The sequence below is a fragment of the Promicromonospora sukumoe 327MFSha3.1 genome, assembly GCF_000385135.1.
Lineage (GTDB): Bacteria > Actinomycetota > Actinomycetes > Actinomycetales > Cellulomonadaceae > Promicromonospora > Promicromonospora sukumoe_B.
On the sequence record NZ_ARQM01000001.1, the window covers coordinates 114,424 to 170,959 of the forward strand.

At 73.6% G+C, this 56,536-nt stretch carries 48 protein-coding genes (1 of these 48 cut by a window edge); 25 read left to right on the forward strand and 23 right to left on the reverse strand.

Annotation, left to right across the window (positions count from 1 at the left end; all coding sequences use genetic code 11):
- The 4 genes from H291_RS0100495 to H291_RS0100510 form a co-directional block, all read left to right on the forward strand.
- Window positions 1-846, forward strand: partial view of a 4-oxalomesaconate tautomerase gene (locus tag H291_RS0100495; RefSeq protein ID WP_020013011.1) — the 3' portion only. Its footprint begins 360 nt before the window's first position; 846 of the gene's 1,206 nt are visible here — the last part of the coding sequence; its start codon lies off the left edge, out of view; its stop codon occupies window positions 844-846.
- Window positions 843-1,889: an amidohydrolase family protein gene (locus H291_RS0100500; RefSeq protein ID WP_020013012.1), complete on the forward strand. Its 1,047-nt coding sequence runs from the start codon at window positions 843-845 to the stop codon at window positions 1,887-1,889. Before H291_RS0100495 ends, H291_RS0100500 begins: the two co-directional genes overlap by 4 nt.
- Complete coding sequence (ligK, locus tag H291_RS33110) at window positions 1,882-3,330, forward strand: 4-carboxy-4-hydroxy-2-oxoadipate aldolase/oxaloacetate decarboxylase (protein ID WP_020013013.1); 1,449 nt, start codon at window positions 1,882-1,884, stop codon at window positions 3,328-3,330. The genes H291_RS0100500 and ligK overlap by 8 nt, the downstream gene beginning before the upstream one ends.
- A 66-nt stretch (window positions 3,331-3,396) precedes the next feature.
- Entirely contained in the window at window positions 3,397-4,023 is a 627-nt protein-coding gene (locus H291_RS0100510) for a GntR family transcriptional regulator (protein WP_020013014.1), read from the forward strand.
- Here the strand turns inward: H291_RS0100510 and H291_RS0100515 are convergent.
- Window positions 3,995-4,459, reverse strand: a complete 465-nt coding sequence (locus H291_RS0100515; protein WP_020013015.1) for a DoxX family membrane protein — start codon at window positions 4,457-4,459, stop codon at window positions 3,995-3,997. The two genes, H291_RS0100510 and H291_RS0100515, sit on opposite strands and share 29 nt — an antisense overlap.
- Window positions 4,456-4,938, reverse strand: coding sequence for a DM13 domain-containing protein (locus tag H291_RS0100520; RefSeq protein WP_020013016.1), 483 nt, complete (start codon window positions 4,936-4,938; stop codon window positions 4,456-4,458). The genes H291_RS0100515 and H291_RS0100520 overlap by 4 nt, the downstream gene beginning before the upstream one ends.
- A gap of 146 nt (window positions 4,939-5,084) precedes the next feature.
- Here H291_RS0100520 and H291_RS0100525 point away from each other — a divergent pair, with 146 nt between their 5' ends.
- Genes H291_RS0100525 through H291_RS0100540 form a run of 4 tightly spaced genes read left to right on the forward strand, consistent with a single transcriptional unit; the run spans window position 5,085 to window position 9,105 of the window.
- Window positions 5,085-5,783, forward strand: a complete 699-nt coding sequence (locus H291_RS0100525; protein WP_026365239.1) for a response regulator transcription factor — start codon at window positions 5,085-5,087, stop codon at window positions 5,781-5,783.
- The gene (locus tag H291_RS0100530) at window positions 5,780-6,922 is read left to right on the forward strand and encodes a sensor histidine kinase (RefSeq protein ID WP_020013018.1); all 1,143 of its coding nucleotides are present in this window, start codon (window positions 5,780-5,782) and stop codon (window positions 6,920-6,922) included. The genes H291_RS0100525 and H291_RS0100530 overlap by 4 nt, the downstream gene beginning before the upstream one ends.
- Before the next feature lie 42 nt (window positions 6,923-6,964).
- Window positions 6,965-7,894 carry an LLM class flavin-dependent oxidoreductase gene (locus H291_RS0100535; protein ID WP_020013019.1) on the forward strand — a complete coding sequence of 310 codons (930 nt, stop codon included), beginning with the start codon at window positions 6,965-6,967 and terminating at the stop codon, window positions 7,892-7,894.
- Window positions 7,891-9,105: an MFS transporter gene (locus tag H291_RS0100540; protein ID WP_020013020.1), complete on the forward strand. Its 1,215-nt coding sequence runs from the start codon at window positions 7,891-7,893 to the stop codon at window positions 9,103-9,105. The genes H291_RS0100535 and H291_RS0100540 overlap by 4 nt, the downstream gene beginning before the upstream one ends.
- A 40-nt stretch (window positions 9,106-9,145) precedes the next feature.
- On the opposite strand, the gene H291_RS0100545 is transcribed toward H291_RS0100540, so the two are convergent.
- Together H291_RS0100545 and H291_RS28105 are read right to left on the reverse strand one after the other, a co-directional pair.
- On the reverse strand, window positions 9,146-9,757 hold the full coding sequence (locus H291_RS0100545; protein WP_020013021.1) for a hypothetical protein: 612 nt from the start codon (window positions 9,755-9,757) through the stop codon (window positions 9,146-9,148).
- Window positions 9,758-9,953: 196 nt separating this feature from the next.
- Window positions 9,954-11,774, reverse strand: a complete 1,821-nt coding sequence (locus tag H291_RS28105) for an HNH endonuclease (RefSeq protein ID WP_084467561.1) — start codon at window positions 11,772-11,774, stop codon at window positions 9,954-9,956.
- Between the two features lie 622 nt (window positions 11,775-12,396).
- On the opposite strand from H291_RS28105, the gene H291_RS0100555 reads away from it, so the two are divergent.
- A complete protein-coding gene (locus H291_RS0100555) occupies window positions 12,397-12,780 on the forward strand; it encodes a VOC family protein (RefSeq protein WP_026365240.1) in 384 nt (127 codons plus the stop codon).
- Window positions 12,781-12,784: 4 nt separating this feature from the next.
- Here the strand turns inward: H291_RS0100555 and H291_RS0100560 are convergent, their stop codons facing one another.
- The 6 genes from H291_RS0100560 to H291_RS0100585 all read right to left on the reverse strand — a co-directional run bounded on the left by H291_RS0100560 (window position 12,785) and on the right by H291_RS0100585 (window position 20,660).
- Window positions 12,785-13,951, reverse strand: coding sequence for an ROK family protein (locus H291_RS0100560; protein ID WP_020013024.1), 1,167 nt, complete (start codon window positions 13,949-13,951; stop codon window positions 12,785-12,787).
- A gap of 64 nt (window positions 13,952-14,015) precedes the next feature.
- Window positions 14,016-15,377, reverse strand: a complete 1,362-nt coding sequence (locus H291_RS0100565) for an ABC transporter substrate-binding protein (protein WP_198012372.1) — start codon at window positions 15,375-15,377, stop codon at window positions 14,016-14,018.
- The gene (locus H291_RS0100570) at window positions 15,374-16,372 is read right to left on the reverse strand and encodes an acetylxylan esterase (protein WP_020013026.1); all 999 of its coding nucleotides are present in this window, start codon (window positions 16,370-16,372) and stop codon (window positions 15,374-15,376) included. Before H291_RS0100570 ends, H291_RS0100565 begins: the two co-directional genes overlap by 4 nt.
- Window positions 16,369-18,786, reverse strand: coding sequence for a glycosyl hydrolase family 95 catalytic domain-containing protein (locus H291_RS28110; protein WP_020013027.1), 2,418 nt, complete (start codon window positions 18,784-18,786; stop codon window positions 16,369-16,371). Before H291_RS28110 ends, H291_RS0100570 begins: the two co-directional genes overlap by 4 nt.
- A complete protein-coding gene (locus tag H291_RS0100580; protein ID WP_026365241.1) occupies window positions 18,783-19,691 on the reverse strand; it encodes a carbohydrate ABC transporter permease in 909 nt (302 codons plus the stop codon). Before H291_RS0100580 ends, H291_RS28110 begins: the two co-directional genes overlap by 4 nt.
- A gap of 9 nt (window positions 19,692-19,700) precedes the next feature.
- A complete protein-coding gene (locus H291_RS0100585; RefSeq protein ID WP_020013029.1) occupies window positions 19,701-20,660 on the reverse strand; it encodes a carbohydrate ABC transporter permease in 960 nt (319 codons plus the stop codon).
- A gap of 110 nt (window positions 20,661-20,770) precedes the next feature.
- Here H291_RS0100585 and H291_RS0100590 point away from each other — a divergent pair, with 110 nt between their 5' ends.
- Window positions 20,771-22,972, forward strand: a complete 2,202-nt coding sequence (locus H291_RS0100590; RefSeq protein WP_026365242.1) for an alpha-galactosidase — start codon at window positions 20,771-20,773, stop codon at window positions 22,970-22,972.
- Window positions 22,973-23,021: 49 nt separating this feature from the next.
- Here H291_RS0100590 and H291_RS0100595 read toward each other — a convergent pair whose 3' ends face one another.
- Entirely contained in the window at window positions 23,022-25,451 is a 2,430-nt protein-coding gene (locus tag H291_RS0100595) for a X2-like carbohydrate binding domain-containing protein (RefSeq protein ID WP_020013031.1), read from the reverse strand.
- Window positions 25,452-25,675: 224 nt separating this feature from the next.
- Between H291_RS0100595 and H291_RS0100600 the strand changes: the two genes are divergently transcribed.
- Entirely contained in the window at window positions 25,676-28,150 is a 2,475-nt protein-coding gene (locus H291_RS0100600; protein WP_020013032.1) for a glycoside hydrolase family 2 protein, read from the forward strand.
- A 114-nt stretch (window positions 28,151-28,264) separates the two neighbouring features.
- On the opposite strand, the gene H291_RS0100605 is transcribed toward H291_RS0100600, so the two are convergent.
- Window positions 28,265-28,963, reverse strand: a complete 699-nt coding sequence (locus tag H291_RS0100605; RefSeq protein WP_020013033.1) for a PadR family transcriptional regulator — start codon at window positions 28,961-28,963, stop codon at window positions 28,265-28,267.
- A 159-nt stretch (window positions 28,964-29,122) separates the two neighbouring features.
- Here H291_RS0100605 and H291_RS0100610 point away from each other — a divergent pair, with 159 nt between their 5' ends.
- Complete coding sequence (locus H291_RS0100610) at window positions 29,123-29,578, forward strand: nitroreductase/quinone reductase family protein (RefSeq protein WP_198012373.1); 456 nt, start codon at window positions 29,123-29,125, stop codon at window positions 29,576-29,578.
- Here H291_RS0100610 and H291_RS33115 read toward each other — a convergent pair.
- Entirely contained in the window at window positions 29,496-30,209 is a 714-nt protein-coding gene (locus tag H291_RS33115) for a PAS and ANTAR domain-containing protein (RefSeq protein WP_084467551.1), read from the reverse strand. The genes H291_RS0100610 and H291_RS33115 overlap by 83 nt on opposite strands.
- Window positions 30,210-30,373: 164 nt before the next feature.
- On the opposite strand from H291_RS33115, the gene H291_RS0100620 reads away from it, so the two are divergent.
- Window positions 30,374-30,868 carry a hypothetical protein gene (locus tag H291_RS0100620; RefSeq protein WP_020013036.1) on the forward strand — a complete coding sequence of 165 codons (495 nt, stop codon included), beginning with the start codon at window positions 30,374-30,376 and terminating at the stop codon, window positions 30,866-30,868.
- 13 nt (window positions 30,869-30,881) lie between these two features.
- Here the strand turns inward: H291_RS0100620 and H291_RS0100625 are convergent, their stop codons facing one another.
- Window positions 30,882-32,354, reverse strand: a complete 1,473-nt coding sequence (locus H291_RS0100625; protein ID WP_020013037.1) for an SDR family oxidoreductase — start codon at window positions 32,352-32,354, stop codon at window positions 30,882-30,884.
- A gap of 127 nt (window positions 32,355-32,481) precedes the next feature.
- On the opposite strand from H291_RS0100625, the gene H291_RS0100630 reads away from it, so the two are divergent.
- Entirely contained in the window at window positions 32,482-33,291 is an 810-nt protein-coding gene (locus H291_RS0100630; RefSeq protein ID WP_020013038.1) for a hypothetical protein, read from the forward strand.
- Here H291_RS0100630 and H291_RS0100635 read toward each other — a convergent pair.
- Complete coding sequence (locus H291_RS0100635; RefSeq protein WP_020013039.1) at window positions 33,275-35,194, reverse strand: RICIN domain-containing protein; 1,920 nt, start codon at window positions 35,192-35,194, stop codon at window positions 33,275-33,277. The genes H291_RS0100630 and H291_RS0100635 overlap by 17 nt on opposite strands.
- A 120-nt stretch (window positions 35,195-35,314) precedes the next feature.
- Here H291_RS0100635 and H291_RS0100640 point away from each other — a divergent pair, with 120 nt between their 5' ends.
- Window positions 35,315-35,929, forward strand: a complete 615-nt coding sequence (locus H291_RS0100640) for a TetR/AcrR family transcriptional regulator (RefSeq protein ID WP_020013040.1) — start codon at window positions 35,315-35,317, stop codon at window positions 35,927-35,929.
- Window position 35,930: 1 nt separating this feature from the next.
- Here H291_RS0100640 and H291_RS0100645 read toward each other — a convergent pair whose 3' ends face one another.
- Window positions 35,931-36,686, reverse strand: a complete 756-nt coding sequence (locus H291_RS0100645) for a lytic transglycosylase domain-containing protein (RefSeq protein WP_157236631.1) — start codon at window positions 36,684-36,686, stop codon at window positions 35,931-35,933.
- An 85-nt stretch (window positions 36,687-36,771) separates the two neighbouring features.
- Window positions 36,772-37,650, reverse strand: a complete 879-nt coding sequence (locus H291_RS0100650; RefSeq protein ID WP_020013042.1) for a universal stress protein — start codon at window positions 37,648-37,650, stop codon at window positions 36,772-36,774.
- A gap of 172 nt (window positions 37,651-37,822) precedes the next feature.
- On the opposite strand from H291_RS0100650, the gene H291_RS0100655 reads away from it, so the two are divergent.
- Window positions 37,823-39,493, forward strand: a complete 1,671-nt coding sequence (locus tag H291_RS0100655; RefSeq protein WP_020013043.1) for a sensor histidine kinase — start codon at window positions 37,823-37,825, stop codon at window positions 39,491-39,493.
- Window positions 39,494-39,496: 3 nt separating this feature from the next.
- Here H291_RS0100655 and H291_RS0100660 read toward each other — a convergent pair whose 3' ends face one another.
- The 4 genes from H291_RS0100660 to H291_RS0100675 all read right to left on the reverse strand — a co-directional run bounded on the left by H291_RS0100660 (window position 39,497) and on the right by H291_RS0100675 (window position 44,607).
- Window positions 39,497-40,222, reverse strand: coding sequence for a response regulator (locus tag H291_RS0100660; RefSeq protein WP_020013044.1), 726 nt, complete (start codon window positions 40,220-40,222; stop codon window positions 39,497-39,499).
- Complete coding sequence (locus tag H291_RS0100665; RefSeq protein ID WP_020013045.1) at window positions 40,219-40,788, reverse strand: hypothetical protein; 570 nt, start codon at window positions 40,786-40,788, stop codon at window positions 40,219-40,221. Before H291_RS0100665 ends, H291_RS0100660 begins: the two co-directional genes overlap by 4 nt.
- A gap of 131 nt (window positions 40,789-40,919) precedes the next feature.
- Window positions 40,920-42,584 (reverse strand): thiamine pyrophosphate-binding protein, encoded by a 1,665-nt coding sequence (locus H291_RS0100670; protein WP_020013046.1) that lies wholly within the window; start codon window positions 42,582-42,584, stop codon window positions 40,920-40,922.
- A gap of 130 nt (window positions 42,585-42,714) precedes the next feature.
- Window positions 42,715-44,607 (reverse strand): FAD-binding monooxygenase, encoded by a 1,893-nt coding sequence (locus H291_RS0100675; protein WP_020013047.1) that lies wholly within the window; start codon window positions 44,605-44,607, stop codon window positions 42,715-42,717.
- 95 nt (window positions 44,608-44,702) lie between these two features.
- On the opposite strand from H291_RS0100675, the gene H291_RS0100680 reads away from it, so the two are divergent.
- Genes H291_RS0100680 through H291_RS28120 form a run of 9 tightly spaced genes read left to right on the forward strand, consistent with a single transcriptional unit; the run spans window position 44,703 to window position 53,306 of the window.
- Complete coding sequence (locus H291_RS0100680) at window positions 44,703-46,172, forward strand: fumarylacetoacetate hydrolase family protein (protein ID WP_020013048.1); 1,470 nt, start codon at window positions 44,703-44,705, stop codon at window positions 46,170-46,172.
- Window positions 46,154-46,852, forward strand: a complete 699-nt coding sequence (locus tag H291_RS28115) for a GntR family transcriptional regulator (RefSeq protein WP_033325234.1) — start codon at window positions 46,154-46,156, stop codon at window positions 46,850-46,852. Before H291_RS0100680 ends, H291_RS28115 begins: the two co-directional genes overlap by 19 nt.
- Window positions 46,849-48,354 carry a 5-carboxymethyl-2-hydroxymuconate semialdehyde dehydrogenase gene (gene hpaE, locus H291_RS0100690; protein ID WP_020013050.1) on the forward strand — a complete coding sequence of 502 codons (1,506 nt, stop codon included), beginning with the start codon at window positions 46,849-46,851 and terminating at the stop codon, window positions 48,352-48,354. Before H291_RS28115 ends, hpaE begins: the two co-directional genes overlap by 4 nt.
- Before the next feature lie 4 nt (window positions 48,355-48,358).
- The gene (hpaD, locus tag H291_RS0100695) at window positions 48,359-49,453 is read left to right on the forward strand and encodes a 3,4-dihydroxyphenylacetate 2,3-dioxygenase (protein WP_026365244.1); all 1,095 of its coding nucleotides are present in this window, start codon (window positions 48,359-48,361) and stop codon (window positions 49,451-49,453) included.
- Window positions 49,450-50,274 (forward strand): fumarylacetoacetate hydrolase family protein, encoded by an 825-nt coding sequence (locus H291_RS0100700; RefSeq protein ID WP_020013052.1) that lies wholly within the window; start codon window positions 49,450-49,452, stop codon window positions 50,272-50,274. The genes hpaD and H291_RS0100700 overlap by 4 nt, the downstream gene beginning before the upstream one ends.
- On the forward strand, window positions 50,259-51,044 hold the full coding sequence (locus H291_RS0100705; RefSeq protein ID WP_020013053.1) for an HpcH/HpaI aldolase family protein: 786 nt from the start codon (window positions 50,259-50,261) through the stop codon (window positions 51,042-51,044). The genes H291_RS0100700 and H291_RS0100705 overlap by 16 nt, the downstream gene beginning before the upstream one ends.
- Before the next feature lie 10 nt (window positions 51,045-51,054).
- Entirely contained in the window at window positions 51,055-52,008 is a 954-nt protein-coding gene (locus tag H291_RS0100710; RefSeq protein ID WP_020013054.1) for a Ppx/GppA phosphatase family protein, read from the forward strand.
- Between the two features lie 25 nt (window positions 52,009-52,033).
- A complete protein-coding gene (locus tag H291_RS0100715) occupies window positions 52,034-52,918 on the forward strand; it encodes an oxygenase MpaB family protein (protein WP_033325236.1) in 885 nt (294 codons plus the stop codon).
- Window positions 52,919-52,922: 4 nt separating this feature from the next.
- Window positions 52,923-53,306 (forward strand): YciI family protein, encoded by a 384-nt coding sequence (locus H291_RS28120; RefSeq protein WP_020013056.1) that lies wholly within the window; start codon window positions 52,923-52,925, stop codon window positions 53,304-53,306.
- 37 nt (window positions 53,307-53,343) lie between these two features.
- Here H291_RS28120 and H291_RS0100725 read toward each other — a convergent pair whose 3' ends face one another.
- Both H291_RS0100725 and H291_RS28125 read right to left on the reverse strand, forming a co-directional pair.
- A complete protein-coding gene (locus tag H291_RS0100725; RefSeq protein WP_020013057.1) occupies window positions 53,344-55,953 on the reverse strand; it encodes an ABC transporter permease in 2,610 nt (869 codons plus the stop codon).
- Window positions 55,953-56,536 (reverse strand): ABC transporter ATP-binding protein (locus H291_RS28125; RefSeq protein WP_020013058.1); only part of this gene is annotated, 584 nt, incomplete at its 5' end. The genes H291_RS0100725 and H291_RS28125, both read right to left, overlap by 1 nt.

Sequence of the window (56,536 nt, forward strand, 5' to 3'; positions counted from 1 at the left end):
ATCGAGACCGGCATCGTCGTGCCCGACGGCGACACCACCGCGGCCTCGGTGCTGACCTGCAACACCGGCGCGGTCGCGAGCATCACCGTCGCCACGCCGCGCGGGCCCGACGGGGCACGGCACGTCGAGTACGCGGGCGACGCCCGGATCGACGGCGTACCGGGCACGGCCGCGCCGGTGGACATCGCGTTCCTCGACACCGCCGGCTCCGTGGCCGGCAGCCTGGTGCCCACCGGGAACGTGCGCGATACCGTGACCGTGCCGGGCCTCGGCGACGTCGAGGTGACCCTGATCGACAACGGCCAGCCGCTCGTGATCGTGCGTGCGGACCGCCTCGGCGCGCGCGGCGACGAGACCCCCGCCGAGATCGACGGCGACGCCGGCCTGCGCGACCGCGTCGAGCGCCTGCGCCTGGTCTGCGGCCAGGCCATGGGCCTCGGCGACGTGACCGCGAAGAACTACCCCAAGATGACGCTCGTGTCGGCACCGGCCGACGGCGGGAGCGTCGCCACCCGCTCGCTCATCCCGCGCGTCGCCCACCAGTCCATCGGCGTGCTGGCCGCCGTGACGGTCGCGACGGCGTGCGTGCTGCCCGGCAGCGTCGCCCACGAGGTCGCCGTCGTGCCGGATCCCGCGGGGCCGGGCGAAGGACACGACGTCACCGTCTCGGTGGAGCACCCGTCCGGCGAGTTCTCCGTGACGCTCGGCCTCGAGGCCGGCGACCCGCCCGGCGTCGTCCGCTCCGCGCTGCTGCGCACCGCCCGCCTGCTCATGAGCGGCGAGGTGCTGGTGCCGCGCGCCGTCTGGGACCCGACCACCGACCAGAACGAGGAGGCCACCGCGTGATCATCGACGTGCACGGCCACTACACGACCGCCCCCGAACCGCTCGGCGCCTGGCGCGACGCGCAGGTCGCCGCCCTGGCCGACGCGGGCCTGGCCCCCGACCCGGCCGGGCCGCGGATCAGCGACGACCAGATCCGCGAGACGCTCCAGGCGCACCAGCTCCGGCAGATGGACGAGCGCGGCATCGACGTCACCGTCTTCTCGCCCCGGGCGTCGTTCATGGCCCACCACGTGGGCGACCTCGCGACGTCGACCGCCTGGGCGCGGATCTGCAACGACCTGTGCGCCCGCGTGGCCGGGCTCTACCCCGACCGGTTCGTGCCCGGCGCCATGCTGCCGCAGTCGCCCGGCGCCGACCCGGCGACGTCGGTCCCCGAGATCGAGCGGGCCGTGACCGAGCTGGGCGCCGTCACCGTGAACCTGAACCCGGACCCGTCCGGCGGGCACTGGACCGCACCGCCCCTGACCGACCGGTCCTGGTACCCGGTGTACGAGAAGCTGGTGGAGCTCGACGTGCCCGCCATGGTGCACGTCTCGACGAGCTGCAACCCCGCCTTCCACACCACGGGCGCCCACTACCTCAACGCCGACACCACGGTGTTCATGCAGCTCCTGCAGGGCGACCTGTTCGCCGACTTCCCGGACCTGCGGCTCGTGATCCCGCACGGCGGGGGAGCGGTGCCCTACCACTGGGGCCGGTTCCGCGGCCTGGCCCAGGCCCTGGGCAGGCCGGAGCCGGAGGAGGTGCTGGGCACCAACGTCTTCTTCGACACCTGCGTCTACCACCAGCCCGGCGCCGACCTGCTGCTCGACGTGATCCCGCGCGACGGCGTGCTGTTCGCCTCCGAGATGATCGGCGCCGTGCGCGGCATCGACCCGCGCACCGGCCACCACTTCGACGACACCCGCCGGTACGTCGAGGCCCATGCCGCGGCCCGGGGCCTGGACGACGCCGCCGTGCGCGCCCTGTTCGAGACCAACGCCCGCCGCGCCTACCCGCTGCTGGACCGGCGCCTGACCGAGAGGGGGCTGACCCGTGTCTGAGCTCGGAGTCGTCCACACCCAGATCCGCCGCGCCGACCCGGCCGCCGTCGAGGCGCTGTCGCGGTTCGGCGTCGCGACCGTCCACGAGGCGCTGGGCCGCCTCGGCCTCATGCGCCCCTACCTGCGGCCCGTCTACGAGGGCGCCGCGATGTGCGGCACCGCCGTCACGGTGCTGCTCCAGCCCGGCGACAACTGGATGCTGCACGTCGCCGCCGAGCAGGTGCGCCCCGGCGACGTCGTCGTGGCCGCCTGCACCACCGAGAACGAGGACGGGTTCTTCGGCGACCTGCTCGCCACCTCGCTCAAGGCCCGCGGCGCCCGCGGCCTGGTGATCGACGGCGGCTGCCGCGACGTCGACACGCTGCGTGCCATGGACTTCCCCGTGTTCTCCCGCGCGATCAACGCCAAGGGCACGGTCAAGGCCACGCTCGGCTCGGTGAACGTGCCGGTCGTGTGCGCCAACGCGCTGGTCACCCCCGGTGACGTGGTCGTGGCGGACGCCGACGGCGTCGTCGTGGTGATCATGATCGGCATCTGCGGCACGCCCGCGACCAACCTGATCGCGTCGTTCGTGGTGCCGATCAGCGACTGGTCGTGGCGCCTGGTCTACCTGTGGGGCTCGCTCGGTGTGCTGTTCCTGTTCTTCGTGCGCAAGCTCGCGGAGTCCCCGCAGTGGCTGGAGTCGCGCGGCCGGCACGACGAGGCCGACGCGGTGCTGCGGGACCTGGAGGCCCAGGCGGTCGCCCAGCACGGCACGCTGCCCGACGCCGCCGTGCCCGTGGAGACCGGGCCGGCCACGAAGGCGGGCCTGGCGATGCTCAAGGACAAGAAGTTCCTCTACCCGACCATCCTGCTGTCGGTGCTGTGGATCACCCAGACCATCGGGTTCTTCGGGTTCTCGTCGTGGGCGCCCACGCTGCTGGCCGCCGAGGGGATCAGCGTCGAGGACTCGATCTTCTTCGTGGCGCTGACCACGGTGGGCGCGCCGCTGGGCTCGTTCCTCGCCGCGCAGGTCACCGACCGGTTCGAGCGCAAGTGGTGTCTGGTGGTGTTCGGCGTGATCATCGCCGCGTCGGGCCTGATGTACGGCCTGACCTTCACGCCGGTGCTGATCGTCGTGTTCGGGTTCCTGGTCAACCTGTTCGAGCGCGGTTACACGGCCCTGGCCTACGCCTACTCGCCCGAGCTGTACGACACCAAGGGCCGGTCGCTCGGCACGTCGATCTCGTACGGGCTGGGGCGGCTGTCCAACGCCGTCGGGCCGCTGATCATCGCGGGCCTGTACAGCGGGCACGGGTACCAGACCGTCTTCTACTTCATCGCGGGCACCTGGGTGGTGGGGGCGCTGGCCCTGGCGATCTTCGGTCCCGCGACGCGCAAGGCCCGCCTGGCGGCGGCTGCGTCGTCGGCGGCGTCGTCGGAGGTGGAGGCCAGCCGTTAGGGTGCTCGTATTGTTGACAATCGCTTCGCGCCCGGGGGTGGCGGGCGACGACGTGAGAGGGACGTGATGGTGGACGACGCCCAGGTGCGGGACGAGCTGCGAGCGGCGATCCTGCGGGGTGACTTCGCGCCACGTCAGCGACTGGTCGAGGCCGACCTGTGCGAGCAGTTCGGGGCGCGGCGGTTCGCGGTGCGGGCGGCCCTGCAGGATCTCGTGGCCGAGGGGCTGGTCGAGCGCCAGCAGAACCGCGGCGCCCGGATCCGCGAGATCAGCCTGGACGAGGCGATCGAGATCAGCGAGATCCGCCGCGTCGTCGAGGGGCTGGTCGCCGCGCGCGCCGCCGAGCGGCTCACGGCCGCCGACGCGAAGCGGCTGACGGGGATCGGTCGCCGCATGCGCGAGGCGGTCGACGGCGGCGAGGCGGCCGTGTACAGCGACCTCAACGCCGAGCTGCACGCGGCGCTGCGCGAGATCGCCCGGCACGAGACCGCCAACCGGATCGTGGCGCAGCTCCACGGTCAGATGGTGCGCCACCAGTTCGCGCTCTCGCGCGTGCCCGGCCGGTCGGCGGTCTCGCTGGCTCAGCACGAGGCGGTCATCGAGGCCGTCGTCGCGCGCGACCCCGATGCCGCCGAGGCGGCGATGCGGGCGCACATCACCTCGGTCATCGAGGTGCTGCGCTCGCTGGGTTGAGGCGTCGGACCAGCGCCGTCACCGAGAAGCGCGACGCGACCCGCGGCCACGCGACCAGCACGACGGCGAGCGCGACCATGACCGGGTACGACCAGGTGAGCTGGTCGGCCGACCAGTAGCTCAGCAGCGTGCCGACGCTCGCGAGCGCGACCGGCAGGGTCAGCACCCCGGCGACCAGCGCGACGCCGAGGCCCACCTCCAGCAGCGGCATCAGCACGCCGAACAGCCCGGACGCCGGGCCCAGCACGTACTCCGCGAAGACCTCGAAGTAGCCGGGCACCCGGCTGTTGCCGGCGGCGCCGTCGGCGACGAGCTGGATGTCGGCGGCACCGAAGCCCGCCCGGTACTTGATCAGCCCCTCGTTGATCCAGAGCGCGCCGAGGGCGACCCGCGCCGCCGTCAGGACGACGGCGGCGAGGGACAGGGCGCGGGTCATGCCAGGGGTGCCGCGCCGAAGACGGCCTTGGCCTTGTCGCAGTGGATGACGACGGTGTCGTAGCCCGCCACGTCCACGCCGTCCAGGGCGAAGGTCTGGGACGCCTCGTCGAAGGCGACGGCGTCGATCTGCGTGCCGGCTGCCACGGCGGCCTCGTCGGTCCCGTTGGTGAGATAGATGTGCAGGTCGGGGCCCTCGTCGGACGAGTAGCCCGACAGGACGATCTCGGAGTCGCTCACCTCGACCGTGCCCGCGACCGCCTTGTCGTTGAGGCCCTCGAAGGTGCCGGTGCGGGCCTCTCCGCCCATGTCCTCCGTCATGTCCTCACCCATGTCCTCACCCATGTCCTCGGACTGCTCCTGCGACGACGAGGTCTGGTCGGACATCGCGTCGCCCGACCCGCCGTCGTCGGCGCCGCAGCCCGTGAGCAGCAGGGTGGCGGTCAGGACGGCCGCGCTCGCGAGTGCTGTCTTGCGCATGAGAAGTGCCTCTCTGTCAGGTTCGTCGGTGCCGTCGGCAGTACGCCGGCGACGTCGTCGAACCTAGGCAGGGCGGCCCCACGGACGCGGGAGTCTTGCAGAGGCGTAAGAACTCGACCGGGCCTCGCGCGGTTACGCTGCCGGGCATGGGAGCACAGGTGGAGGTGATGGTCGTGGAGGACGACGACACCGTCCTGGCCGTGGTGACCGACTACCTGGGCGGGCGCGGCTACGCCGTCACCGCTTACCGCGACGGGCTCGTGGCGCGGGACGCCCTGCGGACCGCGCGGCCCGACGTGCTGGTCCTGGACCGGATGCTGCCCGGGGTCAGCGGGGACGAGCTGTGCCGGCAGGTCCGGTCGGCGGCCCCGCGGACGCCGATCATCATGCTCACCGCCCTCGACGCCGTCGAGCAGCGGATCGACGGGCTGGAGCACGGCGCCGACGACTACATCGCCAAGCCGTTCGCGCTGCGGGAGCTCCAGCTGCGCATCGACGCCCTGGTCCGGCGCAGCCGCGCCGTGCACGTCTCGCCGACGCCGTTCACGCTCGGGCCATTCCGCGTGGACCCCGCGCACCGCCGGATCTGGGCGACGGGCGCCGAGATGACGCTCACCGCCCGGGAGTACGAGCTGTTCCTCTTCCTGCTGCAGAACCCGGACCGCACCCTGACCCGCGACGACATCCTGCGCGAGGTGTGGGGCTGGAGCTTCGGCGAGGAGTCCACGGTGACCGTCCACGTGCGCCGGCTGCGCGAGAAGATCGAGCCGGAGCCTCGCTACCCGCGCTACCTGCTCACCGAGTGGGGCCGCGGCTACCGCTTCACCGTGGGGGCCGCCGCATGATGCTCTCGGGTGGGGACCTGCTGCTCATTCTCGGCACCGCCGCGGTGTGCACCGCGGTGACCACGGTGCTCGCGCTCGTGATCCTGCGCCGTCTGCGGCAGCGCTCCGTCACCGCGCCGTTCGTCGTCCTGGTGGTCGCCGCGGTCGCCTCGATCGTCTGCTCGACCGTCGCGATCTCCGCCCTGATGTACCTGTCCCTGCACGACCTGCAGGTGATGCTGTGGGTGGTCGGGCTGTCGGCGCTGCTGAGCCTCGCCGCGACGATCGTCACCGCCCGGGCCGTGAGCAGGTCGTTCGCCCAGCTCGGCCAGGCGGTGGAGCGGGTCGGCCACGGCGTCGTCGTCGGCCCGGAGGCCTACGAGGGCAGGGAGCTCGCCGACCTCTCGGCCCAGCTCGCCGTCGCGTCCGAGCGGCTCGCCGCGGCCCGTGCGGAGATCGAGCAGCTCGACGCCGCGCGGCGGCAGTTCTTCGCCTGGATCTCGCACGACCTGCGGACGCCGCTCACCGGGGTCAGCGCCCTCGCCGAGGCGCTGGACGACGGCGCCGTCGCCGACCCGGCCGACTACGTGCGGCGCATCCGGGCCCAGGTCGGGACGATGAACCGGCTGGTCGACGACCTGTTCGCGCTGTCGCAGATCCAGAGCGGGGCGCTGCGGCTGCGCCCGGAGGACATCGAGCTGCTGGACGTCGTGTCCGACGCCGTGGCCGACGTGCACTCGCTCGCCGTCGCGAAGGAGATCCGGATCGAGCACGCGGGGGTCGAGGGCCGGACGCTGCGCGCAGACCCGCACGAGCTGACCCGGGTCGTGGTGAACCTCCTGACCAACAGCATCCGCCACGCCCCGCACGGCTCCGAGATCCTGGTGTCCGCCGACCGGGCCGGCGACCGGCTGGTGCTCTCCGTGCTCGACCAGGGCAGCGGGGTCGACAGCGAGGACCTCACGCGGATGTTCGAGATCGGCTGGCGGGCCAGCGAGGCCCGCACGCCGGACGCGCGGCCGGTCGCCGGGTCGCCCGGCGCGGGGCTGGGGCTGGCCATCGTGCGCGGCATCGTCCAGGCGCACGGCGGCGACGTGCGGGCCGAGCACGTGCCGCAGGGCTTCCGGCTCGACGTCGCCCTGCCCGCGCCGGCGATCTGAACGGCTCTCGTATCGATACGATCGTTCTGGTAGAACTGCGCCATGACCTCTCCGCAGATCGGTGTCGTCCTCCCGCGTGACCTGCCCGCCGCCCAGGTGCTGCCGTACGCGCGCGCCACGGAGCGGCTCGGCTTCGACGAGCTCTGGGTCGTGGAGGACCTGGGCTACCGCGGCGGGCTGGTGCAGGCCGCCGCCGTGCTGGGTGCGACCGAGCGCCTGCGTGTCGGCATCGGCATCCTGCCCGCCGCCGTGCGTAACCCCGCGTTCGCGGCGATGGAGATCGCCACGCTGGAGCAGCTCCACCCCGGCCGTACCGACGTCGGCGTCGGGCACGGCATGCCGGGCTGGATGCGGCAGGCGGGCGCCTGGCCCGAGCGGCCCCTGACGTTCCTCGCCGAGTACACCGCCACGCTCCGCACGCTGCTCGGCGGCGGGCAGGCGGGCGAGGTGCGCCTCGACGCGACGGCGGTGCCCGACTCCGTGCCGCCGCTGCTGCTCGGCGTGCGCGGGCCGCGGTCGCTGGCGGCCTCCGGCCGGGTCGCCGACGGCACCGTGCTCGCGGAGCCCGTCGCGCCCGAGTACGCGGCGTCGGCCCTGGGGGCGATCGCCCCGGAGGGCGAGCACCGCCTCGTGGCCTACAACATCGGGGCCGTCGACGACGACGCGGCCGTCGCGCTGCGCACCGCCCGACCCGGGCTGGAGTGGATCGGCGAGCCCGACTGGGCGCCGCACGTGGCGCCGCTGCCGTTCGCGGCGGAGTTCGCGGAGCTGCGGGCGGCGTCCGCGTCCCGTGCCGAGTTCGTCGAGCGGATGCCCGACGAGTGGGTCGCGCGCCTCGCGCTCGCCGGCACGCCCGCGCAGGTCCGGGAGCGGATCGACGAGCTCGGGCGGGCCGGGGTGACCTCCAGCGTCTTCATCCCGGCCGGGCCCGACCCGCTGGCGGCCCTCGACGCGCTGGCCCGCGTGCTGTGACCGCACACCTGACGCCGTCGGCGCAGCGCCGGCGGCTGGCGTTGTTCGTGTCCTTCTTCATGACCGGCGTGTCCATGGCGACGTGGGTCTCCCGCACGCCCGCGATCCGCGACGCGACCGGCTCGACCACGGCCGAGATGGGGCTCATCATCGCGGGGCTGTCCGCGGGCTCCATGGTGGGGATCGCCTTGGCCGGCACCCTGGTGGCCCGGCGCGGCGCACGGTTCGTCGTGCTGTGGGGCATGGTCGCGATCGTGACCGGCGTCGCCGTCGTGGCCGTCGGCACCGCGACCGCGCAGGGCTGGCTGGTCGCCGTCGGGCTCGCGTCGTTCGGGTACGGCATGGGCTCGGGCGAGATCGGGCAGAACGTCGAGGGGGTCGACGTCGAGCGGGCGCTGCGGCGCACCGTGGTGCCGAGCCTGCACGGCAGCTACAGTCTGGGCGTCTGTGTGGGCGGGCTCGTCGGCCTGGGCGCGAGCGCCGCGGGCGTGCCGGTGCTCGGGCACCTGGTGGCGGTCGCCGCGCTCACCGCGATCGCGACGGCGGGGCTGGTGGCCAACCTGGCCCACGATGTCGGGCGGGAGGACTCCGACGCGGGGCAGCGGCGTCGTCCGCTCGGCGAGACCGTCGGGGCCTTCCTCGCGGTCTGGCGGGAGCGGCGCACCCTGGCGATCGGCGTGATCGTGCTGGGTATGGCCCTGGCCGAGGGGTCGGCGAACGACTGGCTGCCGCTGATCATGGTCGACGGGTTCGACCTGTCGGCGGCGACGGCGTCCCTGATCTACGCGTTCTTCGGCCTGTCCATGGCGATCGGGCGGTTCAGCGGCGGGTTCTTCCTCGACCGGTTCGGGCGGGCGCCCGTCATGGTGGTCAGCGCGCTGCTCGCGATCGCCGGCATCGCCCTGGTGGCGTTCGCGCCGTCGGCGGTGCTGGGTGCGGTGGGCGTGCTGCTGTGGGGGATCGGGGCGTCGCTCGGCTTCCCGGTGGCGCTGTCGGCCGCGGGCGACGACCCGCTGAACTCCGCGCGCCGGGTCAGCGCCGTGGCGACGGCCGGGTACACCGCGTTCCTCGTGGGGCCGCCGGTGCTGGGCTTCGTGGGGGAGCACTTCACGCTTCGGCTCGCGATCCTGCTGGTCATGGTGCTGGTCGCGGTCTCGGCGTGCTTCGCGCGCGCGGTCACGCCGCCGGCGGGGGCGGTGCGCCCGGCGTAGGCGACCCACTGGAAGGCGGCGGCGAGGCACTGAGCGTCGCCTAGGTCGATGGGCCGGCCGGGCCTTGAGCGTTCGATCTGACCCACAGAGTCACATCGCTGCTGGTGGCCACCACCAGCGTCCTGCCCGACGGAGAGAACCCCGCCGCGCGGAGCTCTCCATGCTGCTGATCGTCGAAGACGTGCCACCACGACGTCGCCGGCTCGCCAGCGTTGAGGCCGCCGCCCGCCGACAGTATGACCCGTCGATGGGGCCACTCCGGGGCGACGACGTCGATGCTCCACCCGTCCGCCGTGGTCGTGTGCAGGCCACCACCGAACAACCCGGCGATCATGACTCGGGTGCCCGTCAAGGCGCCGATACCCGGGCACGCCAGATCTGGCCCATCCGGCGTCGCTACCTGCGGGTTGGGGTGGCGCTCGCGGGCGATCTTCGCTCCCGTGGTCGCGTCCAGCAGTCCGAGGCCATCCGTGGAGACGATCATCAACAGGTCATCACCAGTCGCTGGATGCACCCCGAATCCGACCCCTTGCAGGCCGCCGACGGATACGTAGGATCCCGTCGCGCCCGTCGGCTGCCACGGCTCGGGTGGCCCGGTCAGCGGAGCTGACAGATACTTCTCCCGCAACCGCTGCTGGTACTCCGTGAGCACGTGCCATCCTCTTCCGTTTTCCACCGGACCATCGCCGGCCGCGTGTTGCCGGTCGCTCCTCGGCGACACGCTGACAACCTACAGCCGCGAAAGCGTCGGGCAGAGAGACGAAGCATCGACGATGACGCGACACGAGGCACGACCCACCGAGACCCAGATCCGTTGAGCAACGCGGCCTGGTGGTGTCTGTGATGTGTCAGGCGGGGTGGGTCCAGGAGAGGTCGGGTCGGCTTGATCGGGCGCGGGCTCGGCCGGGTACCCGGCTCGCTGGCCGGAGGAGTGGTTGGGGGGCTGGGCTCGGTTGGCGGGGTGGTGGGCTCGGTCGGTAGGGGATCGTGCCGTGGCCGGGTGTGGTCTGGCAGCCGATCGAGTAGCGGCTGCGTGGGGTGTGGCCGGGCGCGGGGCCGGTCATGCCGACCGCGGGGGTCCAGGGCGGGGTCGCGGTGCGGTCGCGGGTTGGCGTGGGGTCCGGAACGTGGTCGGGCTCTCCGGTCGCCGACGCGAGAGCCGCCGTTGCGGGGTTCTCGGCCTGGTCGGGGTCGAGGGGCGGTCCCGACGCAGCAGTTGCCGGCGTGTCACCGGGCGTCTCGGAATCTGCGACGGGTGCCGGCCGGTCTGCCAACGTGTTGCCGTCACCGAGCTCGTTAGAGCCCGCGACCGGTGTCACCTCATTGGCTATGCCAGTGGCACGAACCGAGGACGCTTCATGAACGGAGGACACGTCACGCCTGGGTGTCGTGTTGCCGGTCCTGGCGGGTGTCGGTGGTGTGGGCGCGACCGAGACGTAGGTGTGCCCGGTCGGGGTGACCGTCTCGACGGCGTGGAGGCCGTTGAGCTGGGTGGACTTCTGCGACCAGCCGGGGGCTTGCTTCGCGTGATTGCACCGGGCACACAGGCCCTGGCCGTTGTCGAGGCTGGTCGCGCCACCCTCCGCGTGCGGGGTGACGTGGTCGGTGTGCCGGATGGGCGCGTCGCACCAGGCGGTGGCGCAGATGCCCTGCTCCCGGGCCCGCAACAGCGCTGCGAGGCCCTGGGGGTGGAACCGGGATGTGGATGTCGTGGCCAGGAGGCGGCCGTGCGGGTTGACGTAGATGCTCCGCAGCCACGCCGTGTCCGTGTCGATCGCATGGGCGGCAAGGTTGCGGGCGACCGGTGCCGGCACGACGCCCGCCCCGGCCGGTGCTCCCTCGACGACTATGGCGGGCTGGTTGCCGCCGGCGAGGAGGGTGTCGTCGGAGACGAGCAGGTTGATCGTGACCGGGACATCGTTCGCCTGCCCGGGTTCACGGGTGGTGACGCGTTCGATGAGGGTGTCGGCCATGATCTGGCCCACTCCACGCTCGTCACCCGTGGCCTTCGTGGCGTCGGCGGTTGCTTTGAGCTGGGCGTAGGCCTGGACGCCCTGTGCCATCGGGACCAGGGCGGTGAGGTAGACCATGAGGTCGGGTGCCGGGCGGATCGAGACCCGCCGCTCCGAGACGGCCTTCGCGTTGCGCTTCACGCAGGCATGCACGTCCAGCTGGGCGGCGAGTTCCTTGATCCGGGCGATCAGCCGACGGGTGCTCATCCGGGCCAGCTCGGCCAGGTGCGCAGGCCCGCAGATCTCCTCGTCGATCAGGGCACGGTGCTCCAACGAAAGGTGCGAGGTCTCCCGGACCAGGAGGGTGGCCCGCCACTGGGACAGCACCCCGGCCTGAAGGGCGGCGAACGTGTGCGGCATCTGCGTCACCCAGACCCGCGACGTGGACACGAACCCGGCACCCGCATGCGGGCTCACTCGAAGGGCGGCAGCGACCTGGTTGGGGACACCCCGCCCACGCCGCTCAGAGCGGATGCTCTGCCGCGCCTCATCGGCACGTGTCGTCTCGTCGAGCGCGACCGTGAGTCGCGCCTGGGTAGCGGTGATCGCGTTCTTGACGGCCTCGAGTTCACCGAGCAGGTCGACCCACTCGGCCTGCACAGCACCCGGAACACCCGCACTCCCGGACTCGATGTCAGTGGCACCAGGCAAGATCATGCCTGCGAGGGCCTCACGCACCGCACGCACGCCCGCTACGTCGACGGCTCCGCCAGGCCTGGACGGGCCCGCGGCACCGAACGCACCTGCAGCACCCGACGCACCTGCAGCACCGGACGCACCCGCGACACCCGACTCCTCGGCGCCGCCGGGCAGCACCGACCCGCGAGGCAGTCTCGGTCCGTTGCCGGGCAGCACCGATCGAGCAGGCTGCTTGCCTGCTCGTCCTGGTACCTCACCCGTTCGCGTCATGCCATCAAAATATGGCACACACGTACGCACCGCTCGCTGAATCGACCCGATCTGCCGATAGCAGAATCCGGCTGCTCGCCCTGTGGACAAGCCAGGAATTGGACGGTCAGCGACCAGAATCTGCTCGCCCGTCTCGTCGATCGCGCCAGACGCTCGTCGCGCTTGCAGGAACCGCACGAACGCCCGCACCCACCCGCCGTTTGCACCAGCCGGGCGGCGCCGCCCGCCGCCCACCACCACCCGCCCACCACCACCCGCCCACCACCTCCCGCCCACCACCACCCGCTCCCAGCGGACAGAATCACCGACCCCTCAGCACTTCCCGCCCGAACGTCCTCGACAAAGCCGCCCACGCCCCTACGGTGGCCCCATGGCGAGACTTCACGACGTGGTGTTCGACTGCCGCCACCCCGCGTCCCTGGCCCGGTTCTGGGCGATCGTGCTGGACGGCTACGCCGTCGCCCCGTACGACGACGAGGAGCTGGCCCGGCTGCGCACCCTCGGCGTCCACGACCCGGAGGACGACCCGTCCGTGCTGGTCGAGGGCCCGGCCGGGGCGCCGCGTCTCTTCTTCAACGCGGTGCCCGAGCCCAAGTCGGTCAAGAACCGGGTGCACCTCGACGTCCGCGCCCCCGACCGGGACGCCGAGGTGGCGCGCCTGGTCGCGGCCGGAGCATCCGAGATCGGCCGGCACGAGAACTGGGTGGTCATGACCGACCCCGAGAGCAACGAGTTCTGCGTCTTCCCTGAGTAACCCCTCAGCCGACAGGCCGCAGCGCCTCCCGGAACGCCGCCACGGCCGCGCCGCAGGCCCAGTCGATGAACGTGTGCCGCCGCACCACCAGGCGGCAGTTCGCCGCCGCGCCGAACGCGTGCGCGGCGAACTCCTCGCGGATGCGGCGCTCGTACAGGTCGTACTCCATGACGCCCTCGCCCGCGATGACCACCACCTCGGGGTCCACCAGGTTCGCGGTCACGGCGAGCGCCGCCCCGATGGCGGTGCCCGCCCGGTCGAACGCGTCGACGGCGGTCCGGTCGCCGGCGTGGGCCAGGGCCACCGCGTCCGCGAGCGTGAGCGCGGGGTCGCCGTGCCCGGCGCGGACGGCGTCGCGGATGGCGCCCGAGGACGCCACCGCCTCGACGCAGCCGCGGCGTCCGCACACGCATCTCGCGTCGGGGGAGGCCAGCGGCAGGTGGCCGATCTCGCCGACGACGCCGTGCGCCCCGACCACGACGTCGCGGTTGACGTAGATGCCGCAGCCGATGCCCGCGCCGATGGTGACGATGGCGAAGCTCTCCGCCTCGACGCCGAGCCCGAACCACTGCTCGGACCTCGCGAGCGCCCGCACGTCGTTCTCGACCACGACCGGCAGGTCGACCTCCCGCGCGACCGTGGCCCCCAGGGGCACGTTGGCCCAGCCGAGCAGCGGGGAGTGGCGCACGACGCCGGAGCCCGAGTCGATGTCGCCGGACACCGAGACGCCGATGCCCACGAGCCGCTCCGCGCTGTCCCCGAGCTTGTCCACGAGCCGGCGCGCGCAGCGCACGATCTCGGCCGTGACCGTCTCCGGATCGTGCCGCTCAAGGGGCCGCCGGGTGGAGGTGAGCACCTCGTTGCCGATGCTCACGGCGACGGCCACGATCTCGTCGGCGTTGACCTTGACGCCGATCGCGAGCATCGAGCGCGGCACCACGCTCAGGGGGTAGACGGGCCGGCCGGGCGAGGAGCTCTCGGCGTGCTCGCCCACGGTCACGAAGCCGTCGCGGATCAGCGGGCTCACGGTCTTGGTCACCTTGGCCTGCGAGAGCCCGGTGAGGCGGCCGATCTCGATCCGGCTGACCGGACCGTGCGTGATGATGCGCGTGAAGATCTCCGCCGACGTCGCCGTGCGCAGCGCCGGGGTTCGGGCGACCAGGGGGCTCATGCAAGGACCTCGCCTTCGGGTCCGGGCGCGACGCGTGCGGCGTCGCGCCCGGACCGGGGGGTGACTACTGCTTGGACAGGATCTCCTGGGCCTTGTCCGCGGCCTCCTGCCACACGTCGTCGTCACGCTGGTGGCTGTAGTACGCCTCGAACAGGGGCTGCAGCTCCGACTTGAGCTCGGCGCCGTTGCGGTAGGCCAGCGACGGCTCGAGCTGCTCGTTCTTCGAGTAGTCCACGAAGACGCTCAGGTCGACGCCCTTCTCGAGCTGGTCCGCGGCCAGGGCCTCCATGGCCGAGGGGATCGACGGGAAGAACGAGCCCGAGGTGAGCGCGGCGCTCTCCTGGCACTCGGCCGTGCCCATGAACGAGATCCAGTCCCAGGCCGCCTGCTTGACCTTGCTGCCCGACCACAGCATGTTGCCGTTGGAGTTGCTCATGACCACGCGCGTCTCGCCGTCCGGGCCGAGCACGTTGGGCGCGATGCCGACCGACATGTCGGGCAGCTTCGCGAACGTCGTGGCCGACCACGAGCCGCCGGAGATCATCGCGACCGAGCCGGAGCCGAGCTGCTCGGTGTCACCGACGGTGAACTGGCCGAACTTCGGGGCCAGGCCACGGTCGGACAGGCCGCGCAGGTAGTCCATGGTCTCGACGAACGTCGGGTCGGCGAACGCGAAGGACGTGGGCCACGCCGCGGGCTCGCGCATGGTCCAGTCGGTCGCGGCGGCGAACTGGTACCAGGTGGTCTGGCCCAGGTAGTCGTTCGTGCCGAGGGCCCCGATGCCGTAGACCTTGACCTTGTCCTTGTCGAAGCCCTTCTCGTCGCCGCGCTTGCCGTTCTCGTCGACGGTCAGGTGCGACACGACCTCGTCGAAGGTGCCGCCGTCCTCCGGGTTCCAGGTCATGTTCGTGACGTCGTCCTCGGTGAGGCCGGCGTCCTTCAGCATGTCCTTGTTGTAGTAGAACGCGGAGCCGGCCCAGTCGAGGGGCAGCGCGTACTGCTTGTCGTCCGTGTACGTGAACGCCGGGACGCCCACGTTGAACACGCCCAGGTCGTAGTCCGACTCGGCGATGTAGTCGTCGAGCGGCTCGAGCTGGCCCTGCTTGGCGTACGAGTCGAGGAACTCCACGCTGTTCTGGAACGCGTCCGGCGCGTTGCCGGCCACGAATCCGGCGGTCAGCTTGGTGAAGTAGTCGTCCACCGCGTACTGCGTGATGTTGACCGTGATGTCCGGGTACTTCTCCTGGAAGGCGGGCAGGCAGGTCTTGTACGACTCGGCCTGCTTCTCGTCCCAGGTCCACCAGTTGACGGTGCCCGCGTGAGCGCCCTCCTCGGCGGCCCCGCCGTCCGAGCCGCCCGCGCAGGCGGCCAGCGACAGAGTGACGGCGGCTGCGGCGACGATGCCCAGCATCTGCTTCGATTTCATGATTCCTCTTCGATCAAGGGACCGGATGGGTTGAGGTGGCCGACGGCGCCCTCGAGCACACGGCCGAGCACGTCGAGCGCGCCCTGCCGGTCGAGGCTGCCGCCGGCGTCATGGCCGTTGACCGGCCAGACGGCGATGTCGTGCGCGGCCGCGTACTCGTTGTGCGCGGCGAACACGGTTTCGGGGGGAGTGATGTCGTCGTCGAGCCCGGCGGAGAACCACGCGGGCGCGTGGGCCAGGCGGGCGAAGTTCACGACGTCGAAGTGGCGCAGCGTGGCCAGCGCGCGTTCGCGGCGCGCCCGGTCCCGGGCCAGCAGGTCGGCCAGCTCGCGGTAGGGGCCGTTGCGGCTGAGCGTCAGCGCGCCCGGCAGGTCCGCGAGGAACGGGGCCTGCGCGAGCACCGCGGCCACGCCGGGGGCGAGGTAGCCCGCGGCCAGCGCGATCCCGGCGCCCTGGCTGTTGCCGAGCACCGCCACGCGGTCGGGGTCCACGCCGGGCAGCAGCCGGACGGCGTCGACCGCGCGGGCCGCGTCGGTGAACACGCGCCGGTAGTAGTAGCCCGCCGCGTCGCCCAGGCCGCGCGTGACGTAGCCCGTGCTGTCGCCCCACGGCCCGTCCGGCGTCGACCCGTCGCCCTGGCCGCGGGTGTCCATGACCAGGTGGGCGTAGCCCGCCGCCGCCCAGGTCAGGTCGTCGATCGCGTGCCCGCGTCCGGCGCCGTACCCCGTGAAGTGGACGACGGCGGGCAGGCGGCCGTCGCGGTGCCGGGGCAGGCGCAGCCAGGCGCGCACCGGGTCGCCGCCGAACCCGGGGAAGGTCACGTCGAACACCTCGACGGCGTCCAGGGGCGTGGCCACCGGGGTCACGGCCGGCGGGGTGTCGAACCGGCGGGCCCCCTGCAGCGTGTCGCGCCAGAAGCTCGCGAAGTCGTCCGGCAGGTCCTGGGTGGAGCGGTACGAACGGAGCGCGGCCTCGCGGGGGTCCGCGGTGGTCATGAGAGGTCCCCGAACAGGTCCGCGACCTCGGCGCCGTCGGCGGGCAGCGTGTGCGTGCGCCCGCCGAAGGTGACGACGACGTCGCGCGCGCCACCCCCGACTGCGTCGTGCAGGCGGAGCGTGGCAGGGCGCCCGGCGCGCCAGGCGAGGTCCACCGCGACACCGCCGCGCGTGCGGATGCCGGTGATCCGGCCGTCGGGCCAGGCCGCGGGCAGGGCCGGCAGCAGGCGCAGCGGGTCCTCGGGCGTGCCCGCCCCGGCGCCGACCAGCAGCTCCGCGATCGCGGCGGCCAGCCCGTAGTTGCCGTCGATCTGGAACGGCGGGTGCGTCGAGAACAGGTTGGGCAGCAGGCCGCCCCACTCGGAGCCGTCCACGGGCGAGTCGACGTCGGGGTCGTCGAGGTAGGGGCGGGATGCCTCACGCAGCAGGTCGCGCGCGACGTCGCCGTCGCCCAGCCGGGCCCGCAGGGCGATCTTCCACGACCACGACCAGCCCATGGCGCCCGGACCGCGCACGTCGAGCGTGCGGCGCGCGGCCGCGGCCAGCTCCGGGGTGCGCTCCACGTCGATCGCGGTGAGCGGGTAGAGCCCGACCAGGTGCGACAGGTGCCGGTGGTGCGGGTCGGTCGAGGTGCCGTCCTCGCCCCACTCGGCCACGGTGCCGTCGTCGGCCACACGCAGCGGGGCCAGGCGGGGGAGGGCGGCGCGGATCTCGGCCAGCAGCGGCTCGTCGACGGCGCCCGCGGCCTCCGCCGCGGCGAGCGTGCGCTCGAACGTGGTCCGGATCAGGGTCAGGTCCATCGCGGACGACGTCGACACCGAACCCGTCGACCCGTCCGCGCGCCGGAACGAGTTCTCGGGCGAGGTCGACGGCGACGTGCCGAGCACGCCGTCGGCGTCGGCCACCAGCCAGTCGAGCGCGAAGGCGCTCGCGCCGAGCAGCAGCGGCAGCACCCGCCCGGCCAGCTCGTCGCGGTCGCGCCCGTACTCCCAGCGCTGCCAGGCGTGGTCGGCGAGCCAGAGGCCGCCCATCGGCCAGAACGCCCAGGACGTCGCCCCGTGGCCCGCGCCGACGGGCAGCGCCCAGCCCCACGGGTCGGTGTTGTGGTGCGCCACCCAGCCGCGCGCGCCGTACAGGGCGTGCGCCACGGCGGTGCCGGTCTCGGCCACGCGCTCCAGCAGGTCGAGCAGCGGGGCGTGCAGCTCGCCCAGGCCGGTGCGCTCGGCCAGCCAGTAGTTCATCTGGGTGTTGATGTTGATCGTGTAGTTCGACGACCACGGCGGGCGCATCGACTCGTTCCAGATGCCCTGCAGGTTGGCGGGCGGCGAACCGGGCCGCGACGACGAGACCAGCAGGTACCGGCCGTAGGCGTAGAGCACGGGGGCCAGGGCGCGGTCGTCGGCGTCCGCGAGGAGGGCGGCGACGTCGACCGGGGTGGCGTCAGCGCTGTCACCGAGCTCCAGGACGGACCGGCCCAGGAGGGCTCCCGCGTCGGCCTCGTGCCGGGCGCGGAGGTCGCCGGCGTCGGACGCGACGACCTCGGCGGCGTGCGCGGCGGCACGCTCGGCGAGCTCGGCGCGCGTGGCGGACGGCTCGTGCCGCCACCAGCGGCGGGCGTTGGTCTCGGTCGTGACGGCCAGGAGCACGCGGCGGGCGTCGGTGATCGCCATGTCATGGGCGTCCTCGTCGGCTGTCACGGCACCGTCAGTGCGCACGGCCACTGCCACGGCCGCCGCCGGGTCGAAGCCGGCCCCGTCCGTTCCCCAGACATGGGCCTCGGCGTCCGGCTCGTGCCCCGGCGCGCCGTCGACCGGCGCCTCGACGATCAGGCCCAGACCCGCGGTGCCGCCGTCCGGCAGCCGCACGTCCGTGCCCGCGACCCGCAGGGGCGAGCGCAGGCGCAGCACGGCCGAGACCGGGGCGTCGGCCGTGAGCTCGACGACGAGGGCGCCGTCGGCCGCGCCGACCCAGCTGCTGCGGCGCACGCGCACGCCGTCGAGCAGGAAGGACTCGTCGACCACGGCGCGGGAGAGGTCGAGCACGCGCTCGTAGTCGGTCAGCGCCGCCGGGCCGAGGTCCAGGTCGAGGTGGCCGAGCGGCAGGAACTCCTGGCTCCACGGGCCCTCGAAGGTGCGCAGCAGGAGCTCGACCTCGTCGTCGTCCTGCCGGGCGACGGCGGCGCGCACCTCGGCGAGCCGCTCGGGTCCGGCGCCGCCGGCCAGGACCGCGTCGAGCGCGCGGCGCGGGCCGTCCGGGGTGCCCGACCACAGCGTCGAGTCGTTGAGGCCGATGCGGCCGCGGGCGTCGCCGAAGACCATGCCGCCGATCGCGCCGTCGCCGATGGGCGTGGCCTCGGTCCAGCGGGCGGCGGGGCCGGTCCAGCGCAGGCGCACGGGGCGGGGTGCGGTGGTCACTTGAGCCCCGAGAAGCCGATGGAGTCGACGATCCGGCGGCCGAACGCGAGGAACAGCACCAGCATCGGCAGGGCCGCGACCAGCGTCGCCGCCATGAGGCCGGCCCAGTCGGGGGCGGCCTGCGGCGAGGACTGCTTGAACACGGCCAGGGCGAGCGTGAGCGGCCGGACGCTGTCGTCGCTGGTCACCAGGAGCGGCCAGAAGTAGTCGTTCCACGCGCCGATGAAGCCCAGGATCGACAGGGTGGTCACGGGGCCGGACGTCATGGGCAGCGTGATCTGGAACAGCACGCGCAGGCGGCTGGCGCCGTCGATCAGCGCGGCCTCCTCGATCTCGCCGCTCAGGCCGAGCATGAACTGCCGCAGGAAGAAGATGTTGAACGCCGAGAACAGCGCCCCCGGCAGGATCAGCCCGCCGAACGTGTTGAGCAGGCCCAGGTCCTTGATCAGCACGAAGTTCGGCAGCAGCGTCAGGATGCCCGGCACCATGAGCGCCGTGAGCAGCACGGAGAACACCAGGTCCCGGCCGGGCCACTGCAGGCGGGCGAACGCGTAGGCGGCGATCAGCGAGAAGAACACGACCAGGACGGTCGAGAGCGTCGCGAAGATCAGCGAGTTCATCGCGAAGTGCAGGATGTTGATGCTGGCGCCCGAGCCGCCCTCGGCCAGGGACTCGGCCGACGTGGCGATGCCGAGCACCCGGCGGAACGCGCCGAGCGTGAAGTCCACCGGCAGCAGCGACGACGGGTGCGTGATCAGCGAGTAGTTGTTCGAGAACGACGTCCGCAGGATCCAGTAGAACGGGAAGATCGTGACCAGCACGACCCCGCCGAGGTAGGTCCAGGCGACGGCGCGGCCCACGCTGAAACGGCGGCGGGGCCCGGAGACGGTAGCAGATGCGGACATGCGTGTTCCTCAGTTCGTGTCGGACTCGTCGGCGCGCAGCAGGCGCATCTGCAGGAAGGTGATGGTGATGAGCATCGCGAACAGCGCGAGCGACATGGTCGCGGCGTAGCCGAACTCGAACTGGCCGAACGCCTTGTCGTAGATGTAGAGCTGCAGCACGTTCGACGCGCGGGCCGGGCCGCCCTGCGTGGTCACGGCCACGAGGTCGAACACCTGGAACGAGCCGATCACCGTCAGCACCAGCACCATCGCCAGCACGGGACGCAGCAGCGGGAGCGTGAGGCGGCGGAACATCTGCATCTCGTTGGCGCCGTCGATCCGGCCGGCCTCGTAGACGGTCGGCGGGATGGTCTGCAGGCCCGCGAACACGATGATCGCGTTGTATCCCATGCCCTTCCAGACGCTGATCAGCGCGATCGTGGGGATGGCCCACTTGCTGGAGCCCAGGAAGAAGACGGGGTCGAGGCCGAGCTGGCGGATCGCGATGTTCACGATGCCGAGCTGGGCGTCGAGCATCCAGGACCATGTGGTGGCCGCGACGACCCCCGAGATGAGGAACGGGAGGATGATGATTCCCCGGAGCGCGGTCGACGCCGTCAGCCGGTGCAGCACCACGGCCGTCGTGACCGAGAGGGCCATGCCGATCACGACCGACAGGACCACGAAGTAGGCCGTGACGCCGAGCGAGTGCCAGAAGACCTCGTCGGCCACCAGGCGCTTCAGGTTGTCGAGGCCGGTCCACTGCGGCGGGGTGAGCACCCGGAAGTCGGTGAAGCTCAGGTAGATGCCGCGCAGGGTGGGGTAGGCGGCGAACGCGAGGAACCCGATGACGGCGGGTGCGATCAGGACCCAGGCGAGGCGCGCGTCGCCGCGGTGGGCGGGCGAGCCGGTGCGGCGCGCCGGCCCGGTCTTGTGGTCACGCCCGGTCGCGGTTCGTCCGCGTGCCGGGGTGGTGGTGGAGATCGCCATCGGCCTCATCCCTCGTCGTCGAGCTGCAGGAGGTGGGCACCTCGCTTGCCGCCGAAAGCGTAGGGCGACTAAGTTTCCGCTGTCAAGAAAGTCGATTCGGGGTGGTGAAGATGTCTGCTGGTGATGGATACGCGGTGCTGCGCGCGGCCGGAGTGTCGCTCGTGCTCGATCTCGTGGGCGTGATGCCCCAGGTGCTGCACTGGGGCGCGGACCTCGGTGACCTCGGCCCCGAGGGTGTGGACGCGCTGCGCGAGTCCGGGGCCACCGCGCGGGTCGCCAACTCGCCGGAGACGCCCCGTGCGGTCACGCTCCTGCCGGTCGAGCGGGACGCCTGGGCGGGTCTGCCGGGCATCGAGGGCCACCGCGCCGGGACGGCGACGACGCCGCGTCCCGAGCTCGTGGCGGCGGACGTCGAGGTCCCGGCCGACGGCGCCGGGGGCACGGTGCGCCTGGACGTGCGCGAGCCGGTCGCGGACCTCGCGCTCACGGCCGAGGTGGAGCTGGAGGCGACGGGCGTCCTGCGGGTGCGGTGGACCGTGACGCCGGGGGCCGAGGGCGGCGCGAGCGGCGCGGGGCGCGAGGTCTACGACCTGTCGCACGTCGCGGCGCTCCTGCCCCTCCCGGCCCGCGCGACCGAGGTGCTCGACTTCAGCGGGCGCTGGAGCCGGGAGCGGCAGCCGCAGCGCCTCCCGCTGGTGGACGGCGACCACGTGCGCGAGGTGCGCCGGGGCAAGCCGGGGGCGGACTCGCCGTACCTGGTCGCGGCGGGCACGCCCGGGTTCGGCCACCGGTCGGGCGAGGTGTGGGCGGCCCACGTGGCGTGGAGCGGCGACCAGCGCTGGATCGTGCAGCGCCTGTCCGAGGGCGCGGGCGCGCACGCGGCCGTGCTCGGCGGCGGCGAGCTGCTGCGCGCCGGCGAGGTGCGGCTGGCCGCGGGGGAGAGCTACACGACCCCCGACGTGCTGTTCGCGTGGTCGGACGCGGGGCTGGACGGCGTCGCCGACCGGTTCCACCGCCGCACCCGCGCGCGCCGTCCGCGGCGGCGCCCGCAGCCGCTCGTGCTCAACACGTGGGAGGCCGTCTACTTCGACCACGACCTGGGCCGCCTGACCGAGCTCGTGGACCGCGCCGCCCGGGTGGGCGTGGAGCGCATCGTGCTCGACGACGGCTGGTTCCGGGGGCGCCGCGACGACACGGCGGGCCTCGGCGACTGGCAGGTCGAGACCGCCGTCTGGCCCGACGGGCTGGACCCCTTCGTCTCGCGGGTGCGCGCGGCGGGCCTGGAGTTCGGGCTGTGGTTCGAGCCCGAGATGGTCAGCCTGAACTCCGACCTGGCGCGCGAGCACCCCGAGTGGCTGCTGGCGCCGTCGGCCGGGGTGGGGACGAGCTTCCGCAACCAGTACGTGCTCGACGTCGCCCACCCCGACGCGTACGCGTACCTGCTGGACGCGATCTCGGCGCTCGTGGAGCGCTACGGCATCGACTACATCAAGTGGGACCACAACCGGGACCTGCTCGAGGCCGTGATCCGTGGCGGCGCCGCCGGGGACCGGCCGGGGGTGCGGCGGCAGACGCTGGCGCTGTACGCCCTGCTCGACGAGCTGCACGAGCGGCACCCGGCGCTGGAGATCGAGAGCTGCTCGGCCGGCGGCGGGCGTGTGGACCTCGGCATCCTGGACCACACCGAACGGGTGTGGACCTCGGACTGCAACGACCCCGTGGAGCGTCAGCAGATCCAGCGCTGGAGCGAGGTGCTGCTGCCGCCGGAGCTGCTGGGCTCGCACGTCGGCGCGGCGCGGGCGCACACCACGAACCGGGTCACCGACCTGTCGTTCCGGCTGGTGACGGCGGCGTTCGCCGCGCCGGGGATCGAGTGGGACATCACGGGCTGCACCGAGGACGAGATGGTGCGGCTCACCCAGTGGGCCGCGTTCGTGAAGTCCCGGCGGGACCTGCTGCACGGGGGCGTGCGCGTGCACGCCGACCTCGCCGACGAGCAGACGCTGCTGCACGGCACCGTGTCCGAGGACCGTACCCGCGCGCTGTTCGCGTGGGTGCGGCTGGCCAGCTCGGCCGGGCCGCAGGTGGCCCGGGTGCCCTTCCCGGGCCTCGACCGGGACCGGGACTACGTGGTGCGCGTGCCGGACGCGTTCGGCCCCACCGCCGTGCACGGCCGGGAGCCCGCGTGGCTCGAGCACGCCCGGCGCGCCGGGGGCTTCCGGGCGCCGGGCGCCGTCCTGGCGTCGGCCGGGGTGACGCTGCCGGTGCTGCAGCCGGCGTCGGGCCTGGTGCTGGAGCTGACGGCAGAGTGAACGTGTCAGACGCTCAGATCCCTCCAGGGATCTGAGCGTCTGACAGGTGCTAGCGCGTGAAGCGGAAGCCGTCGCTCCGGACCGGGGCGTCGGACCCGTTCACCACCACGACGCGGTGGCTGCCGCGCTTGAGGCCGGAGACCGAGAACAGCTCCTGCTGGGTGCGGCGCGCGGCCGTGCTCGTGTCGACCGTCTTCTTGAGCACGCCGTCGACGTAGACGTGCACGGGGCCCTGGTCGGGCGCCGTCGGCGCGATCCACGTGACGCCGGTGCCGGTGAACGTGAGATCGGTCCACGCCTCGCCGCGCGCGGCGTGCACGTCGTCGCCGCCGTCACCCCGGAACGCGAAGGTCAGCGCCGTGTCGCCCGCGGGCAGCGCCGTCAGGAGCTCCGCCGACAGCGCGACCGACTGCCCGTCGGCGGTCCAGTCGGTGCCCTTGCGCAGCACGGTGTCGCCGTGCCGGACCGCCGTGAGCTCGCCCGGGTCGCGGCCGAGCTCGACGGTCGTCGCCTCGGCCTGCTCGTCGGGCACCACGATCGCGTTCGGCGTCACCAGGTTCTCCTGCTCGACGTCGACCCGGTCGAGCAGCATGAACCGGCCGTTCTTCTTCTCCACGCGCAGCGTGTGCTCGCCGTTCTCGAGGTCCGTCGTGGACCACACGACCGCCTGGCTCTCGCGCGGCGTCCCGGCCGGCAGCGACGCGTCGACCGTGTCGACGAGCTCGCCGTCCAGGTAGACCGCGACCTCGCCCTGCGACTCGTCGCGCTCGGTCACGTAGGACACGCCCGTGCCCCGGAAGGTCAGCTCGAAGGCGTCGCCGTCCTTCTCCGTCCAGTGCACGTCGTCCTCGTGGTCGCCCAGGCCGCGGCCCGTGCTGTGGCTCCAGCTCCCGGAGTACGAGATCTCGGACGCGTCGTCGTTCAGCTTCGCGACCCGCTTGCCGGTGTCGCCCGGGGCGGGCGGCTCCTCGCCGTCGGGCACCACGGTCACGGCCAGGTCCTGCGACGTCGCCGCGACCTCCTCGTTGCCGTTGCGCGCCCAGTCGCCGCCGTAGCCGACCTGGATGGCGTCGTCGTTCACCGTCGAGGTGGCCGCGCCGGCGGGCGTCACGCGCAGCAGGCGCACGCCGTGCGGCGGCACGTCGGTGGCCGTGAACCCGTCCGTGAAGGAGCCGAGGTTCTTCTTCGCCCACACGTCGCGCACCTTGTGCCGGCCGTCACCGAGCCCGAGGTCCGCCCAGCGCGCCGTGACGTCGGCGTCGGTCGAGCCGAGGTTGAACAGGCCGACCACGTAGCTGCCGTCGTCCTGCAGCGAGTACCAGACCTGCCGCTTGCCCGCGGTCGAGACCGGCCGGGCCGGGATCGCGGCCTGGTTGATCGCGATGACCTCCTCGTTGGTCAGCAGGCCGAGCCCGAAGGTGTCGAGCTGGGTGAGGTCGTTGCCGGTGTACATCGGGGCCGCGGAGATGGCCCAGAGGCTGGTCGCCGTGCGGCGCTCGTCCTGCGTCAGGCCGTCCATGCGGCCGTTGCCCACGTTGAGCGAGTCGAGGTCGCCGAACCCGCCCGGGCCGGTGTACCGCCACCACTGCTCGGCCTTGGGGAAGAGGCGCGCGATGTTGGGCCAGGTCGTCAGGGCCTCGTTCTCGCAGTAGCACTCGACGTCCCAGTCGAGGCGCCAGCCGTCGGCCTTCTCGCGCCAGTAGTCGGCGTAGCGCGGGTCGAGCGCCCAGGACAGCTCGAACCAGATGTCGCGGCTGTGCAGCGCGTCCGACCAGGCCGCCACGTCGCGGCGGGCGTCGAGCGACAGGTCGCCGATGCCCGAGCCCGGGGTCACGCTGTCGAACTTGACGAAGTCCACGCCCCAGTCGCCCAGCAGGGCGCCGATGGAGTCGATGTACTTGGTGGTGCAGGGGTTGTCGAAGTCGAGCGCCCAGCCGATGCCCCAGTAGTCGGCCTTGGTGAGCGGCTGCTTGACGATGTCGCCCGTGGTGCAGCCCGGCGCGTTCCACACCGGCAGGTCGGCCTCGTAGACCTCCGGGCCGATGCCCGGGATGAAGTACAGCCCGAACTTCTGCCCGTTGTCGTGCACGTGGTCGATCACGGCCTGCAAACCGTCCGGGTACAGCGAGGTGCTGGGCTTGGGCCGGCCGAACTCGTCGAAGCCGTCGTTCCAGCCCGCGTCCACGTTGATGCGGTCGTAGCCGAAGCGCTGCAGCTTGGTGTGCATGGCGTCGGACTGGGCGATGAGCTGGTCGGCGTCGATCCAGCGGCCGTCGCCGCTGTAGACCTGCATGCTGAAGCTGCTCCAGCCCATGTACGGCGCCGTGGCGAGGTCGCCGGGCTCGACGCGGGGCACGGGAGGCGGGGGAGTGGGCGCCGGGTCCGCGGCGCTCGCGGGGCCGGCGGTGCCGGCGACCAGGAGGCCGACGGCGGCGAGTCCGCACAGCGCCTGCCGGAGCAGGCGTCGGGGGCTTGTCATGGAAGGTGCTCTCCATCCTTTACGAGGATGCGCAGTGGCGACGTGCGGAACGGCACTGTTCCAGCGCGCGACGGGGCCCGGCGGGCCCCGTCATTTCTTGACGCGATCAAATAACCACAGCCCAGCCCCCGTGCGCAAGGGTCCGGACGTAGTTGCTTGACAACGGAAAGAAACTCTTGGACGCTCGTCTCGCTCCGCCCGCTCCGACACCCCTGGTGGCTCTCATGCTCACGCGCACCGCCGCGCCCGGACCCTGGACCCTGCACGTCGAGACGGCCGCGGCCGACGCCGACGCCGCGGTCCTCGCCCAGCTCCCCGTCCCCGCCACGGTGCCCGGCACGGTCCACACCGACCTGCTGGCCGCCGGCCTCATCGAGGACCCGTACCACGACCGCAACGAGCTGCTGACCCCGTGGATCGGCCGCTCGGGCTGGCGCTACCAGGCGACGCTGCCCGCCACGACACCGGCCGAGCGCACCGACCTCGTGCTCGACGGGCTGGACACGCTCGCCACGGTGCTCGTGGACGGCGTCGAGCGCCTGCGCACCCGCAACATGTTCCGCTCGTACCGGGTGCCCCTGGACTCGGCCGACGCCGCCGACGTCGCCGTGGTGTTCGACTCGCCCTGGGGCCCGTTCGACGCCCTGGACGACGAGGCGCGGCGCGCGTTCGACTCGCCGTCGGCGCACATCCGCAAGATGGCCTGCAACTTCGGCTGGGACTGGGGCCCGACCCTGGTCACCGCCGGCATCTGGCGCCCGGTGCGCATCGAGTCGTGGTCCGTAGCGCGGCTGGCCGAGACCCGCGTGGAGGTGCGCGCCGAGCAGGGCGCCGCCGGCTGGCGCGGCGTCGTCGAGGTGGGCGTCGAGCTCGAACGCACGACGACGGCGCACGACGCCGAGCTGGTCGTGTCGGTCGCGGGCGTGACCCAGAGCGTCGTCGTGCCCGCCGCGGAGACGTCGGCGCGGCTCGTGGTCGAGGTGCCGATCGGGCACGACGACCTGTGGTGGCCGCGCGGCTCCGGGGCGCAGCCCCTGCACGACGTCGAGGTGCGGTTGCTCGACCGCGTCACGGGCGAGGCGCTCGACGCCGACGACCGGCGGGTCGGCTTCCGGTCCGTCGAGGTGCGCCGCGAGGCGGACGCGGACGGCGAGTCGTTCGCGTTCGTGGTCAACGGGCGTCCCGTCGCGGCGCTGGGCTTCAACTGGATCCCGGACGACTGCTTCCCGCACCGCGTCACGCACGACGACGTCGCCGCCCGCCTGCGCGACGCCGCCGAGGCGAACGCCAACATCCTGCGCGTGTGGGGCGGCGGCCTGTACGAGTCCGACGACTTCTACGCGCAGTGCGACGAGCTCGGGTTCCTCGTCTGGCAGGACTTCGCCTTCGCGTGCGCGCCGTACCCGGAGCACGAGTGGATGCTCGAGGAGGTCGCGGCCGAGGCGCGCGAGAACGTGGTGCGCCTGATGTCGCACCCCTCGCTGGCCATCTGGAACGGCAACAACGAGAACTGGCTCGGCTGGGACGACTGGGGCTGGAAGGAGCGCCTCGGCGACCGGCCCTGGGGCGAGCGGTACTACCTCGAGGTGCTGCCGCAGGTGGTGGTCGAGGTCAGCCCGCACGCCTTCTACTGGCCGGGCAGCCCCTACTCGGGCACGCCCGAGGTGTACTCGAACGACCGCTCGCGCGGCGTGGTGCACCTGTGGGACGGCTGGAACGAGCAGGGCTACCAGGTGTTCCTCCAGGACCGGGCGCGGTTCGTCTCGGAGTTCGGCTGGCAGGGCCCGCCCGCCTGGCGCACCCTGACGGACGCCGTGCACGACGACCCGCTGCGCCCCGACTCGGAGGGCGTGCTGCACCACCAGAAGGCGGTCGACGGCTCGCTCAAGCTGGCCCGCGGCCTGGCGCCGTACTTCGACGAGCCCACGGACATGGCCGACTGGCACTGGGCCATGCAGCTCAACCAGGCCCGCGCCCTGACGTTCGCGATCGAGCACTTCCGCTCGCTGCGGCCGCTGAACATGGGCTCGATCGTGTGGCAGCTCAACGACTGCTGGCCGGTCGCGTCCTGGGCCGTCGTCGACTCCGCCGGACGCCGCCGGCCCGCCTGGTTCGCGGTGCGCGCGGCCTTCGCCCCGCGGCTCGCCACGATCCAGCCGCGTGGCGAGGGGCTGGCGCTCGTGCTGGTCAACGACGCCGGCGAGGAGTGGTCGGGGTCGGCCACGGTGCGGCGCCTGGGCCTGGACGGCCGGGTGCTCGCCGAGCAGGCGGTCACGTTCGACGTCGGCTCCGTGGCGAGCACGACCGTGGCCCTCGGCCCGGACCTCGCGCAGCCCGGCGATGCCGCCGCCGAGCTCCTCGTGGCCGACGTCGACGGCGCGGCCCGGGCCTGGCGGTACTTCACCGTGGACCGCGACCTCGCCTACCCGAGCCCGCGGCTCGACGTCGTGACCAAGCCCCTGCCCGACGGCGACGTCGAGGTGACGGTCACCAGCGACACGTTCGTGCGCGACCTGACCCTGCACGCCGACCGGCTCGACGCCGGGGCCGCCACGAGCGACGCGCTCGTCACGCTGCTGCCGGGGGAGTCGGTCACCCTGCGGGTCTCGGGTGCCGACCCGGCGCGCGCGGAGGCGGTCGCCGCGGCAGTGAGCGGCGCGGCGCCGGTGGTCCGGCACGCGGGCGACCTGGTGGGCTGACCCCGCGCCGCCGGTTGAGCCGCCCGCCGCTGGTCGAGCTTGTCGAGACCCCGCCCACATGTCAGACGCCCAGGTCACCGGAGTGACCTGGGCGTCTGACATGTCGGGTGTCGGTCAGGCCTCCGACGTCGGCGCCTCGCCCGCGAGGGTCAGGTAGACCTCGCGGCGTGCCTTCTCGAGCAGCTTCGTGACCGCGGCCACCTGCTCGGGCGTGCCGGTGCGGGCGACCTGCTCGACGGCGTCGGCCAGGGCGCGGACCTCGTGCCGCAGCTCGCGGCCGTGGCCGTGCCCGACCTGCTCCCACGGGGTACCGAGCTCGTCCTTGTGCTGCTCGACGTAGGCGGTGCCCTCGTCGGTCAGCGTGGCGAGCTTGCGGCCGCCGTCCTCGGAGAGGACCACGAGGCCCTCGTCGGCGAGCAGCGACAGCGCCGGGTAGACGGCGCCCGCGCTGGGGCGCCAGCGACCGTCTGTCCGGTCGGCCAGCTCGCCGATGATCTGGTACCCGTGCATCGGCTGCTCGGCGAGGAGCAGCAGGATCGCGGCGCGGATCTCACCGCGGCCGGCGCGGCGCGGGCCGCGGGAGCCACGGCGTCCGCCGCCGTGGGGGCCGCGGGGACCGAAGCCGCGAGGGCCTCCGCCAGGACCGAAGCCCGGGCCGAAGTCGCGGGGGCCGAAGTCCGGGCCGGGCCCGCCGGCCATCGCGTAGACGGGGCCGAACATCGGGCCCTCGAACGTGGGCAGGAAGCCGCGGCGGCGTCCGCCGCGGCGGCCGGAGGAACCGGGGTCCTGTGAGTGGTTGTCGTGTGTACGCATGATCTGTCTCCTACGTGTAGCGGCGGGGCGAGGCGGTGCGCGATCTCGCGCACTACGGCGTCTCGTTCGTCCTGCCGGTCGGGAACGCGTGGCTCAACCGACGCTCCAAAGATAGATCAAAGATATATCGTTACGCAAGACCTGGTCCCGAACTGGCCCGTGACCTCGTGGAATGCCGCCCACCCCGGCCGCGTTGCCCCGGGCATGGACTTCAACCAGCAGATCGTCGACACCTTCCGCGCCAACGGCGGCGAGGTCAACGAACCCATGCGGTTCGGCAAGGGGCTCGTGCTCGTGCACGTGCCGCGCAAGGACGGCAGCATCCGCATCGCTCCGCTCGCCGCGATCCAGGAGGACGGCGCCCGGTACATCGTGGCGAGCGCCGGCGGCTCGCCCAAGAACCCCGCGTGGGTCTACGGCCTGCGCCGGGCCGAGCAGGTGGACATCGAGGTGCCGGGCGAGCCCGTCGAGACCGTCCGGACCAAGGTCGAGGAGCTGTCCGGCGAGGCGCGCGACGCCATGTGGGCCCGGTTCAAGGAGTTCTCGGCCGGGTTCGCGGAGTACGAGAAGACCGCGGAGGGGCGCGAGTTCCCGATCTTCCGGCTCGTCGGCTGATCAGCTCGGCTCCTCGCCGCCCACCTGGGCGGCGAGGAACGCCGCGACCTGCTCGGGGGGCGGCGAGGTCCCGCACCGGCACGTTGAGCCGGTTGGACGCCTCCCGCAGCCGGGCGAACGCCTCGTCGTCCGCCTCGCCGAAGCTGACCATGAGGACGCCCTTGGCCTGCTCGATGGACGCCCGGCTCTCCGCGGACGCGCGGATGGAGGCCGACGCCTCGCGCTGGGCCTGCTCGTGGCTGGGGGCGGTCACGTCGATGAAGTACCCGGCGAGCTCGATGATGGTGCCCGAGGCGTCGCGCTTGGCCTGCCCGGTGACCGCGAGCGTCCTGGTGCGGCTCTGGGCGTCGATGATGCGGTGCACGGAGCTGAACGGCTGGCCGGTCGCGGCCGCGATCCGCAGCACGTGGTCCACGCGGTCCCGGTCGTCCGGATGCTTGTGGGCGAGCACCAGCTCCGTCGTGGGCACCACCTCGCCCGGGCTGAAGCCGTGCATCGCGAACACCTCGTCCGACCAGGCCCAGCGGCCCGTGGCGAGATCGAGCCGGTAGCGGCCCACGGGCACACGGTGGCCTGGCGCCAGTGCGGCCTCGACCGCGTCCGGCGAGGGCTGAGGCTGGGTCTCGTTCACGCCTGTCCCGTCGACTGGATTCCCTCCACTCTGCACCCTGGACGGCCGAAGAACCAGGGTGTGCGACCTCACGCACCCGTAAATCTCAACTAGACCAGCCAAATCGCGACTAATCCGCTTGGATGGGTGAATATCCCCGTTCCGACGCCAAGGAGAACTCCGCGATGACCCAGGCAGCACAGGTCGGCACCGTGTACCAGAACAGCCAGGAGCTTCTCGACGCCGACCTGCCGCACCTGAGCGTCGCCCTCGACGCGAGCGGGTACGCGATCCAGCGGGACAAGGACGGCAACTGGTACAGCGTGTCGTCCGTCGGGCCGTCCGACCTCGCCGGGGTCTACACGGTGATCCACCTGCCGGCCGAGCCGCTGCCCGCGACCTACGGCTCGGTGGTCATCACCGACAACGGCACGCCGTTCATGCGGCGCTGGGACGCAGCGACCGACGAGCGGTTCGGCCTGGAGCACTGGATAGGGCCCGACGGCGTCACGGTGACCGACGCCCACCTGCGGCACCTCGGCATCGCCCGGGCCTGGGACGCGAGCGTCCCGGGCAGCGCCTCGCGGCTCGGCGGACGCAGGGCCGCGAGGCGGTCCCGCGCGACGTCGGAGGCCGACGGGCGCCCGGACTCCCGGTCGCGGACGCCGTCGGCGTCGTAAGGCGTGGTGCCGGTCATCCAGCCCGCGCCGCGTGGGCGGCGGCCTGGGCGATGTTGCGCTGCATGCCGCCGAACACGATGCCGTGGAACGGGCTGATCGCCCACCAGTAGAGCTGGCCGGGCAGCCCGCGCGGCAGGAAGACGGCGCGCTGGCGGAAGGTCGGCCGGGCATCGTCCGCGTCCTCGACGGACAGCTCCAGCCAGGCCAGGCCCGGCAGACGCATCTCGGCGCGCAGCCGCAGCAGGCGGCCGGGCTCGATCCTCTCGACCCGCCACCAGTCGAGCGCGTCCCCCGCGGCGAGGCGGTGCGGGTGGCGGCGGCCGCGCCGCAGCCCGGGCCCGCCGAAGAGTCGGTCCATGAGGCCGCGCGCCACCCAGCCCAGCCGCCAGGAGTACCAGCCGTGAGCGCCGCCGATGCCCTCGATCACGGTCCACAGCGCCTCGCTCGTGGTGTCGACGCGGCTGGAGCGGTCGTCGACCAGCAGGCTCCCGCCGGCCCAGTCGGGGTCGTCGGGCAGGGGGTCGGACGGCGCCCCCGGCGTCGAGGCGGACACCCAGCTCGTGCGCACGTCCAGGTCCCGGATGCGGGTCAGGGCGAGCGCGACCGCCTCGTCGAAGCCGATGAGGCCTTCGGGCGGGTCGGGCACGTACTGCTTGATGTCGTCCTCCTCGGCCACGACCTCGTGCACCAGCGAGCCGACGAGCGGCCGCGCGATGCCCGGCGGCACGGGCGTCACCAGGCCCACCCACAGGCTGGCCAGCCCGGGGGTCAGCACCGGGACGGCGCGGATCAGGCGCGGGCGCAGCCCGGCGACGGCGGCGTAGCGCTGCATCATCTCGCGGTAGGTGAGGATGTCCGGCCCGCCGATGTCGAAGCCGCGGCTGACCTCGGCCGGGATCGACGCCGCGCCCACGAGGTAGCGCAGCACGTCGCGCACGGCGATGGGCTGGATCCGGTTGTTGATCCAGCGCGGCGCGACCATGGCCGGCAGTCGCTCGGTGAGGTAGCGCATCATCTCGAACGAGGCGCTGCCCGAGCCGAGGATCACCGCGGCTCGCAGCACGACGGTGGGGGCGCCGCCGTCGAGCAGGATCTGCTCGACCTCGCGACGGGACTCCAGGTGGGGCGAGAGCTTCTCGCCGTCCGGGTAGAGGCCGCCGAGGTAGACCACCCGGCCCACGCCGACCTCGCGCGCCACGACCGCGAAGCCGCGGGCGGTGCTGCGGTCGCGCTCGGCGAACCCGGGCCCGGCCCCCAGGGCGTGGATCAGGTAGTAGGCGACGTCGACGCCGTCGAGCGCCCGCCGCAGGTCGTCGCGCGAGGTGGCGTCGCCCTCGACCACCTCCACGTCGCCCGACCACTCCCGCGAGGCGATCCGTTCGGGGTGCCGGGCCAGCACGCGGACGTCGTACCCGGCGGCCAGCAGCTCGGGCACGAGCCGCCCGCCGATGTATCCGGTGGCTCCGGTGACGAGTACTCGGGGCATGGGACGACACCAACCTTTCTCCAAAACGTGAAGCCGAGCGATTTACTAGATAGGCTAGGCATATTCGCCGGGCGGTTGCTTGCTGGGGCAGGTACTGGGGGCCGCCCGGCCCATCCGAGGAGGGCTCATGGCACAGAGCACGTCGCACGACCTGGTCAGGCGGATCGTCGTCACCGTCAGTTTCGTGGTCTGCGTCATCGGTTCCATGATCGGCGTAGGCGTGTTCGGTGGCACGTCCGTCAACGCGGCGGCCGGGGGAGCGCTGGACACCGACGCCACGCTGCTCGCGCCGGCGTCCGCGGCGTTCTCGGTGTGGACCGTCGTCTACGTCGGGCTCGCCGGGTACACGCTGCTGCAGTGGTTCGACGCGCCGACGCCGGCCGCGCAGGAGCGGCAGCGCCGCCTGCGGCTCCCGGTCGCCGGCACCATGCTGCTCAACGCGGCGTGGATCCTGGTGGTCCAGGCCGGGTGGCTCTGGGTGAGCGTGCTGGTCATCGCCGCGCTGCTCACGCTGCTCGTCCGGGTCTTCCTGATCCTGCTGCGCACCCGCGCCGCCGGGGTGCTCGACCGCGTGCTGGTCGACGGCGTGCTCGGCATCTACCTCGGCTGGGTCTGCGTGGCCACGGCCGCCAACATCGCCGCGGCGCTGACCAGCGCCGGGTTCGACGGCGCCGGGCTCGCCGCCGACTGGTGGGCCGTCGGCGTCCTCGCGGTGGTCGGCGTCATCGGCGTCGTCCTGGCCGTGCGCGGCAACGGGCCTGTCGCGGTGGCCCTGGCCATCGCCTGGGGCCTGTCCTGGATCGCCGTCGAGCGCTGGGGCGGTACGCCGTACTCGGCCCCGACGGCCGCCGCGGCGCTCGCGGCCGCCGTGGCCGTGGTCGGCGCCACGGCCGTGGTCCGCGTGCGCGCGGCGGCCCGAGTCAGCCCACCCGGGTGAGCCGGAAGGTCTGGGCCGCGGACCCGGTGCACGGCTGCTGCGTGAACCGGGTGCCGTCGGACCCGGCCGGCGTGCCGAGCGTGAGGCAGCGGTCGCTGTGCCGGGCGGTGAACGTGACCCCGGCGGCCGTCGTCGTCGGGCGCCACTGCTGGTTGGTGCCGCCCACGTACGACCAGAGCTGGACGGCCACGCCGTTCCCGGTGGCGCCCGGGCCGCCCGCGACGTCCCAGGCCTTGCCCGCGTGCTGGTTGGTCACCTGGTAGTACCCGCCCGAGGTGGGCGTGAACCGCCAGCGCTGGTTGGCCTGGGCCGCGTCGCCGCAGGCCCACTGCTGCAGGCCGGTGCCGTCGGCGGTGCCCCAGTCGGCGGCGTCGAGGCACTTGCCGCTCGCGGTCGAGGCCACCTGGTACCAGGACGCCGGGTCGGGGTCGGCGGGCGTGGTCGTGGTCTGCGGGTCCCACGTGTAGGTGGCCACGGACCGGCCGGGCAGCGTGTGGGTCAGGGAGCGGCCCTCGTCGGTGATCGAGAAGGTGCGGCTGCCGGAGGAGGCGTTCACGACGTACGCCACGCGGGTGCCGTCGGGGTTCTGGTAGATGACGTTCTGCAGGCCGCCGGACTGCTCGCTGGTGGAGCCGATGCGGCGGGCCCCGGCGTCGATGAACTTGGTCAGGTGGCCCAGCACGTAGAACTCGGCGTTGCGCGTGACGTCGCCGCCGGCGATCTGCACCACGCCGTTGCAGCGCGTGCCGCAGTGCCCCTGGTGCGGGCCGCCGTTCTGGTCCAGCGCGAGGTTCCAGCTGATCGTCGTCTCGCCGCCGTTGCGCATGTTGCGCACCACGAGGTTCTCGGCGTGCCAGACCAGGGTGTCCCCGAACGTGTTCGCGGCGTCGTCGCTGTCCGTGCCGGAGCACTCGGTGAAGTAGACCCGCTTGCCCGCAGCCACGACCTGCGCCTGCGCCTCGGGGGAGCCGCCGTAGCAGTGGAACGCGGCGCCGACCACGCGGGAGATGCCCTGCGTGCCGGAGAAGACCTCCAGCGGGTAGTCGGGGCGGTCCCAGTTGTGGTCGTAGGCGAAGATCTGCGTGCCCAGCCCGGCGCTGGTCAGCCGCGCGTCGAGCACCCGCAGGAACTGCGCCTGCTCGGCCGCCGACATGCTCAGCGAGGGGTAGCTCGTGGCGAACAGCGGCTCGTTCGCCACCGTGAGGTCGCTGAGTGTCACGCCCTGCTGCGCGTACGCCTGGATCGCGCGGACCAGGTAGTCGGCGTACTCGTCGTAGTTCTCGGTGCGCAGGCTGCCGCCGTTCAGGGAGCCGCCGGACTTCATCCAGGCCGGCGGCGACCACGGGCTGCCCATGAACCGGATGTTCGGGTTGACCGCCAGCGCCTGGCGCAGCACGGGCAGGATCTGCTGCTGGTCGCGCGCGATGCTGAACTGCCCCGCGGTGTCCTCGTAGGTGTAGAAGCCGCCCGAGTTGAAGTCGGTGCTGCCGAGCGGCTGGCGCAGGTAGTTCAGGCCGATGCCGTCGCCGGAGCGGGAGAACAGCGACCGCAGCAGCGTGTCGCGGGTGCCGGCGGGCAGGCCGCTGATCAGCGCGGCCGACGCCTCCGTGACCGAGGCGCCCGCGCCGGTGAACCGCTGGGACACCTGGTCCGGGCTGACGCGGATGTCGGTGGCCTGCGGGCCCGTGTCGAAGGCGAGCGTGCCGCCGTCGGTCAGCTTGCGGCCGCCGTCGGCGGTGGTGACCCAGACCCGGGCGCTGGTCGGGGCGGCGGCCTGGGCCGTGTCGGCGTGTGCGGCGGCGCCCGAGGCGGCCGCCGGGGCGATCCCGGCGGCGGCGAGGGCCAGGACGCCGAGCGTGGCGAGTGTCGTCCGGATGGACCCGGTGCGGGTGGTGCGCGTCATTGCGACTCCCTCGATGGGTGGAATGTGGGGCGAGCCTACCCCTACCTACCAAGTGCTCGGTAGGTAGCAGTTTCCCGTACCCGGCCGGGACCCGGGACAGAGGTCCGTAGACTCGCTCGGATGACACGAGAACCCGGGGCCGTCCGGACGCGGCGTCCGCCCGCGGAGCGCCGGGCCGAGATCCTGCGCATCGCCATGGAGACGTTCGCGGAGCGCGGCTACCAGAGCGCGTCGCTCGCGGAGATCTCGGCGCGCGTCGGGCTGACCCAGGCCGGGGTGCTGCACTACTTCTCGTCGAAGGCCGGCCTGCTCACCGGCGTGCTCGACCTGCGTGACTCGACCGACATCGAGGAGCTCGGCAGCGAGCGCCCGCACGGCCTGGCGTTCCTGCGGCACCTGGTGGAGACCTCGCGGCGCAACACGGAGCGCGAGGGCATCGTGCGGCTGTACACGGTGCTCGCCGCGGAGAGCGTGACCGCGGAGCACCCCGCGCAGGACTACTTCCGCGACCGGTACCAGGGCCTGCTGGCCCTGGTGGTCGAGGCGCTGGAGGAGGCCCGGTCGCTCGGGGAGGTGGCGGACGACGTGGAGGTCGCCACGACCGCCCGCGTCATCGTGGCGACCATGGACGGCCTGCAGCTCCAGTGGCTGCTGGAGCCCGGCTCGGTCGACATGGCGCACGCGACCGAGGTGGCGATCGTCCGGCTCATCGGGCGGGAGCTGCCGGGGCGCTGAGCTACGCGCCCGGCTCCCCGGCGTCCGGCTCCTGGCCGTAGGACGTGGCCAGGTCCGCGACGTCGTGGGCGTAGGAGACGGACCGGTTGTAGGTCGCCAGCGCCGCCTGCCAGCCGTCGTCGCTCGTCAGGTCGCCGCCGCTCTCGCACAGGTAGTGGGCGGCGGTGAGCACGGCGTCGTCGATCTGGTGCGGGTCGGTACGGCCGTCCAGGTTCCCGTCCTGGGCGAAGTCGGCCCACGTGGTCGGGATGAACTGCATGGGGCCGACGGCGCGGTCCCAGCGCACGTCGCCGTCGAGCTCGCCCCCGTCGGTGTCGAGGATCTCCATGACGCCCTCGCTGCCGTCCAGGGCGATGCCGATGATCGGCGGGCTCACCAGGCCGTCGTCGTCGGCGCTCGCCCCGAGGTAGCTGCCGTGGATCGACTCGACGGCGCCGATCCCGGCGAGCGTGTTCCAGCCGAGGCCGCACTGCGGCATGGTCTCGGCCAGCCGCAGGGACGCGCCCGCGTAGGCGGCCAGCGCGCGCCGCGGGATGCCGGTGCGCTCGGCGGTGTCGCGCAGCCAGCGCGGCCGGGCCAGGTCGGCGACGGGGTCGACGTCGGCCGACCGGTCCGCTCCCGCCTCGGGCAGCCCCTGCCGGGGCGCCGGCGGGTAGTCGCGCTCCAGCGCGTCCCGCAGCCCGCCGCTCGGGTCCGGGCCGCAGGCGGTCAACAGCAACGCGGCCGCGCAGGCGACGGCCCCAGCTCGTGCTCTCACGGTGCAGACGCTACGTTGCCGCCGCGCCGAACCGTTAGCCGGTGACAAGACCTCCCGCAAACATGCGCGAATCCACGCAGGCCGGTCACTCCTCCGGCTGTCCGACGTGCACCACCAGGACGGGGCACGGCGCGGCGCGCAGCACGGCGTCGGGCACGCTGCGGAGCATGCGGCCCACCACGGACGGGTGCCGGCGGCCGCCGACCACCACGAGGTGGTCCGGCGTCAGGTCCTCCAGCAGCGCGACCGCCGGGGAGCCGCGACGGATCACCAGCGTGCACGCGACCTGCGGGTACTTCTCCGACCACCGCGCCACCTGGTCGGCCAGGTCGGTCCGGGCAGCGTCGTGCCACGACGCGGCCACCGGGTCCATGCTCAGCAGCGCCGAGGTGACCGGGTCGCTGCCCGTCACGTGCACCACCTCCAGCGCGCAGTCCCGCGCCGCGGCCTCCGCGAACGCGGCCCCCAGCACGTCGGGCTCGTCGTCGTGGGCCACGCCCACCCGGATCCGGTACGGGTCGCCGGTCGCGGCACCGGCCGGGACCACCGCCACCGCACCCGTGGACGACGCCGCCAGCGCCGACGAGGTCGAGCCGACCAGCAGGCGGTCGAGGCCGTCCAGGCCGCGGCGGCCCACCACGACCAGGTCGCAGGTCCGGGCGCGCTGGCTCAGCACGTGCGCGGCCGTGCCCGGCAGGATGATGACCTCCAGGTCCCGCCCACCGGGCCGGTGGCCGCCGAGGCGCGCACGGGCGGCGTCCGCGGCGTGCCGGGCCTCGTCCTGCGCCTCCCGCGCCGCGTCGCCGAACCCCGGCGCGGGCGTGGCGGGCGTGGCGTGCGACGCGACGACCGTCAGGCGGGCCTCGTGCACGTCGGCGGCACGGGCCGCCCACTCCAGCGCCGCCAGGCTCTCCTGGGAGCCGTCGACCCCGACGACGATGCCGCGGTACCAGGTGATGCTCATGATCGTCTCCTCACGTCTGCTCCGGTCTGGGCACCAGGACATCAGCGGGCCGCGCGCGCCCGGCAGAGCCGGGAGGCCCGGCCGTCCAGGGACCAAGGTCCCCCGTGCCCGCCACGCCACCGACGCGCTACCGTGGCCACGGGGGGCACGGACCGAACATCGGGAGGTGCCGATGGACCCGGTGGACGCGCCGCGCGACCGCACGGACGTGCTGCTGGAGGCCGTCGTCGGGGTGGGCCGCGGGCTCGACGTCGAGACCGTGCTGCACCGCATCGTCGAGGCCGCCGTCTCCCTCGTCGACGCCCGCTACGGCGCACTCGGGCTGCTCGACGCCGACAGCCGGATCAGCCGGTTCCTCACGGTCGGCATGACCGCCGCCGAGGTCGCCGCGATCGGCCCGTACCCCACCGGGCACGGCGTGCTGGGCCAGCTCATCCGCCACCCCGTGCCGCTGCGCCTGCCGGACATCTCCGCGCACGTCGCCTCGGTCGGCTTCCCCGCCCACCACCCGCCCATGCGGACCTTCGTCGGGGTGCCCCTGCGGGTGCACGGCTCCCCGTTCGGCAACCTCTACCTCACCGACAAGCGCGGCGGGGGAGAGTTCACCGCCGAGGACGAGCGGGTGCTGGAGGCGCTCGCGGCGGCCGCGAGCGTCGCGGTCGAGAACGCCCGCCTGTACGACGTCGCGCGGCTGCGTGAGCGCTGGGCCCGGGCGAACGACCGGATCTCCCGCCAGGTCCTGGCCGGCTCCTCGCCGCACGACGTGCTCACCCTGGTGGGCAGCGAGGCGCGGGAGGTGGCGGACGCCGACGTCACGGCGATCGCCGTGCCGGACCCCGTGACCGGGCGCCTGGTGCTGTCCTCGGCCTCCGGGCTCGACACGGAGGCGCAGGTCGGGTCGGTGCTCGCCGCCGACGGCACCTTCGCCGCCCTGACGTTCCGCACGGGCGTGCCGATGGTGACCGACGACGTGACCGCGGACGACCGCGCCAGCCTGGCGCTGGAGCTGTCGGGCGAGCTGGGCCCGCTCGCCGTCTGGCCCATCGGGCAGACGGGAACCTCCCGGGGCGTGCTGATCGCGGCGCGCCTGGCCGGCCGGCCGCCGTTCTCCTCGGTGGTGGTGGAGGCGCTGAGCGCCTTCGCGGGCCAGGCGGCCGTGGCCCTGGAGCTCGCCGAGGGCCGGGCCGACGCCGAACGGGTCACCCTGCTGCGCGACCGGGAGCGCATCGCCCGCGACCTGCACGACCTGGCCATCCAGCGGCTGTACGCGACGGGCCTGTCGCTCCAGCGCGTGGCCCGCGGAGCGACCCCCGAGATGGCCGAGCAGCTCGCCCGGTCGGTCGACGAGGTGGACGAGACCATCGCGCTGGTGCGCACCACCATCTACCGCCTGCAGTCCGGGGAGGTGCCGCGCGGCGCGAGCGCCCGCCGGGTGGGCCTGCGCTCCCGCGTGATCACGGAGGTCGACGCCACCGCCGCCGCCCTCGGGTTCACCGCGCGGCTGCGCTTCGAGGGCGCCGTGGACACCCTGGTCCCGCCCGACGTCGCCGAGCACGTCGTCGCCGTCCTGCGCGAGGCCCTGTCGAACGTCGCCCGGCACGCGCACGCCTCCCAGGCCGAGGTCCGGCTCGCGGTGGGCCGGGACGTGGTGCTCACGGTGAGCGACGACGGCGTCGGCATCCCGGCGGGCGTGGCCCGCAGCGGCCTGCTCAACCTCGCCCGGCGCGCCGCCGAGTCGGGCGGCGTGCTGGTGGTCGGGCCCGCGACCCCGTCCGCCGTGCAGACCGGCACCCGCCTGGAGTGGCGGGTACCGATGCCCGACGACGACGCGTTGGGCTCGTGACCGTCACGGGCCGCGCCGCTTGTCCTGCTGCTCCAGCCGGTCGGCCAGCACGGCCGCCTGGGCCCGGCGCTCCAGGCCCAGCTTGGCGAAGATGCTGGACACGTAGTTCTTGACCGTCTTCTCGGCGAGGAACAGCTCGCTGCCGATCTGCCGGTTGGTCATGCCGTGCCCGATCAGGCCGAGGATGCGGCGCTCCTGGTCGGTGAGCTGCGCCAGCGGGTCGGGCTCGTTCTGGGCCTCCGCGCGGAGCCGCTGCATGACCCGGGCCGCGGCGCGCGGGTCGAGCATCGACCCGCCCGCCGCGACCGTCAGCACCGCCTCCACGAGGTCGGTGCCCCGCACCTGCTTGAGCACGTAGCCGGCAGCCCCGGCGAGGATCGCGTCGTACAGCGCCTCGTCGTCGGCGAACGAGGTGAGCATGAGGCAGGCCAGGTCCGGCATGCGCGAACGCAGCTCGCGGCAGACGGTGACGCCGTCGCCGTCGGGCAGGCGCACGTCCAGCACCACGACGTCGGGCTCGGCCGCGGGCACCCGGGCCAGCGCCTCCCGGGCGGTCCCGGCCTCGCCCACGACGCGGACGCCCGGCTCGGACTCCAGCAGGTCGGCCACGCCGCGCCGCACCACCTCGTGGTCGTCCACGAGGAACACGCGCACCTCCATGTCTCCCACCGTAGTCGTGGTGCCCGTCCGGTTCACCACCGGGACGGGCACCACGGGCCAGGTCGTCATCGAAGGAAGGGGAACCGCTTGACCATCGAGGTCCGGGACCACCAGTGGCCCAGGCCCATCGTGTCGCCGGCCAGGAACGCGGCGAGGCCGATCAGCAGGACCGCGTAGACCAGGTGGTAGTCCACGAACGGGTTGTTGTCGAGGGGCAGCGACGCCATCCACATCAGCAGCAGGAGCACCACCCCGGCCCCGGCGGCGATCCGCATGCCGATGCCGAGGGCCAGCGCCAGGCCGATGCCGAGCAGGCCGATCATGAAGAGCCAGTCGATGACCGGGTTGCCGGCCATGGAGTTGAAGAAGCCGGCGAAGGAGCCCTGGACGCCGCCCAGGTACCCCTCGGTCGGGGAGCCGCCCCTGATCCAGGCGGCGTCGGACGGGGTCGCCATGCCCCAGCCGAAGAGCTTGTCGCCGAACGCCCACAGGAACTCGACGGCGAGCAGCAGCCGGACGCCCGCGAAGGCGTACCGGGAGACGGCCTCGCTCGTGACGTGCGTGGTCGCCGCGGCCTGACTCTGCGCGGCGGACCCGTGCGCCCACTCGGCGGGGTTGTGGCTGACGGAGCTCATGATGTCCTCCAGGTGGTACGCCGGACGTCTTCCGGCGCCTGTCACCACCATCGCGCCGACCCGCCCGCGCGCGGCAGAGTCGGCGGCCCCGCCGGGACGGGACCTTGGTCCCGTTTCCTGAGGTCAGGCGCTCAGCGGGCGCGGTTCGCGGCCAGGATCTCCTCCTGGTACGGCGCCACCACGTCGCCCGATATGCGGCAGTCCAGGAGCAGGAACGGGCGGTCCGCGACGGGCTCGGCCGCCCAGGCCGCCACGCGGTCCAGGTCGGCCAGCGAGCGCACCACGACACCTTCGGCGCCCACGGCTCCGGCGAGCGCCGCGAAGTCCGCCTCGGGGATGAGCATGGGCTCCTCGGTGATGCCTTGCCGCCCGTACACGTGCACCTCGGCGCCGTAGGCGGCGTCGTTCCAGACGACGGCGATGCCGCGGCCGCGCGCGGTGCGCACCGCGGTCTCCAGGTCGGCCAGCGCCATGAGCCCGCCGCCGTCGCCGGTGGTGAGCACGACGGCGGCGTCGGGCAGCGCGGCGGCGGCGCCCGCGACGCTCGGGAAGCCCAGCCCGATGGACTGGTAGGCGGTGCCGACCATGACCATGCGGTCGGGGGAGGCGACGGGCCAGTACATGTTGGCCCAGCCGATGAAGTGCCCGCCGTCGGAGACGACGACGCGGTCGGCGGGCAGCAGCCCGGCCAGGCGGTGCGCGACGCTGCGCGGGTCGAGGCGCCCGTCGGGCGCGATCCCGTCGGCGGGGCCGGTCTCGTAGGTGCGGGCGCCGGCGACGTCGACGGTCTCGCGCCAGCCGGAGGGCTTGGCGCCCAGGGCGTGCAGCTCGTCCACCAGGGCGCGGGCCACGAGGGCGGCGTCGCCCCGGACGAACCCGCCCACGTGCCGGTGCGTGGCGGCGGGCGCGATGTCCACCTGGACCACGCGCGTGCCGGGGGCGAACAGCTCGCCGAACCGCATCGTGAACTGGTTCAGGGATGCGCCGAGCACGACGGCGACGTCGGCCTGGCGCACCAGCTCCATGGCGTCGTGGGCGCCGAACCCGCCCGCGACGCCGAGGTCGTACCGGCCGTCGGGGAAGACGCCGCGGCCGAGCGCCGTCGTGGTGGTCAGGGCGCCGGTGGTCTCGGCGAGCTCGCCCAGCGCTGGGCCGGCCCCGGCGAGCCAGGCGCCGCGGCCCGCGAGCAGCAGGGGGCGCTCGGCCTCCGCGAGGTGCCGGGCGAGGTCGGTGATGGCTGCGGCGTCGAAGGGGCCGGCCGGGACCAGCGGCGCCGGCAGCACGGGCTCGGGCGCGTCCGGGACCGGCCCGGCGTCCAGGGCGGCGACGTCGTAGGGGATCGCGAGCACCACGGGCACCCGGTAGGTCAGGGAGTGCTCGATGGCGATCACGCTCGTGGCGGCGGCGTCCGCGCGGCCCACCGTATAGGTGCGCGCGCCGACGGCTGCGGCCAGGGCGATCTGGTCGACGTCCCAGGGGCGCGGCCCCGACGTCGGCTCGTCGCCCGTGAGCAGCACGAGCGGCACGCGGGCCTGGGCGGCCTCGGCCAGCGCGGTCAGCGCGTTGGTGAAGCCCGCGCCGTAGGTGGCGGTCGCGGCGGCGATGCGGCCCGACGCGCGGAAGTGCGCGTCGGCGGCGACGACGCCGCCGGCCTCGTGGCGGACGGCGGTGAACCGCGCCGTGGTCGAGCGCTCCAGGGCGTCGAGGAACCAGGCGTTGCCGTTGCCCATCACGCCGAAGACGTGGTCGACGTGGCGGGCGACGGTACGGGCGACATGGGCGGACACGGTGGGCACGGGGCCTCCAGGGAAACAGTGACGGATGAGTGGTGCGGTCCGTATGTGTCCCGGGCGGGCCCGGCCAGGAGCCCGTCGCGCGCCCCTTTTTCGAGCGCAGGCGGTGGCATCCGCCTCGACACGGCACACACTACCCCTGCGGGAGCAGGGCTCCGGCGAAGAACGTCGCGAGGTCGTCGGTCGCGGTCAGGGGCAGGACGGCGGCCACGTACTGGTCGGGCCGCACCACGACGACGGCGCCGCCGCGGTCGACGCCGCGCAGGTCGAAGATGTCGTGGTCCGGGTCGGTCGCGTAGACCTTCTCGTAGTCGACCAGCCCGAACGGGCCGACCTTCGGCCGGAACACCTCGGGCACGTCGGCGAACTCCACGCCCAGGTGGTCCTGCTGGTAGACGACCTTGACGTCGAGGACGGCGTCCGGGTCGCCGCCGGCCGGCGTGTGCCGCAGCAGGGGCGAGTCGTCCGCGGTGCTCAGCCAGTGCGCCCAGTCCCGCAGGGCCGAGGCCTCGCTCGGGGCGGCGGCGTCGGCGAACGCGTAGACGCGCCACCGCCCGTCGGCGCGGGCGTGGTGGCCCAGGTGCGCCGGGTTGCCCTCGGCCACGCGCTCGACCGGGGCCGACTTGAACCGCTTGCCGACCGGGAAGCCCGTCGCCAGGTGCTGGTGCGCGGCGCCGGACACGATCATGGACGGCTGGTACTGCGTCATGAAGCCGCACGGGAACTCGGCGGTCTTGACGTAGAAGTCCTCGAGGTACGTCGGGTCGGGCAGGTCCTCGGGCCGGGTCGCCATGAGGCGCGACCACTCGCGGTCGAAGTCGATGAGCTCCTGGGCCACGACCTGTCGCTCCGCGGAGTACGTGGCCAGCAGCGCCTCGGGCGCGCGGCCGGTGAGCACGTGCGCCAGCTTCCAGGCGATGTTCCAGCCGTCCTGCATGGAGACGTTCATGCCCTGCCCGGCCTTGGCGCTGTGCGTGTGGCAGGCGTCGCCGGTCAGGAACACGCGCGGCGTGCGGGCGCCGGTGTGCTCGGCGGGCACGTCGTCGAACCCGTCGGTGACCCGGTGGCCGACCTCGTAGACGCTGTGCCAGGGCACGTCCTTCACGTCGAGCGTGTAGGGGTGGATGATCCGGTTCGCCCGCACGATCACCTCGTCCAGCGTCGTGGCGCGCACGCGCGCGCTCCCGCCGGGCGGCACCTCGCCGAGGTCGACGTACCACCGGGCCAGGAACCCGCCCTCGCGGGGGATGAGCAGGATGGACCCGCCGTCGTGCGACTGGATGGCGCACTTGGTGCGCACGTCCGGGAAGTCGGTCACCGCCAGGATGTCCATCACGCCCCAGGCGTGGTTGGCCCGGTCGCCCACGGGCTTGCGCCCGATGGCCTGCCGCACGGCGGAGTGGGCGCCGTCGGCCCCGATCACGTAGCCGGCGCGGATGGTGCGCTCGGCGCCCTCGTGCGGTCCGGCGGTGTGCCGCAGGGTGACGGTGACGGGCGCGCCGGGGGCCTCGGGGACCGTGAGCCCGGTGACCTCCAGGCCGTAGTCGGGGGTCACGCGGGCCGGGCCGCGCGCCGCGACCTCGGCGAAGTAGTCGAGCACCCGGGCCTGGTTGACGATCAGGTGCGGGAACTCGCTGATGCCGTCGGAGTCGTCGGGCGGCACGGCGGCGCGCGCGATGCGGTGCGGGTCGGCCGGGTCCGGCTTCCAGAACGCCATCTCGGTGATCCGGTACGCCTCCGCGGTGATCCGCTCCGCGAACCCGAACGCCTGGAACGTCTCGACGCTGCGCGCCTGGATGCCGTCGGCCTGGCCCATCTCCAGGCGCCCGGCGCGGCGCTCCACCACGTGCGTGCGGATGCCGGGGAACTGCGCGAGCTGCGCGGCCGCGATCATGCCCGCCGGGCCGCTGCCGACGACCAGCACGTCGACCTCGTCCGGCAGCTCGGCGGGGCGGTCGACGCCGTAGCCCGCGGCGGGCTGCACGCGCGGGTCGCCGGACACGTAGCCGTGGTGGTGGAACTGCATCGTTCGTCCGTTTCTGCCCGTGGTCGGCGACGTTGCCGGGCCCATCCCGACCATATACGATCTGTGATACGAAGCACCAGGGAGCAAGGGAGCTCATGGGTACCGAAGCGCTGTCCCGGCGGCCCGGCAAGATCGTCGCCGTCCACCTCGCCTACGCCTCCCGCGCCGACCAGCGCGGGCGCCGTCCGGCCGCGCCGTCCTACTTCCTCAAGCCGACCAGTTCGCTCGGCGTGAGCGGGGGCGTCGTCGAGCGGCCGGCGGGCACCGAGCTGCTGGCCTTCGAGGGCGAGATCGCGCTGGTCATCGGCGAGCCCGCCCGGTACGTGACCGTCGAGGAGGCGTGGGGGCACGTCGCCGCGGTCACCGCCGCGAACGACCTGGGCGTCTACGACCTGCGTTGGGCCGACAAGGGCTCCAACGTGCGCTCCAAGGGCCGCGACGGGTATACGCCGCTGGGGCCCGAGGTGATCGACGCGCGGGCGGTGGATCCTGCGGCGCTGCGGCTGCGGACCTGGGTCAACGGCTCGCTCGTGCAGGAGGACTCCACCGGCCCGGACGCCCTGCTCTTCCCGTTCGCCCAGCTCGTGGCCGACCTGTCCCAGCACCTCACGCTGGAGCGCGGCGACGTGATCCTCACGGGCACGCCCGCCGGGTCCAGCGTCGTGGTGCCCGGCGACGTGGTCGAGGTGGAGGTGGACGCCCCGACGGCGCCCGGCGCGCCGTCGTCGGGCCGGCTGGTGACCACGGTGGTGCAGGGTGAGGTGCCGTTCGCCGACGTGGGCGCCGGGCCCCGGGTCGACGACGCCCAGCGCGCCGACGCCTGGGGCAGCGCCGAGGCGGCGGGGCTGCCGCCCGGGCCCGAGCCGTTCGTGCTCACCGACGAGCTCGCCGCCCTGCTGCGCCGCACGCCCGTCGCCGGGCTCTCGGCCCAGCTCCGCAAGCGCGGCCTGGACGACGCGATCATCGAGGGCGTGCGCCCCAACGTCGACGGCGCCACGCTCGTCGGCCGCGCCCGCACGCTGCGCTTCGTGCCGTACCGCGCCGACCTGTTCGCGACCCACGGCGGCGGCTACAACGCGCAGAAGCGCACGTTCGACACCGTCGGCCCCGGCGAGGTGATCGTCATCGAGGCCCGCGGCGAGACCGGCTCCGCCACCCTGGGCGACGTGCTCGCGCTGCGGGCTCAGGTGCGCGGCGCCGCGGGCGTGGTCACCGACGGCGGCGTGCGCGACTTCGACGCCGTGGCCGACACCGGCCTGCCCGTCTTCAGCCGGGGCCCGCACCCCGCCGTGCTCGGCCGCCGGCACGTGCCCTGGGACACCGACGTCGCCGTGGCCTGCGGCGGCGCGACCGTGCTGCCCGGCGACGTCGTGGTGGGTGACGCCGACGGCGTCGTCGTCATCCCGCCGCACCTGGTGGCCGAGGTCGCCGCGGCGACCCTTGCCCAGGAGGAGCAGGACGCCTGGGTGGCGCGGCAGGTCGCGGCCGGCCACCCGATCGACGGGCTGTTCCCGCCCAACCCGGAATGGCTCGCCCGCTACCAGGAATGGCGGGAGTCCCGGTGACGGCCAGCAAGTCCGAGGTGGCCTACACCTACCTGCGCGACCGGATCGCGCGCCGCGACCTCGGGCCGGGCTACCGGCTGGTGCTGCGCGGCGTCGCCGACGAGCTCGACATGAGCGTGGTCCCCGTGCGCGAGGCCATCCGGCGGCTCGAGGCCGAGGGCCTGGTCACGTTCGAGCGCAACGTCGGGGCGAGCGTCGCGATGATCGACGAGCGGGGCTACGTCGAGGCCATGCAGGCCCTCGGCGTGGTCGAGGGCGCCGCGACCGGCCTCTCGGCGCCCGCCATCTCCGCCGCGGACCTCGACCGGGCCGCCGAGGTGAACGACCGGCTGCGCGCCCTGCTCGACCACTTCGACCCGCACGCCTTCACGGCCCTGAACCGGCAGTTCCACTCGGTGCTGTTCGAGTCGTGCCCCAACGCCCTGCTGCTCGACATGGTGCACCGCGGCTGGGCGCAGCTCTCCGGCCTGCGCGACTCCACGTTCGCGTTCGTGCCAGGGCGCGCGCACGACTCCGTGGCCGAGCACGCCCACATCCTCGACCTGATCGCCCGCCGCGCCGACCCGCTCGAGATCGAGATCGCCGCGCGGGACCACCGCTGGGCCACCATGCAGGCCTTCCTCGACTCGCGCGGCGACGGCGCCGCGCACCACCCGACCCGACCCACGGAGGCACCGTGACCGACCAGCCCACCCGGGTGCCCGCCGACCTGCCCGGCAGCATCCGGCACTACATCGGCGGCGAGCTCGTCGACTCGGCCGACGGCGGCACGTTCGACGTGCTCGACCCGGTGACCGACGAGGTCTACGCGAAGGCCGCGGCGGGCCGGGCGGCCGACGTCGACCGCGCCGTCGCCGCCGCGCGCGCCGCGTTCACCGACGGGCCGTGGCCCCGGATGCTGCCGCGCGAGCGCTCGCGGATCCTGCACCGCGTGGCCGACATCGTCGAGTCCCGCGACGCGCGGCTCGCCGAGCTGGAGAGCTTCGACTCCGGCCTGCCCATCACGCAGGCGCTGGGCCAGGCGCGGCGGGCCGCCGAGAACTTCCGGTTCTTCGCCGACCTGGTGGTGGCCCAGACCGACGACGCGTTCAAGGTGCCCGGCCGCCAGCTCAACTACGTCAACCGCAAGCCGATCGGCGTCGCGGGCCTGATCACGCCCTGGAACACGCCGTTCATGCTGGAGTCCTGGAAGCTCGGCCCGGCGCTCGCGACCGGCAACACCGTGGTGCTCAAGCCCGCCGAGTTCACACCCCTGTCGGCGTCGCTGTGGGCGGGCATCTTCGCGGAGGCCGGGCTGCCGCAGGGCGTGTTCAACCTGGTCAACGGCCTGGGCGAAGAAGCGGGCGACGCGCTGGTGAAGCACCCCGACGTGCCGCTGATCTCGTTCACGGGGGAGAGCCGCACGGGCGAGACGATCTTCGCCAACGCCGCGCCGCACCTCAAGGGCCTGTCCATGGAGCTGGGCGGCAAGTCGCCCGCCGTCGTCTTCGCCGACGCCGACCTGGACGCCGCGATCGACGCGACGATCTTCGGCGTCTTCTCCCTGAACGGCGAGCGCTGCACCGCGGGCAGCCGCATCCTCGTGGAGCGCGCGGTCTACGACGAGTTCGTCGAGCGGTACGCCGCCCAGGCGCGGCGCGTCGTGGTGGGCCTCCCGCACGACCCCGCCACCGAGGTGGGTGCCCTGGTGCACCCCGAGCACCACGCCAAGGTGATGTCGTACATCGAGATCGGCAAGGGCGAGGGGCGCCTCGTCGCGGGCGGCGGGCGGCCCGAGGGCTTCCCGGCCGGCAACTACGTGGCGCCGACCGTCTTCGCCGACGTGCCGCCCACGGCGCGCATCTTCCAGGAGGAGATCTTCGGTCCGGTCGTGGCGATCACGCCGTTCGACACGGACGAGGAGGCGCTCGCGCTGGCCAACGGCGTGCGGTACGGGCTGGCCGCCTACGTGTGGACCAACGACCTGCGGCGCGCCCACACGTTCAGCCAGGCGATCGAGGCGGGCATGGTCTGGCTCAACTCCAACAACGTGCGCGACCTGCGCACGCCGTTCGGCGGGGTCAAGGCCTCGGGCCTGGGCCACGAGGGCGGCTACCGCTCCATCGACTTCTACACGCACCAGCAGGCCGTGCACGTCACCCTCGGCGCGGCCCACCACCCGACGTTCGGCAAGGGAGCCTGACGCGATGCCTGATATCCCCACGCCCACCGCGCCGCCGCCGGACATCCTGCGCTGCGCGTACATGGAGCTGGTGGTCACCGACCTGGCCGCCTCCCGGAACTTCTACGTAGACGTGCTCGGCCTGGTGGTCACCGAGGAGGACGACGACACCGTCTACCTGCGCAGCATCGAGGAGTTCATCCACCACAACCTGGTGCTGCGCCAGGGGCCCGTGGCCGCCGTCGCCGCGTTCTCCTACCGGGTGCGCAGCCCGGAGGAGCTGGACCGGGCGGTCGCGTTCTACACCGAGCTCGGCTGCGAGGTGCGGCGCGCGCCCGAGGGCTTCACCCGGGGCATCGGCGACTCGGTGCGGGTCGTGGACCCGCTCGGGTTCCCGTACGAGTTCTTCTACGACGTCGAGCACGTCGAGCGGCTCGCCTGGCGCTACGACCTGCACACCCCCGGCGCGCTGGTGCGCCTGGACCACTTCAACCAGGTCACGCCCGACGTGCCGCGTGCCGTGAGGTTCATGGAGGACCTCGGCTTCCGCGTGACCGAGGACATCCAGGACGCCGAGGGCACCACCTACGCCGCGTGGCTGCGCCGCAAGCCCACCGTGCACGACACGGCGATGACCGGCGGGGACGGCCCGCGCATGCACCACGTCGCGTTCGCCACGCACGAGAAGCACAACATCATCGCGATCTGCGACAAGCTCGGCGCCCTGCGCCTGTCGGACCGCATCGAGCGCGGCCCGGGCCGGCACGGCGTCTCCAACGCGTTCTACCTGTACCTGCGCGACCCGGACGGGCACCGCGTGGAGATCTACACGCAGGACTACTGGACGGGCGACCCCGACAACCCCGTGGTCACCTGGGACGTGCACGACAACCAGCGCCGCGACTGGTGGGGCAACCCCGTGGTGCCCTCCTGGTACACGGAGGCCTCGCCCGTGCTCGACCTGGACGGCGTGCCGCAGCCCGTCGTGGCCCGCACCGACACCTCGGAGATGGCCGTGACCATCGGCGCGGACGGGTTCTCGTACACGCGCCCGGACGACGACGCCGAGGCTCTGCCCTCCTGGAAGCAGGGCGAGTACAAGCTGGGGCACCAGCTGTGACGGGGCGGGCGGGCGGCGCAGCGGCAGAGGGCCGCACGCTCGACGACGCGACGATCACTGCGATCGCCGACGAGCTGGCCCGCGCCGAGGCGGAGCGCACCACCGTGCCGCTCCTGACGGCGCGGCATCCCGGCATGACCGTCGAGGACGCCTACGCCGTGCAGAACACCTGGCGCCGGCGCGGCATCGAGGCCGGACGCCGCCCGGTGGGCCGCAAGATCGGGCTCACCTCGAAGGTCATGCAGGCCGCCACGGGCATCACCGAGCCCGACTACGGCGCGATCTTCGCGGACATGGTGCACGAGAACGGGTCGGTGATCGAGCACGCCCGGTTCTCGAACGTGCGGGTCGAGGTGGAGCTCGCGTTCGTCCTCGGCGAGCGGGTTGCCGGGCCGCACGCCACGGTGTTCGACGTGCTGCGCGCGACCGAGTACGTGGTGCCCGCGCTGGAGATCCTGTCCTCGCGCGTCGAGATGGCGGGCCGCACCATCGTCGACACCATCAGCGACAACGCGGCCATGGGCGGCATGGTCCACGGCGGCAACCCCGTGCGCGTGGGGGAGACCGACCTGCGCTGGGCCGCGGCGCTGCTGTACCGCAACGAGACCATCGAGGAGTCGGGCGTCGCCGCCGCCGTGCTGAACCACCCCGCGGCCGGCGTGGCCTGGCTCGCGAACAAGCTCGCCCGGCACGGCGACGTGCTGGAGGCCGGGGAGATCGTCCTGGCCGGCTCCTTCACGCGGCCCATGTGGGTGGAGCCTGGGGACACCGTGCTGGCCGACTACCGAGAGCTGGGGACCGTCACGTGCCGATTCGTCTGAGCCTGCCGCCCACGTTCCGCGACCGTCTCGAGGCCGCCGACCGGCCCCAGGCCGGCATGTGGGTCTGCACCGGCAGCCCGCTGGTGGCGGAGATCTGCGCCGGGTCCGGTCTGGACTGGCTCCTGATCGACGGCGAGCACTCGCCGATCGGCCTGGAGACGATCACGGCGCTGCTCCAGGCGGTCGCCCCGTACCCGGTCACGCCGGTGGTGCGGGCGCCGTCGGGCGATGCCGTGGTGCTCAAGCAGCTCCTCGACCTGGGCGTGCAGAACGTGCTCGTGCCCATGGTCGACAGCGCCGAGCAGGCCCACGAGGTGGTGCGGGCCGTGCGCTACCCGCCGCGCGGGGTGCGCGGCGTCGGCAGCGCGCTGTCCCGCGGCGCGCGCTGGAACCGCGTCGAGAACTACCTGGCCGACGCCGACGGGCACGTGTCCCTGTTCGTCCAGGTCGAGTCCGTCGCGGGCGTCGAGAACGCGGCGCTGATCGCCGGAGTCGACGGGGTGGACGGCGTCTTCGTGGGCCCCTCCGACCTGGCCGCCTCGATGGGCGTGCTCGGGCAGCAGACCCACCCCGCCGTCACCGCCGCCGTGCACCGGACGTTCGAGGCCGTGCGCGCCGCGGGCAAGCCGGTGGGCGTCAACGCCTTCGACCCCGCCGTGGCCCAGGCCTACCTGGACGCGGGGGCGTCGTTCGTGCTGACCGGGGCGGACGTCGCCCTCCTGGCCCGCGGCGCCGAGACGCTCGCCGACCGCTGGTGCGCGCAGGGGTAGCGTTCGGTCCATGCGTCTGGGCGTCCTCGACATCGGTTCCAACACAGGGCACCTCCTGGTGGTCGACGCCCACGGCGGCGCGGCGCCGCTGCCTGCCTCCTCGTACAAGGAGCCGCTGCGGCTGGCCGAGCACCTGGACGACGCCGGCGCCGTCGGGCAGGCGGGCGTGGACGCCCTGGTGGAGTTCACCGCCCAGGCCGTGCGCGTGGCGGAGGAGCGGGGCTGCGCGGAGACGCTGGCGTTCGCGACGTCCGCCGTCCGCGAGTCGGTGAACGCCGAGGCCGTGCTGCGCGCCGTGCACGAGCGCACCGGGGTGCGGCTGGAGGTGCTCAGCGGCGCGGACGAGGCCCGGCTCACGTTCCTCGCCGTGCGCCGCTGGTTCGGCTGGTCGGCCGGGCGGCTGGCCGTGTTCGACATCGGCGGCGGGTCCCTGGAGATCGCGGGCGGCTCGGACGAGGCGCCCGACGCCGCCTGGTCGCTGCCGCTCGGGGCGGCCCGCCTGGCCCGCACGCACTTCGGCGCCGGGCCCGACGGCGCCGGGCCCACCGACGAGGCGCTGCACGCCCTGCGCCGCGACCTGCGCGCCGACATCGCCCGCAACGCGGGGAGCCTGCTGCGCTCCGGGCGGCCCGACCGCGCGGCCGCGACGTCCAAGACGTTCCGCTCGCTCGCCCGGATCTGCGGCGCCGCCCCGGCGGGCGAAGGCCCGCTGGTGCCGCGCGCCCTGCGGCTCGACGACCTGCGCGCACGGATCGGGGAGCTGACCGCCATGGCCCCCGCCGACCTGGCGGAGCTGCCCGGCGTCTCGCCGAGCCGCACCCACCAGATCGTGCCCGGCGCGCTGGTGGCCGAGGCCTGCATGGACGTCTTCGACCTGACCGAGCTGGAGATCTGCCCCTGGGCGCTGCGCGAGGGCGTGATCCTCGAACGCCTGGACCAGATGCCGCACCTCGGCGCCGCCTGAGGCCCGGCGGGCGGATACTGACGAGATGCCGGCCGTCACCAGTCCCGTCGAACGCCTGCGTGCCCGTATGGGCGACGCCCTCTTCACCCGCGTGGCCGGGCCGGGCGGGTTCGAGGCGCGCGACCGCATCCACCTCACGCCCGGCCCGCGCTGGTTCCCGCCCGGCAGCCCCATCCGCCGCGTGCACGCCGACTCGGCGACGTTCGCGGGCGGGCTGCGCGCGCTGCTGCTCCAGTCGCTGCACCCGCTGGCGATGGCGGGCGTCGCGGGCCACTCCGGCTACCGCGGCGACCCCTGGGGGCGGCTCGCCCGCACCTCCACGTTCCTCGCGACCACCACGTTCGCCACCGAGGAGCACGCCCAGGAGATGATCGACCGGGTGCGCGCCGTGCACGACCGCGTGCGGGGCCGGGCCCCCGACGGCCGCCCGTACCGCGCGAGCGACCCCCACCTGCTCACGTGGGTGCACGTCGCCGAGGCCGACTCGTTCCTGGCGGCCCACCAGCGCTACGGCGAGCAGCCGCTGACGGCGGCCGAGGCCGACGAGTACGTGGCGCAGTCCGGCCGGGTGGCCCGCGCACTCGGCGCCGAGGAGGTCCCGGAGTCGGTCGCCGAGCTGTCCGCGTGCCTGCGGTCCTACCGCGACGAGCTCGTGGCCACGCCCGAGGCGCTCGACACCGCGCACTTCCTGCTGCGCGAGCCCCCGCTGCCCCGGGTCGCCCGCGGCCCCTACCGCCTGCTCGCCGCCGGGTCCGTGGCGCTGCTGCCCGTCTGGGCGCGCACCGAACTCGGCGTCGAGACCTGGTTCAGCCGAACCCTGGGCGGACCCGCCGGCTCCCTGGCCGTGCGGGGCGTGCGGTGGGGACTGGGCTCCGCCGGAGGCCGGGAACGCTGGGCGTCAGTAGCCTGAAGGTATGGCGAGCGACCCCGACGTCCCGGACGCCTTCGACGTGTACACGGTCGTGGTCCTGCGGCGCCCGCCCGGCGCCCCCGCCATCAGCGACGACGACCTCACCGCGCTCCAGGCGCGGCACCTCGCCTACCGCGCCGACCTGCGGCGCCGGGGGCTGCTCGTCGTGAACGGGCCCTTCGACCTGCGCAGCGACCCGGCCTACCGCGGCATGTCGATCTTCGCGTGCGACCCCGCCGAGGCCGCCCGGCTGTCCGACGGCGACCCCTCCGTCGTCGCGGGGCGGCTCACCTACGACGTGCTGGAGTGGTGGGTCGGCGCGGGCTCGCTCGCGTTCCCGAACGCCGAGGGCGCGGTGGGGGACCGGCGCACCATGTCGGAGGACTGAGGCTGGTCGGGCCCGGACAGCCCGACCAGCGCTCCCGTCACTCCACCCCGAGCGCCGCCACCGGCGACGTCCGGGCCGCGGCCCGCGCGGGGATCACGGAGGCCAGGAGGCCCGCGACGAGGGCGATCACCAGGACCAGCGTGATGTCGAGCCACGGCACGGCGTACCGCACGTCGCCCATCAGCGACAGGGCCGTGGCCGCACCGGCCCAGCCGAACACGAGCCCCAGCACGATGCCGAGGATCGCGCCGACCCCGGCGATCAGCATGCCCTCGACCGCCAGCATGCCGCGCAGCTGGTCCTTGCCCAGCCCGATCGCCCGCAGGGTCGCGGACTCGCGGGTCCGCTCGATGACCGACAGCGACAGCGTGTTGGTCACGCCGATCAGGGCGATCACGACGGCCACGGCGAGCAGGCCCACCACGATGCCGAGGATCACGTCCACGACCTGCCGGAACTGCGCCGCCTGGGCCGCGGGGCCCATCACGAACGCCCCGCCGTCGACCTCTGCCACGGCGTTCTGCACGTCCGTCAGCGCGGCCGCCGGGTCCGAGCCGTCGATGTGCGCCCAGACGTCGCTCCACTGGTCCTCGGGGGCGACCCGGGCCAGGTCGGCGGCCGTGATCATGCTGCTGAGCGGGTCGGCCGTGGTGATCACGACCGTCAGGTCGACCGCGCCGTCCGTGCCCTCGACCGTGGCGGTGTCACCCTCGCCGAGGTCCAGCGAGTCCGCCGCGTCCTGCGTCAGCAGGATGGAACCGTCCTCCAGGCGCTCCGCCTCCTCGGCGACGTTCACCACGGCGGCGAGGTCGTGCGGGTCGGCGGCGGCGATCGACATGTCCTCCACCCCGGCGAGCGTGACGTTCGCGTTGGTCACCAGCACGGTGTCGGTGACCCCGTCGGTGCCGGCCACGGCCTCCCGCACGTCGTCGACGTACTTCTCGTCGGACGGCGACGCGCTCACGTCGTACGGGAACGTCTCGTCGAGCAGGCTGTCCGCGGACATCCGGGCGCTCGCGGCCCCCGTGGACATCATGGTGACCAGCGTGACGCCGATCAGCAGCGCCGTGGAGGTCGCCGCCGTCCGCCGCGGGTTGCGCAGCGTGTTGGCGACCGCGAGGCGGGCCGCCGGGCCGGTGCGGGCCACGAGCGCCCCGAGGCCCGCCGCGACGCGCGGCAGCCAGAGCACGGCGCTCAGCACCACGCCGAAGAACGCGAGCGAACCGCCGCCCACGGCCGCGATCAGGCCGAACTGCGGCGACCCGCCCATGCCGAGGGCCACGCCGACCGCGAGGCCCGCGAAGCCACCGATCACGCACAGGAGCGAGATCACGAGGCGGGCCCGGCCGGTGCGGGCACGCAGCGTGGGCGCGTCCGAGGGGCGCAGAGCGGCCAGCGGGGCGACCCGGGTGGCCGAGCGGGCCGGGGCGAGCGCCGCCAGGACGGTCACGCCCGCGCCCACGGCCAGCGGCAGCAGCACCGCCTGCCAGGTCAGGGTGATGGTCGTGGGCAGCGGCACGCCGAGGTCGAACGACGGCGCCACGAGCAGCGCCACCTGGGCGAGCGCGGCGCCCACCACGATGCCCACCGCCGACGCGACGACGCCGAGGATCGCGGCCTCCAGCAGCACGCTGCGGTAGAGCTGCCCCGCCCCCGCCCCGATGCAGCGCAGCAGCGCCAGGGTGCGGGTGCGCTGGGCCACCAGCACCTGGAACGTGTTGGTGATGACCATGGCCGCGATCAGCAGCGCGATGGCGGCGAAGGTCAGGACGAACACGAGGAACACGAGGTCCTGCCCGCCGGTCTGCGCGGCGGTCTGCTCCGTCGCCACCTGCTCGGTGGTCTGGACGGTCACCTCGCCGGCGTCGGCCGAGAACGCGCCCTGGACCGCCTCGCTCAGCGCGGCCGGGACCTCGTCGCCCCGCAGCGGGGTGTCGAGCGCGACGAGCAGCTCGGTGACCGGGTCGCTGTAGGGCTCGGCCGCGCTCCAGGCGTCGAGCGTCGCGGCCGGGACCGCGGCGGCGCCGCCGTAGGGGGTGTAGGCGCCGTAGGGGTCGTCGGCGATTCCCGTCACGGTCAGCGTCTCGGTGACGTCCTCGGGCTCGCCGAGCTCGGCGGCCGGGTCGTCGGACTCGCTCTCGGCCCAGCCGTCGGGGTACACGGTGCGGTTCACCGTCACGGTGTCGCCCACGCCGACGTCCATCCGCTCGGCGACCTTGGTGGACAGCGCCACCTCGCCCGTGCCGGACGGCCAGGCGCCGTCGGCGAGCTCCAGCGGTGAAAGGCTCGGGTCCGCGGGGACCGGGGCGAACATCTGGAAGCCGCCCTTGCCGCCGTTGCGCAGGTCGCCGAACCAGGTCGTGACCGGCTGGACGGCGGCGACGCCGTCGAGCGCCGCCACGGCCTCGATGTCGGTCTCGGCGATCCCGTCGGTCTCCGTGCCCGACGAGGACACGACGACGTCGGCCTGCGCGTAGCCGGCCGCGACCATGTCGTGGGTGGTGCCGTTGATGACGCCGCCGGCCAGCAGCGTGACGGTGACGAAGGCGGTACTGATCAGGATCGCGACGCCCGCGGCCGTGAGCCGGCCGGTGCTGCGCCGCATCTGCGCCCACGTGAGGCGCGCGGTGGGGAAGGAGTTCGACATCACGCACCCGTCCGGGGTGCCGTGGTGACGGCGGGCTCGAGGGTGCGCAGCGCGTCCAGCCCCGCCATCGCGGACTCCGGCGTCGGGTCACTGATGTCCCCCGCGATCCGGCCGTCCGCGATCAGCACCACCCGGTCCGCGTACGCCGCCGCCGACGGGTCGTGCGTGACCATGATGATCGTGCGACCCAGCTCCCGCACCGAACGCCGCAGGAAGCTGAGGACCTCCGCACCCGAACGCGAGTCCAGGTTGCCCGTCGGCTCGTCCGCGAACACGACGTCCGGCTGCGCGATCAGCGCACGCGCGATCGCGACCCGCTGCTGCTGACCACCGGAGAGCTCACCCGGACGGTGCGTCAACCGACCCGACAACCCCAGGGTCTCGACCAGCGTGTCCAGCCACGCCCGGTCCGTGGTCGCGCCGGCCAGCTCGACCGGCAGCGTGATGTTCTGCTCCGCGGTGAACATCGGCAACAGGTTGAACTGCTGGAACACGAACCCGATCCGGTCCCGCCGCAGCTTCGTCAGCGCCTTGTCGCTCAGCCCGGTGATCTCGGTCTCCCCGAGGAACGCCTGCCCACCCG

Bases quoted from the DNA above. Each gene is read 5' to 3' on its own strand.
- H291_RS0100665 (WP_020013045.1), bottom strand. From the start codon at position 40,788: ATGAGCTCCGTCAGCCACAACCCCGCCGAGTGGGCGCACGGGTCCGCC.
- H291_RS0100715 (WP_033325236.1), top strand. From the start codon at position 52,034: ATGCCGGCCGTCACCAGTCCCGTCGAACGCCTGCGTGCCCGTATGGGC.
- H291_RS0100650 (WP_020013042.1), bottom strand. From the start codon at position 37,650: ATGAGCATCACCTGGTACCGCGGCATCGTCGTCGGGGTCGACGGCTCC.
- H291_RS28105 (WP_084467561.1), bottom strand. From the start codon at position 11,774: ATGATCTTGCCTGGTGCCACTGACATCGAGTCCGGGAGTGCGGGTGTT.
- H291_RS0100710 (WP_020013054.1), top strand. From the start codon at position 51,055: ATGCGTCTGGGCGTCCTCGACATCGGTTCCAACACAGGGCACCTCCTG.
- H291_RS0100585 (WP_020013029.1), bottom strand. From the start codon at position 20,660: ATGGCGATCTCCACCACCACCCCGGCACGCGGACGAACCGCGACCGGG.
- H291_RS28115 (WP_033325234.1), top strand. From the start codon at position 46,154: ATGGCGGGAGTCCCGGTGACGGCCAGCAAGTCCGAGGTGGCCTACACC.
- H291_RS0100655 (WP_020013043.1), top strand. From the start codon at position 37,823: ATGGACCCGGTGGACGCGCCGCGCGACCGCACGGACGTGCTGCTGGAG.
- H291_RS0100635 (WP_020013039.1), bottom strand. From the start codon at position 35,194: ATGACGCGCACCACCCGCACCGGGTCCATCCGGACGACACTCGCCACG.
- H291_RS0100570 (WP_020013026.1), bottom strand. From the start codon at position 16,372: ATGACCACCGCGGACCCCCGCGAGGCCGCGCTCCGTTCGTACCGCTCC.
- H291_RS0100520 (WP_020013016.1), bottom strand. From the start codon at position 4,938: ATGCGCAAGACAGCACTCGCGAGCGCGGCCGTCCTGACCGCCACCCTG.
- H291_RS0100600 (WP_020013032.1), top strand. From the start codon at position 25,676: ATGCTCACGCGCACCGCCGCGCCCGGACCCTGGACCCTGCACGTCGAG.
- H291_RS0100595 (WP_020013031.1), bottom strand. From the start codon at position 25,451: ATGACAAGCCCCCGACGCCTGCTCCGGCAGGCGCTGTGCGGACTCGCC.
- H291_RS0100565 (WP_198012372.1), bottom strand. From the start codon at position 15,377: ATGAAATCGAAGCAGATGCTGGGCATCGTCGCCGCAGCCGCCGTCACT.
- H291_RS28120 (WP_020013056.1), top strand. From the start codon at position 52,923: ATGGCGAGCGACCCCGACGTCCCGGACGCCTTCGACGTGTACACGGTC.
- H291_RS0100620 (WP_020013036.1), top strand. From the start codon at position 30,374: ATGACCCAGGCAGCACAGGTCGGCACCGTGTACCAGAACAGCCAGGAG.
- H291_RS0100515 (WP_020013015.1), bottom strand. From the start codon at position 4,459: ATGACCCGCGCCCTGTCCCTCGCCGCCGTCGTCCTGACGGCGGCGCGG.
- H291_RS0100525 (WP_026365239.1), top strand. From the start codon at position 5,085: ATGGGAGCACAGGTGGAGGTGATGGTCGTGGAGGACGACGACACCGTC.
- H291_RS0100535 (WP_020013019.1), top strand. From the start codon at position 6,965: ATGACCTCTCCGCAGATCGGTGTCGTCCTCCCGCGTGACCTGCCCGCC.
- H291_RS0100640 (WP_020013040.1), top strand. From the start codon at position 35,315: ATGACACGAGAACCCGGGGCCGTCCGGACGCGGCGTCCGCCCGCGGAG.
- H291_RS0100725 (WP_020013057.1), bottom strand. From the start codon at position 55,953: ATGTCGAACTCCTTCCCCACCGCGCGCCTCACGTGGGCGCAGATGCGG.
- H291_RS0100605 (WP_020013033.1), bottom strand. From the start codon at position 28,963: ATGCGTACACACGACAACCACTCACAGGACCCCGGTTCCTCCGGCCGC.
- hpaD (WP_026365244.1), top strand. From the start codon at position 48,359: ATGCCTGATATCCCCACGCCCACCGCGCCGCCGCCGGACATCCTGCGC.
- H291_RS0100530 (WP_020013018.1), top strand. From the start codon at position 5,780: ATGATGCTCTCGGGTGGGGACCTGCTGCTCATTCTCGGCACCGCCGCG.
- H291_RS0100660 (WP_020013044.1), bottom strand. From the start codon at position 40,222: ATGACGACCTGGCCCGTGGTGCCCGTCCCGGTGGTGAACCGGACGGGC.
- H291_RS0100510 (WP_020013014.1), top strand. From the start codon at position 3,397: ATGGTGGACGACGCCCAGGTGCGGGACGAGCTGCGAGCGGCGATCCTG.
- H291_RS0100555 (WP_026365240.1), top strand. From the start codon at position 12,397: ATGGCGAGACTTCACGACGTGGTGTTCGACTGCCGCCACCCCGCGTCC.
- H291_RS0100630 (WP_020013038.1), top strand. From the start codon at position 32,482: ATGGCACAGAGCACGTCGCACGACCTGGTCAGGCGGATCGTCGTCACC.
- H291_RS0100580 (WP_026365241.1), bottom strand. From the start codon at position 19,691: ATGTCCGCATCTGCTACCGTCTCCGGGCCCCGCCGCCGTTTCAGCGTG.
- H291_RS0100625 (WP_020013037.1), bottom strand. From the start codon at position 32,354: ATGCCCCGAGTACTCGTCACCGGAGCCACCGGATACATCGGCGGGCGG.
- H291_RS0100675 (WP_020013047.1), bottom strand. From the start codon at position 44,607: ATGCAGTTCCACCACCACGGCTACGTGTCCGGCGACCCGCGCGTGCAG.
- H291_RS0100590 (WP_026365242.1), top strand. From the start codon at position 20,771: ATGTCTGCTGGTGATGGATACGCGGTGCTGCGCGCGGCCGGAGTGTCG.
- H291_RS0100680 (WP_020013048.1), top strand. From the start codon at position 44,703: ATGGGTACCGAAGCGCTGTCCCGGCGGCCCGGCAAGATCGTCGCCGTC.
- H291_RS0100560 (WP_020013024.1), bottom strand. From the start codon at position 13,951: ATGAGCCCCCTGGTCGCCCGAACCCCGGCGCTGCGCACGGCGACGTCG.